Raw genomic sequence first — 56,067 nt, forward strand, 5'->3', positions numbered from 1 at the left:
CGCCTTGGGGGCGTAGTGTTTATACTTCATGCCGGGGCTGCGGGCCACCTCGCCCTCTGCCAGGCGTTCCAGAATGGCGCCGGAGACTTCCACCTCCTCCCCCAGGGCCCGCTCCAGGTCCTCCAGGGTGATATGGCCGGGGCGGAAGAGGGTGGGCTTTTCGCCCACCACCGAAACGACGGTGGACTCCACCCCCACCTGGCACTCGCCGCCGTCCAGAATCAGGGGCAGACGGCCCTGCATATCGTTCCAGACGTCCTGGGCGTTGGTGGGGCTGGGTTTGCCCGAGAGGTTGGCCGAGGGGGCCGCAAAGGCGATGCCGCTGGCGGCGATCAGCCGCTGGACCACCGGGTGGCTGGGCATCCGGATGCCCACCGTATCCAGCCCGGCGCAGCACTCGGCCGCCACCTCCGGCCCCCGGGGCATGATGATGGTCAAAGGCCCGGGCCAGAAGGCCGCGGCCAGAAGCCGGGCCCGCTCGGGGAACTCACTCACCAGACCGGGCAGCATCTCCACACTGGCAATATGAACGATCAAAGGGTTATCCTGGGGGCGGCCCTTGGCCTCGAAGATCTTGGCCACCGCCGCGCCGTTCCGGGCGTCGGCGGCGATGCCGTAGACCGTCTCGGTGGGCAGAGCCACAATCTCCCCCTGCTGCAAAAGGGCGGCAGCCCGGGCAATGCCCGCCTCGTCCGCTGCGCAGCAAATGGTCTCTATGCTCATGATATCTGATCCACTTTCTGGCCCGTCAGGCCGGGCCGTTTAGTTGTTTGAGTTTTTCCGCCTGCTCCCGGCAGGCCAGTTCGTCCAGAAGATCGTCCAACCCGCCGTCCATAATCCGGTCCAGATTGTGGAGCGTCAGCCCGATGCGGTGGTCGGTGCAGCGGTCCTGGGGGAAATTGTAGGTGCGGATTTTCTCGCTCCGGTCCCCTGTGCCCACCTGGCCCTGACGGCTGGCGTTGATGGCGTCCTGCTGGGCCTGCTGCTTTTGGGCCAGCAGACGGCTGCGCAGCACCTCTAGGGCTTTGTCTTTGTTCTGGAACTGGCTGCGCTCGTTCTGACATTCTACCACCATACCGGTGGGGAGATGTGTCACTCGGATGGCGCTGGACGTTTTATTGATATGCTGGCCGCCCGCGCCGGATGAGCGAAAGGTGTCAATCCGCAGGTCTTTCATATCCAGCTGGACCTCCACCTCTTCGGCCTGGGGCATCACCGCCACCGTGGCGGTAGAGGTGTGGATCCGCCCTTGCGTCTCGGTCTCGGGCACCCGCTGGACCCGGTGCACCCCGCTCTCGTATTTGAGCCGGCTGTACACCCCCGCCCCGCTGACCGAGAACACCACCTCTTTGGCGCCCCCCAGCTCGGTCTCGCTGAGGTTCAGAATCTCCATCTGCCAGCCTTTATTCTGGATATACATGCTGTACATCCGGAACAGGCTGTGGGCAAAGAGGGCGGCCTCGTCGCCGCCGGCGCCGCTGCGGATCTCCATAATCACATCGCGGCCGTCGTTTTTATCCTTGGGCAGCAGCGCAATCTTGAGAATATTTTCCAGCTCTGCCATGTTTTGCTGTTTTTCGCAAATTTCTTGGTGTACAATATCTCTAAACTCCGCATCCAGGGTATCGTCCTGGAGCAGCGCCCGGGCCTGCTCCAGGTGATCCCGGGCGGTCTGCCAGCTGCGGTATGCCTCGATGGCCGGCTGGGCGTCGTGGTATTCCTGCATCAGCCGGCGAAACAGCGCCGGATCGGCGGCAGTTTCGGGCTGGTTGAGCCGCTCGGCCAGTTCTTCAAACCGGCGGCAGGCGGCTTCCATCTGTTCAAACAAAGGACATGCTCCTTTCCTGGTGAATGTGCCGGCGGGTCAGGCCCTGGGGGCCCGGCGGACCGTGTACAAAACAGGAGCGGAGCTAGCCGTTTTCGGCCGGCTTGATCACTTTTTTAATATTTTTCTCAATCTTGGCCCGGGGGAGCATGATCTCCCGCCCGCAGCCGGTGCAGCGGATGCGGAAGTCCATCCCCACCCGCAGCACCTCGAAACTACAGGCGCCGCAGGGGTGCTTCTTCCGGGTCTGGATGGTATCTCCAACCGCAATATCCATAGGCAGGACTCCTTTCTGCCCGCACTCCGGCGGGCAAACTGCGGACGGTTCGGGGGCGCGCCCCGCAGGCGGCCGCAGCTTTATTTAGTATAATCCAAATTCGTTCAAAATGCAAATATCCGCCCAGCCCGGCGCATATCGTTTAGGGAACCGCATTTCTCCCCTTTGGGACAGGCAGCCCGGCTGCCCGCGGAACAAATCGACAGAACAGACAGAAAGAGGAATGAAACATGATGCAAACCTTCCGAACCGAAGAAAATTACCGCAGCGCGGACCGTCTGACTGAGTCCGAGCTCCGGGCCGCCATCGCAAACCGGGAAATCTTGCAGAGCACGGCCCTGGCCTTTGACACCCACCGGCAGCTGCGGTTTGAGATCGGGGGAACCCGGGCGGTGATGCCCTTCTCCCAGTGCGCCGACGGCGCCGAGGATGGCGCGGTGCGGGACATCGCCGTACTGACCCGGGTGGGCCGCCCCACCTGTTTTGTGATTGAATCCATGGATCCCGGCCCCGACGGCCGGCCCGTTTACCAGCTGTCCCGGGCCGAGGCCCAGCGGATGTGCAAGGCGGAATATCTGGACCAGCTCCAGCCCGGGGACATCCTGCCCTGCACCGTCACCCACATCGAACCCTTCGGGGCCTTCTGCGACGTGGGCTGCGGCATCAGCGCCCTATTGCCCATCGACTGCATGTCGGTGAGCCGGATCTCCTCCCCCGCCGACCGGGTCAGCGTGGGGCAGCAGATCCTCTGTGTCATCAAGAGCCGGGACCCCCAGGGCCGGTTCGTGCTGACCATCCGGGAGCTGCTGGGCACCTGGGCCGAAAACGCCGCCGCCTTTACCACCGGGGAAACGGTGGTGGGGATCGTCCGCAGCGTGGAGGACTACGGCACCTTCATCGAGATCGCCCCCAATCTGGCCGGGCTGGCCGAGAGCTGCCCCGACCTCCACCCCGGGCAGGCCGTCAGCGTGTACATCAAAAACATCCTGCCCGAAAAGATGAAGATCAAGCTGGTGATCGTCAACCACAACCTGGGCCAGAACCTGCGGTTCGACCTGCGGTACTTTATCACCGAGGGGCATCTGGACCACTGGCTCTACTCCACCCCGGAGAGCCGGAAACGGATCGAAACGGAATTTAATTGTCCGGCTTGCAATCCGGCCTAAAAACTTTTATACTATAAAGCAGATACGGGAACGCCCGTCCGCTTGTCCTGTGCAGGCGGGCGGCTTCTCTCTGCCTGTGAAAGGAGCCGAGGCTCCTCTAAAATAAGCCGCCGAAAAAGGATGTGAAGGATATGGCCGCACACGATGCTTTTACCGCCGGGGTCAAACCCGGCGGGCTGACCAGCAGCACCGAGATCCGGCTGCTGCTGTGCTATCTGATCCAGAACGCCGGGCCCCTCACCCGACAGGAAATCGAGACTGCACTGATGGAGGAGCAGCTGGTCAATTACTTTGAGATCGGCTCCTGTCTCGACGACATCACCCGCCAGGAGCTGGTCCGCCTGGAGGGCGAGCGCTACGCCATCACCGAAAAAGGCCGCCGGGTCTCCCAGGAGCTGGGGTACGATCTGCCCCGGAGCGTCCGGGAGCGGGCCGTCACCGCCGTATTGCAGGCCCAGGTCTGGGCCCGCAAAACCGCCGAGTACAGCGCCCGGATCACCGAGAAAGAGGACGGCCACTGCGTCATCCGCTGCACCGTCAACGGGCTGAACGAGGAGCTGTTCTGTTTGCAACTGACCATGCCCGACAAGATGACCGCCGAACTGGTCAAGAAACGGTTCATCCTCCGGGGCAACGAGATTTACCAGCTGCTGATCAACAAGCTGACCGAAGAAGAATCCTAACCCCCCAAAACACCGACAAAAGCGCCGCCCGCGTTTTACAAAACGCAGGCGGCGCTCTTTTTTCAGGGGCCTTTCACAACAGGATACAGATCAGGCCGGTGCAGCCGTCGTTGATCACCCGCTCCAGAGTATCCTGGAGCCGGGCCCGGGCCTCCTGGGGCATATGGAGCAGTTTGCCCTGCAAGCCCTCGTTGACCAGCTCGTGGAGGCTTTTGCCGAAGATATTGGACTCCCAGATCTTCACCGGGTCCTCCTCGAAATCCCCCAGCAGGCTCTTGACCAGGTCCTCGCTCTGTTTCTCCGTCCCCACAATGGGGTTGATCTCGGTGCGGATCTCCGCCCGCATCATGTGGATGGAGGGGGCGCTGGCCTGGAGCCGGACCCCGTACCGGCCCCCCTGGCGGACGATCTCGGGTTGTTCCAGGTGCAGCTCGTTGATGGTGGGCATGACGATGCCGTAGCCGGTGGCCTCCACCTGTTCCAGGGCGCTGCGGATCTTGTCGTACTCCCGCCGGGCCCGGGCCAGCTCGATGATGCAGGGCATCAGCCCCGCCTCGTCCCCGATCTCCAGGCCGGTCTGCTCGCTGAGCACCTGGTAGAACACCTCCGGTTTCAGCTCCACCGTCACCCGGACGCTGCCCTCGGCCAGGTCCATGGACCCCACCACCGAGCGCTGGACCGCGTCACATTCCAGGGCCTCGGCCCCTTCGGTGCCCTGCAAGTCCTTCATCCGGGTGATCTTCTCAGCAAATTTCAGGGCGGCATCGTAGACCGCGCTCTGGAGCCAGTGGCCGCTGTCCAGCATGGTGACCCACCGGGGCAGGGCGAAATCCAGCTCCTTCACCGGGAACTCATAGAGCACCGTCTCCAAGATCTTGCCCAGCTGGGCGGCGTCCAGATCCACACAGCTCACCGGCAGAACCGACCGGCCGTAGTCCCGCTCCATCCCGGCGGCCAGCTGAAGGGTCTCGGGTGCATCGGGGCGGGTGCTGTTGAGCAGAATAATAAAGGGTTTGCCCAGGGATTCCAGCTCACCGATGACCCGCTGCTCGGTTTTGGCGTAGCTCTCCCGGGGGATATCGCTGACGGTGCCGTCGGTGGTAACCACGATCCCGATGGTGGAGTGCTCATAAATCACCTTCTGGGTGCCGGTCTCCGCCGCCTGGTCAAAGGGGATCTCCTCCTCAAACCAGGGGCTCTTGACCATCCGGGGTTTCTCGTTTTCCTCGTGGCCCATGGCGCCCTCCACCATATAGCCCACGCAGTCGATCAGCCGAACCCGGCACTCGCCCCCGCCCTCCAGCTGGAGGGGAACCGCCGACTCCGGGATGAACTTGGGCTCGGTGGTCATGATGGTCCGCCCCGCGGCGGACTGGGGCAACTCGTCCCGGGCCCGGGCCCGGGCGGCGGCGTTCCCGATGCCGGGGAGAACCAGCTCTTCCATAAACCGCTTGATGAAGGTGCTCTTGCCGCTGCGCACCGGCCCCACAACCCCGATGTAGATATCGCCGCCGGTGCGCGCGCCAATCTCCCGATACAGCGCCGTATTTTCCAATGTTTTATCCTCCCTTTCGCTCAGGCCCCCGGCACCAGCAGGCGGCAGGGCGATGTCAGCGACTTGGTCCCCGCCTCCAGGTTGTTGGCCGTCATCATCTGGCTCGGGGAGACGTGGAATCTCCGGGCTATTGCGAACAGCTCCTCGCCGGCTTGGGCGTAATAGATGCGCAGAGAAATTTCCGGGTCGGCCTGCGCCAGCTCCTCCCCCAGTTCGATCGCCCCGATACAAGGCCATTTGTGACGACATAGTACCGCTCCCTCCGCATGAACCGTAAGTGAAACTTCAAGTGTGCCCCCGACGCAGCTGGCCTGGATGCCCTCGGCACTGAGCCAGCACTCGGGGTACAATTCGCCCCCGGCCGGCGCTGCCGCCGGCATCGGCAGAACAAATTCCAGCGCCTTGTCGTAGCTTTCGATCTCGCCCAGGCTGTTCTCGCCAAAAGCCGTTACCAGCACCCGGGCCGTCAGCGCCGGGGTGTTGCCCCGCTGGACGATCTGGGTGGGGCCAAAGGACGCAAAACAGGCCAGCAGCCGGGTATTCTCATCCGGCAGCGGGCCGGAGCCGGTCACAGCGGCGCTCTCGTCCAGGGTACAGGCCAGTTTCTCAATTTCCAGCTCCTGGGTCTCGGCGCGGGTCTCGTACCGGGTGGAAAAGGCGTCCGTCACGCAGTTCAGCTCATAGGGGCGCCAGGCCCGCAGGTGGAGCAGCGCCGTGGCGGTCAGCCGCCCGGGGGCGTTCCCCTCCCCTTCCAGCACGGCAAAGCCCACCGGCTCCACCGTGCACAGGCACTGACAGTCCTCGGTCAGCCCCTCCACGTCCAGAATCTGGTTGAAGGGCACCGTCACCGTCTGGCTCTGGAGGGTTTTATCCCCCTGGGCCCGCCAGGCACAGCTGGCCCGGATCTCCCCTTTGGCCACCCCTTTGCCGTTCAGGAGTTTGAGCTCCCGCAGAACCGCCGACCCGGTGATATCCAGGATGGCGGCGGGGGGCTGGGGGAACCGCAGATCTCCGTCCGCGGTGATAAGCTTATCCAAAACGGCGGCGCACCGCACCCCCTGCAAAAGGGTCTGCTGCTGCTCCGCCCCGCCGTCCGACAGGGCGGTGATCACCTCGGTGCGGCACTGGGTGTGCACCGAGGCCACCAGCCCAAAGGCCCCCCGCACCTCGATCCGGCGGGAGTTCACCGCCCGGCAGTTGAGATACTCGGTCTCCCCCTCCACCACGGCGCTCCAGGAGGAAAACGCAAAGCTGGGCAGCTCCACGCTCTTGTTAAAGGGCAGTTTCTGTTCGGTCTGGCACAGACCCGCCCCGTCCTCGCCCTGGTAATAGACAATACAGCGGATGTACCCTTCCAGCGTGAGCCTGCCCGGCTGAAGCTGCTTTTGCAGCACCACCGGGCGGGCAAAACACTTGACGATCTTGAACACCTGAGGCAGATAGTCTGAGATCAGAATTTCGGTCTCGATGGGAATCTCCGCCTTGACGGTGCAGCTCCCGCCGGCGGCGGAAAGCGTATCGCGGAAAACCTTCAATTCCATATTCGGCGCTCCTTTCCTGTCCTTGCGCATGGTGTATTATATTCACCCCGCAAATCCCTTATGACGGAGGCCAAACCCGGGGATCCGGTCAATTTTTTTCGGTTTGCTCCCGGTTTGTTTGCAGTTTTTTCAATTTTTTGTGGTAAAGTATGGACATGCAAAGACATACTTTCCTGTCAAAGCCTGGATCCGGTGGTTTTACCTTTTCTTTTTCCATGGCAGAGAGTATAATATAGACAGGCTTTATCAAACTATGGAGGCTACTATGTATAATTTTTCCGGCTGTCCCTGCTCGGTCTGCGGCAAGCCGCTCTCCCAAAAGGACGATATCGTTGTATGCCCTGACTGCGGCGCCCCTTACCACCGCGCCTGCTACGAAAAGGCGGGCGCCTGTGTCCACGCCGGCCAGCACGGGTCCGGCTTTGAGTGGACGCCCCCGGCAGAGGTTCTGGAGCAGCCGGTCTGCCCGGTCTGCGGCGAGCGCAACCCTGTGGGGGCCCAGCAATGCACCCACTGCCACGCCTCGCTCCAGAAAAAAGAACCGCCCGCCGAGCCGGGCGGCAGAGCGCCGCAGCCCGAAAGGCCCGGGGCGGGTTTTGATTACGCCAGCTTTTACCAGAACATGCAGAACCCGGGCGCGGGCGCAGCCGCCAGCCCCTTTGACGCCAGCCGGACGGTGGACGGCATCTCCTGCGCCGACTGGGAAAACTATCTGGGGCCCTTCGGCATCACCTATCTGAGCGATTTTCTCCGCATGCAGCGGGAGGACCGCAAAACGTCCATCAGCCTGGGGGCGACCCTTTTCGGACCCTTCTACTTCTTCTACCGCAAGGCCTGGAAACCCGCTTTCGGCTTTCTGGCGCTGGAGCTGGTGCTCAACCTGCCCACCCTGTTCCAGCTGATGCAGATTTCCGGCAGCCCTTATGCCCCGGGGTTCAGCTCCTCTACCCTGGTTGTTCTGACCCGGATCGCCTCCGTCGCCAGCTTCGTCATGATGATTGTGCGGGGCATCTACGGCAAGTATCTGTACCGCAAGAGCGCCGCAGAGCGGATCCGCCGCATCCAGGCCAATTTCCCGGACAGCGACCAGCGCGCCTTTGTCCTCCGGGCCCAGGGCGGCGTCAGCTGGGCGGCCGTGGTGGGCGCCTTTATGCTGCTGATGGTGTTCGGCGCGATCTTCAGCCTTTTCCTGGGGCCCAATCTGGAAGCCGTTCTCAACATGCTCTATCTGTGAGGCAAAGCCCTTTCTGTGGGGGCTAGAAAATAATGTAAGACAGTCAAAAAACAAAAAGGAGTTGGAGTCATGAAACCAGTCACCAAAGCAGTCATCCCCGCCGCCGGTCTGGGCACACGGGTTCTGCCCGCCACCAAGGCAATGCCGAAAGGTATGCTGCCCATTGTGGACAAACCTGCCATCCAGTATCTCGTGGAGGAGGCGGTCCGCTCTGGCGTCACCGATATCCTGATCATTCTGGGGCGGAACCAGAGCATCATCGAGGATCACTTTGACCGCTGCCCGGAGCTGGAAGAAAAGCTGGCCGCCCCCGGCAAGGAAAAGCTGCTGGAGGAATGTCTGGGGATCGCCAATCTGGCCAACCTCTACTTTGTCCGCCAGAAGCAGACCCTGGGCCTGGGCCACGCGGTCAGCACCGCAAAGGCCTTTACCGGGGACGATCCCTTCCTGGTGATTTACGGCGACGACGTCATCATCGGCGAGGACCCCGTCTGCGCCCAGCTGATCCGCGCTTATGAGGAATTCGGCCGCCCGGCCGCCGGCGTCTGCGCCGTCCCCTGGGAGGACGTGAGCCGCTATTGCAGCCTGAAAACCACCCCCATCCACGACAATTACTTCTTTGTGGACGACATGATCGAGAAGCCCAAGAAGGGCCAGGAGTTCAGCAACTATTCCATCCTGGGCCGGGTGCTGCTGACGCCGGAGATCTACGATCTGCTGGCCCGCACCAAGCCCGGCGCCGGCGGCGAGATCCAGCTGACCGACGCCATGGCAGAGTACGCCCGGACCAAGGGCGGCATGACCGCCGTGGCTTTCACCGGCAAGCACTACGACATGGGCAACAAGCTCTGCGTCGCCCAGGCGCAGGTGGAGCTGGCCCTCGCCCACCCCGAGATTGGCCCGGCGTTCCGGGAATATCTCAAAGAGTTCTGCAAGACCCTCTGAGAAGGCCCGCTGAAGGTTTGACCAGCAAATTTTCAGAATAAGACAAACAAAAATGCCCCGCAGCTCTCGATGAGCTGCGGGGCATTTGCTGATTGCTGATTATTTTGAACGGGTTGTTACATTCGATTAGTCGCTGATATAGGGCATCAGAGCAACGTGACGAGCGCGCTTGATGGCGATGGTCAGCTCGCGCTGATGGTATGCGCAGGTGCCGGTCACACGGCGGGGAATGATCTTCGCACGCTCAGAGACGTACTTGCGCAGACGGGGAACATCCTTGTAATCGATGGTGTCGATACGATCGACACAGAAGCTGCAGACCTTCTTGCGGCCGCGGCGCATGGGGCGCGCGGGGCGAGAGCCTTCGGTTCTTTCAAAAGCCATTGCTGGTTACCTCCTGTTGAATTTTTTGATCGATACGGTTGCGAGAGTTTAGAACGGCAGATCGTCGTTGTCGTCGATCACGGCAAAATCATCCGCGCTGCCGGCGGAATAGCTGGGAGCAGCCTCCACAGCGGCCGGGCGCGCGTGCTGCGCGTTCTGGTAGGACGGACCGCCCTGATAGGGGGCGCCGGAACCTGTGTTGCCGGAATTCTTGGGGCCTGCAAAGCTGATGTTGTTGGCCACAATCTCGATCGCGTTCCGGTTGTTGCCGTTCTTATCCTGATACTGGCGGCTCTGGAGATTGCCTTCGATGGCAATCAGGCTGCCTTTCTGGAAATACTTGCAGACAAACTCGGCTTGCTGGCGCCAGGCGACCACATCAAAGAAGTCGGTCTGACGCTGTTCGCCCTGGCGGGCAAAATTGCGGTCGCATGCGATACGGAAGCTGGCAACGCTGATCCCGTTGGGGGTGGTGCGAAGCTCCGGGTCCGCCACAAGACGGCCCATGATGGCAACAACATTCAACATAGGGCAAGCTCCTTAGATTCTCTTGGAATTAGTCTTCCTTAGCAACGATCAGGCTGCGCATGACGCCTTCAGTGATCTTGTACACACGGTCCAGCTCAGCGGGGAACTCGGGGGCACTGGTGAAGTTGATCACAGTGTAGACGCCCTCGGTCTCGTCGTTGATGGGGTAGGCCAGACGGCGCTTGCCCCACTCGTCGATCGCATCAATCGTGCCATTGGCCTCGATCAGGGACTTGAACTTACCAACCAGAGCGGCGGTAGCCTCCTCGTCGAGGGTGGCGCTGGTAATCAGCATGGTTTCGTACTTTGCCATTTTGTAGCACCTCCTTTTGGACTTTAGGGCCTCGGTTGAGGCCAAGGATCCGCAGACCAAAGAGCTCTGCGGGGCTGTCTTTCCAGACAGCAATTTATTATACCAAGTGTTTTGTCAAATGTCAACGGGGAATTTCCGCTTTTTTGCAGAAAAAACAATTTTTACTCCGGCATTTTTCTCACAGCACAAAACAAGCCCCCTGCTCCCGCAGGGTCATCTCGTGGCAGCTGCCCGGGCCGAACACCGCCTCGATCCGGCTGCGGTATTCTCCCAGCAGATCCCGGGGCACAAAGGCCTGGATGGTACCCGCAAAGCCGCCGCCCTGCATCCGCCAGACCCCTCCCCGGCCCCCCAGCACCTGCTGGCTGACAGCCAGCGCCACCGACAGGCTCTGGTGAGCGGGAGAGCCGGAACAGTAGACGTTCTGGCAGAGAGTAAAGGAATCGTGGCCGCTGGCCAGAATCAGCCCCATAAAGTCGTCAAACCGGCCCTCCCGCAGGGCCCGCACCTGCTCGGGCACCCGGGCATTCTCTCTAAAGTAGTGCATGGCCCGCAGCGCCGCCCGGTCTCCGCAGGCCCGGCGCACCCGGGGCAGCTCTGCCCAGAAGTCCTCCGGAGCCACCTGGCCCAGCACCCCGCAGCCGAACTGGGCCGCCACCGCCTCCATCTCCTGGCGGATGGCCGCAAACTCCCCGGTCAGCTCGCTGTGGCTGCCCCGGGTATCCACCACGCAGAGGGCAATCTCCGGGGGCAAAAGCCCGGGAATATGGATTTTTTCCACCTGGGGCTGGTCGGGCTGGACAAAATCTGCAAAGACCACGCCTCCCACGGCGCTGGTCAGCTGGTCCAGCAGGCCGCTGGGTTTTCCGAAATAGATGTTCTCCGCATACTGGCCAATCCGCGCCACCTGGGGCGGGGTCAGCCCGGCCTGGTATTCGTGGTTCAGGATCGCCCCCATCGCCATCTCAAAGGCCGCCGAGCTGGACAGCCCCGATCCCCGCAGCACATCGCTGGTGGTGTAGGCATCGAACCCGCCCACCGGCCGCCCCGCCGCACGGAACCCCTCCGCCAGGCCCCGGATCAGGCTGGCCGAGTGGGTGGACTCCCGGTGCTGGGGGTGGGGTTCGGCCAGGTCGATGACGTCCAGTTTATTGAACCCCCGGGACTTGACCCGGATATAACCGTCGGTGTTTTTCGCGGCCACCGCCACCAGGTCCAGCTGGACCGCCGCCGCCAGCCCATAGCCGTGCTGGTGGTCGGTGTGGTTGCCCCCCAGTTCGGTCCGCCCCGGAGAGGAAAAAAGCTGCACTTCCCTGCCCGGGCCATAATACCGCTCAAACTCCGTCAGCGCCGCGCACCAGCGCGCCCGCTGCCGCGCCAGTACCTCTTCCCGCTCTCCATACAGGCCGCACAGCAGATCATCCCACCTGCCCTGCTCAATCTCCTGCCGTCTCTGCGCACTGGTCGCCATAATGCCGCCCCCTTCGCCGCATTTATCCGATTCGATTCTCCCCGCCCGGGCCGGCCGCCGCTCTGTGCCCCGCCCGCGCCCAAAGCATTTTATTTTTAGATAGGAACATTGTAATGCACCGCGGTCCATTTTTCAATTTACAGATGGATTGATTCCGCATTTTTGGCGTCAAGGCCAAAGAAGAAAATGTACTTTTGTTGAATTTGCAGTACAAGTTATGCTATACTTGCTAAAGCACAAGTCGTTACAGGAGGAGACGAACATGCCCGACGTATACAAGCAATCCTTCAAACAGAATTACAGCAACAATATAGAGCTGTCCATCTTCAACTGCGGGCTGGAGCGCTGCGCCCCCGGCCATACCTGGGGCCCCGGCATCCGGGATCATTACCTGATCCATCTGGTGCTCTCGGGCAAAGGAACCTTTCACCTGAACGGCCGAACCTGGGAGCTGAGCCCCGGCGACCTCTTTCTGGTCCAGCCCAACCAGCTGAACACCTATGCCGCCGACACCCAGCAGCCCTGGGAATACTGCTGGATCGGCTTCAACGGCGTCTGCGCCCACAAGCTGGTGGGGCTGCTCCCCTTCAGCGACACCGAACCGGTCCACCACACCGAAAATCCGGAGGCCATCCGCAAAGCCATGGAGGACGTCTATCTCTCCCGGGGGATGCAGCCCGAGAACGAGACGGCCATGGTGGGGTACTTATACCTGTTTATCTCCGCTTTGATGCGGGAGCGGAACGAGCGCAAACCCCACGCCTCCAACTCGTCCAACCAGTACGTTTTGAACGCCATCAAGTTCATCCAGTTCAACTACTCCCACGACATCTCCATCGACGACGTGGCCAAGAGCGTCGGTGTTTCCCGCAGCCACCTTTACCGGGTCTTTATGACCAACGTGGGCAAAAGTCCCATCGACTACCTGACCGAATATCGGATCAACGAAGCCTGCAAACTGCTGCGGGCCGGCAATCTTTCCATCGCTGAGGTGGCTATTTCGGTAGGCTTTTTCGATCAGTTCTATTTTTCGCGGGTATTCAAACGGGCAAAAGGGGTTCCGCCCAGCAAGTACGCCGCCCAGCAGGAACAGCAGAACGCCGCCCAGGAGGAGCCTGAGCTGTCGGTTGCTCAGTCCTGACAGGAGGAAGTTATGCCTTTAAAAAAGAATCAGATCATCCCCCTCACCATCGAGGGAATTTCCAGCGACGGCAGCGGTGTCGGCCGCTGGGAGGGCGAGGCGATTTTTATCCCGGGGACTGCGCCCGGGGACCTGCTGGACGCCCGAATCGTCAAGGATTGCGGACGGTACGCCTTCGGCATCATTGAAAAGCTAGTTACCCCCTCGGCAGACCGAATCCCCCTGGACTGCCCGGCCGCCGGCCCCTGCGGGGGGTGCGCTCTGCGGCACCTGGACTACGCCGCCGAGCTGCGGGCCAAAGAAGAAATTGTGGCGGATGCGTTCCGCCGGATCGGCGGGCTGGAGCTGCCGGTACATCCCATCCTGCCCTCGCCGGAGGTGGACCGCTACCGCAACAAGGTCCAGTTCCCGGTGGGCCGGGACAAAAACGGCGCCCCCTGCATTGGGTTTTACGCCGGACGCTCCCACCGGATCATCCCCTGCCCCGACTGCAAATTGCAGCCCACCATCCTGAATGAGATAGCCAATGCCCTCTGTGGGCTGTTCGGCCAATACGGTCTGGCCCCCTATGACGAAGAAACCGGGAAGGGGCTTTTGCGGCACATCTTCCTGCGGCAGGGCAAGCACAGCGGCCAGATCATGGTCTGCCTGGTCTGCACCCGCGGCCGGCTCCCCCACAGCGAGGAGATCACCCGTGCGCTGCTGGAAAAGTTCCCGGAGATCACCACCATCCTGCTGAACGTGAATCCCCAGAAAACCAACGTCATCCTGGGCCAGGAGACCAAAACCCTGTACGGCCCCGGGTATATCCAGGACACCCTCTGCGGGGTTCCGGTCCAGCTGGGCCCCCTGTCCTTCTACCAGGTCAACACCCTAGGGGCCGAGCAGCTCTACCAGGTGGCCGCCGAATACGCCGCCCCCAGCCCGGAGGATCTGCTGCTGGACCTCTACTGCGGCATGGGCACCATCGGGCTCTCGATGGCGCATCAATGCAAGGAGCTGATCGGCGTGGAGATCATCCCCGAAGCCATCGAGAGCGCCAAATCCAACGCCGCCCGGATGGGGGCGGAAATCGCCGCCAAGAGCCGGTTCTTCTGCGCCGATGCGGGACAGGCCGCCACCCAGCTGGCCGCCGAAGGGCTTACGCCGGACATCATTGTCCTGGACCCGCCCCGCAAAGGCTGCGACGAAGCCACCCTGTCGGCGGTGGTTCGGATGGCACCCCGGCGGCTGGTCTACGTCAGCTGCAACCCTGCCACCGCCGCCCGGGATGCCGCCTGGCTGGCCAAAGAGGGGTATCGAGTGGAGCGGATTCAGCCGGTGGATATGTTCCCACGGACGAAGCACGTGGAGACCGTAATGCTATTGTCTAACTCTCTTATAACCGCTCCGCTCAAAAAATAGGTTTTCCTCCCTGGTGTCAACCAAACCACCGGAGAAATACCCCCTTTCGTCTTCTTCGAGAAACACAGCTGAAAACGCCGCCCGGCAGATCTTCTCTGCCGGGCGGTGTTTTCTGTATTCCGTATTCTCTGTTTCTTTATTTCAAAGAGCAGGGCGCACCCCTGGCGGCTTTACCGGTCTTTGAAAATCTCCCTGTAAAGCCCCTCTGCAAAGGATTTGTGTCCCTGCTCGGTGAAGTGAACACCGTCATAGGCTAAGGCAACGCCCCAGAGCCCGGCATCGGCAAACCGAACCCCCAGCCGCGCCGCCAGCTCTCGGTAAAGCCCGGCGAGGCAGGCCGAGTCTGCCGCCAGACGTTCCTCCTGAACCCACTCCCCAAAGGTCATGGGCGGCGGAGATACCAGCAGAATTTTCTCCCGCTCGAAGTCAAGCCCCGTGAGGAAGTGTTCCATCCGTTCCGCCGTTCCCTGGGGCGTGCAGCCTTGGAGCAGGTCGTTGGTGCCCAGCATCACAACCAGCAAGTCGGTGTCTATCGGGATCGAAACCGGCCGCCGGGGAATCTCCCGGCCGTTCTGACCCTGGTTTTGGACCTCCCAGCCGGTTTTCAGCGCCAGCAGATCCACCCACCGGCTGCCGGCATCGTACCGCCCGCCCAGCCAGGAGCGCGGATCGTAACCGTAGGTATTGGAATCCCCAAAACAAAGCACTTTCATATAGATACGCCTCTCCGTGCAAACGACCATCTTGATATAAGATCATTATAGCAACATAGACGTCCCTTCACAATGAGGGGCCGGGTTTTGTTTTTCGCCCCGTTCTCTGCGGGCGCCAAAACCGTCTTGACACGCCCGGCAGAATATGGTAGACTCAACGCGTTCATCGGAGGGTGAGCAACGCTTTATGAAGTTGCGAGCTGGATAAGATGGCAGGTGGAACTCCTGCTTTCTTATCCAGCTTTTCTTTTTGCAGCGGACAATTCAAAGGAGGAAGCAGTATGAACGTGATCACCATCAGCAGAGAATTCGGCAGCGGCGGCCGGGAAGTCGGAAAGCGTCTGGCCGACGCCCTGGGGTATGCCTACTATGACCGGGAGATCCTCACCGCCCTGGCGGAATCCACCGAGATGGAGGAGACCTATCTGGAGCATATTCTGGAGCGGGGCGCAGCCGCTCCCCCCTATCCCCTGGCCTTTGGGCGGACTTTTTCCCAGCTGCCCTACTTCTCCCATCTTTCCGCCTCTTTGATGGCAAAACAGACGGCCCTGATCAAGAAACTCGCTGACCAGGGCAGCTGCGTCATCGTGGGCCGGAACGCCAACGTGATCCTGGAGGACAAAAAGCCCCTGCGGATTTTCGTCTATGCCGAGCTGGATTCCCGCATTGCCCGGTGCAAACAGCGCGAAACCGAGAACCCGGGCCGCACCGACAAAGACTACGAGCGCCAAATCAAGGAAGTGGATCGGCTCAGAGCCCGGAACCACGACATGCTCTGTTCCTACCGCTGGGGCGATATGCGGGGGTATGATCTCTGCCTGAACACCAGCTACCTGGAGATCAAAAAGGTGATTCCTTCGGTGGCAGAATACACCAAGCAATGGTTTGCAAAATAAGGAGGATACCATGCATCCCGCAAAAGGACAGAGTTTGATTCAGGGCCGCATTTTAAAGTCCCTGATTTCCTTCGCATTTCCGGTCCTGCTGGCCCTGTTTTTACAGGCCATGTACGGCGCCGCCGACCTGATTATTGTAGGGCAGTTTGCCAACACCTACGAGCAATCCAGCGTCGCCTCCGGCAGCCAGCTTTTAAATATGATCACCATGATCATCACCAGTCTGACCATGGGCGTCACCGTCTTTGTGGGGGACTGCATCGGCTCCGGGAACCGGGAAAAGGCCGGGCAGGGCGTCGGAACCGGCATCGCCATCTTTGCGGTTTTGGCGGTGGTTGTGACGGCCCTGGTAGTGCCCTTCAGCGACGGGCTGGCCGCCTTTATGCACGCCCCCGCCGAAGCCTTCGCCCAGACCAGCGGATATGTGCGAATCTGCGGCATGGGCACCGTGTTCATCACGGCCTACAACGTGCTGGGCGCGATCTTCCGGGGGATCGGCGACTCCAAAACGCCCCTGATTACCGTCGCCATCGCTTGTGTCATCAACATTTTTGGGGATTTGCTCCTGGTCGCCGGTTTCGGGATGGGCGCCGCCGGGGCGGCCATCGCCACGGTATCGGCCCAGGCCATCAGCGTGGTGTTTTCGCTCTACTTCATCCGGAAGAAAAAGCTGCCCTTTGATTTTTCCAGAGAGTACATCCGCTTCGACGGCCCCAGCCTGAAAAAGATCCTGCTGGTGGGGGTGCCCATCGCCTTGCAGGAGATGCTGGTGCAGTTCTCCTTCCTCTTCATCCAGGTGGTGGTCAACAGCATGGGGGTGGCGGAATCCGCCGCCGTGGGCGTGGCGGAAAAGGTCTGTGTCTTCCTGATGCTGGTGGCCTCGGCCTATATGCAGTCCATCTCCGCCTTTGTGGCCCAGAACAACGGGGCGGGCCGGTTTGACCGCTCCCGCAAAGCCCTCTTCTACGGCATCGAAACGGCTCTTTTGGCCGGGCTGATCATGGGGACCTTCGCCTTCTTCGGCGGGTCGATGCTGGCCTCCATCTTTACCAGCGAAGGGCCGGTGATCGCCTACGCCCACAGCTACTTAAAGGCCTACGCCATCGACTGCCTGCTCACGGCCATCCTCTTCTGCTTTGTGGGGTATTTCAACGGCTGCGGGAAAACGGTCTTTGTGATGGTGCAGGGAGTTGTGGGCGCCTTTTGCGTGCGAATCCCGGCGGTTTTCCTCATGAGCCGGATGGAAGGGGCAACCCTCTTCCACATCGGGCTGGGCACCCCGATTTCCTCGGTGGCGCAGATCCTTCTCTGCGTGCTGGCCTACCGCTATTATCAGGCGAAACTGCCGAAGCAACAAGCCTACAAACAGGCCGCCCGATAAACCGCCTCCCTTCTTCCCTTTTCTTACTCCATTGCGGTATAATAAAAGCACAAAAACGATCCGCAAAAAGGGAGGATCTCATGGACTTTATGAACCGGCCCCTCACCCCGCTGGAAAGTGCCCTGGCGTTCGCAGGCTGTATTCTCGGCATCCTTTTGCTGCTGTTGCAGGCGCGGCGGCGCTCCCGCCGGATTGCAGAAAGCTTTCTGGAGCAATATCCCCAGGCGGCGACCCTCTATCTCTATGTGGAGGGGCTGCCCCGCACCGACGGAAAAATCCGGTGCCAAAAGGGAGTTGTATCGAAGGTATTCGACGCCCGGGACGCCCCGGAGTTCGGGATTTCCCAGGGGGCGGCCTGCCGGGTTGCCCCCGGCGCGGTGGAGCTGGAGGTGACGGTCTCCTGGAACAAAGACCCGGGCGCCCTGATCCAGCGCGGCAATCTGAAGGGCCGCGTCTCCTTCCAGGCCGAGCCCGGCTGCGGGTATGCCGCCGTCTTTGACAAGGAAAACCACACTTCCCGGATTGTAAAATTGCAGAAAAAGGCAAGGGTGTTCTAAATCGCAGAAACCCGCCCTATAAAAAATCGCCGCGAGCAGAAGCTGCTCGCGGCGATCTTTTTATTCAGCGAACTATGCCAGGGCAATGGGTTAGGCCAGGTCCTCACCGTTGGACTTAATCACCTTCTGATACCAGAAGAAGCTGTCCTTCCGGCTGCGGCTGTCATCGCCGCTGCCGTCGTCCTGCTTGTTGACATAGATAAAGCCGTAACGCTTGCGCATCTCACCGGTGCCGGCAGAGACCAGGTCAATGCAGCCCCAGGGGGTGTAGGCCCGGACATCCACGCCGTCGGCCACAGCCTCAGCCAGGGCAGCAATGTGCTGACGGAAGTAGTCAATGCGGTAGCTGTCGTGGATGGAGCCGTCGGGTTCCACGGTGTCGTAGGCGCCCAGGCCGTTCTCCACCACCATCAGGGGGATCTGGTAGCGGTTGTACAGACGGTTCAGGGTAAAGCGCAGGCCGTCCGGGTCGATCTGCCAGCCCCAGTCGGAGGCTTTCAGATAGGGGTTCTTGCCGCCCATGGACAGGTTGCCGGCGGTCTTCTCGGCGTCGGCGTGGGTGGTGACGCAGCTGGTCATGTAGTAGCTGAAGGTGTAGAAATCCACCTTGCCCTCGGCCAGAGTCTCGAGGTCGCCCTCCTCCATCTGAATCTTGACGTTGTGGGCGTCCCACAGACGCTTGGCGTAGGCGGGATATGCGCCCCGGACCTGGACGTCGCCGCAGTAATCCACCGCGAACTGCTCATGCTCCATGTTCTTAATGACATCCTTGGGGTCGCAGGTCAGGGGGTAGCTGGTCAGGTAGCAGATCATGTTGCCCACCTTGTACTCGGGGCTGATCTCATGGGCCAGCTTGACCGCCTTGGCGCTGGCCACAAACTGGTGGTGCAGCTTCTGGTAGGCCTCCTGGTAGGCGGCGTCGGGCACCTTGTCCCCGCCGAAGGTCAGGAAGGCCACCAGGCAGTTGATCTCGTTGAAGGTCAGCCAGTACTTGACCAGGCCCTTGTACTCGTTGAAGATGGTCTTGCAGTAGTTCAGGTAGTAGTCGATGGTCTTGCGGTTGTTCCAGCCGCCCAGCTCCTCCACCAGGTAGAGGGGATCGTCGTAGTGGCTGATGGTGACCAGGGGCTCGATGTTATACTTTTTCAGCTCCAGGAAAACATTGCGGTAGAACTCCAGGCCCTCGCGGTTGGGCTCGGTCTCGTTGCCCTTGGGGAAAATACGGCTCCAGGAAATGGACATCCGGAACATATTGAAGCCCATCTCGGCAAACATCGCGATATCTTCCTTGTAGTGGTGGTAGAAATCGATGCCGTCGTGGTTGGGGTAGAGGGTATCGGGCAGAACAGCGTACTTGGCGCCCTCGGGCAGCTTGGCGGTAATGCCCATGCTGGCCACTTTGCCGGGGTTGCCGTCCTTGTCGATGTAGGTGGTGTAGCGGGGGGTGTTGACCGTGCCGCCGGTGGTGACATCGGTCAGGGCCGGGCCACGGCCGCCCACATTCCAGGCGCCTTCGCACTGGTTGGCAGCGGTCGCGCCGCCCCAGTAGAACCCTTTGGGAAACTTGCTCATAAACTCTTTCCTCCTAGATCTTAATCTTATGTTTGAGCTATGCCCGGAATCTCTCTCGGCTCCCGGCCACAGCGGAAACAATCCCTTTCTCTTTTGCTGCGCGGCGCCGGCCGCACAGCCCTCACACTTCTTTTTCACTCCACTTTATATTGTACCGCAGAGCGGCACCAACGTCAACTCGGCACTTTGGGAAAGTGATCCGAACCCCCTTCTTCTCCCCCGTTTCCTTGCCGAAGCAAAACGCCGCTTTTTGGGCAAACCGCACAATTTTTAAAGCACATCCAAAAAACTATTGAAAACCCGGACGGGCTGTGTTATTGTAAAAACACAATCGAAGTATGTGTATGCTTGGTATGTGCGAGAGTTTGAGAAGCGCAGGGCAGCCCGTTTTTCAAGGGGTGTCGTGCGCTCTTTTTTATGCCGATCAGGCAAGGAGTTGAGGTTTTGCTTATGCAGGATGTAATCATCATTGGGTGCGGAATCGTGGGCGCGGCCGCGGCGTTTGAGCTGGCCAAATATCAGGTGCGGGTCACGGTTTTGGAAAAAGAAAACGACGTGGCCAACGGCACCACCAAGGCGAACTCCGCCATCCTCCACGCCGGGTACGACCCCCTGCCGGGGAGTCTGATGGCCCGGCTGAACGTCCGGGGCGTGGCCCTGGCCAAAAAGCTCTGCCAAAAACTGGATGTCCCCTACCGGGCCTGCGGGTCCCTGGTGCTGGCCTTTTCGCCGGAGGAGTGCGCCACCCTGGAAACTTTAAAAGCCCGGGGCGAGGCCAACGGGGTGCCGGGGCTGGAGATCCTCTCAGGGGAGGAAGTCCGCCGCCGGGAGCCCAACCTCTCGGAGAAGGTGCTGGCCGCCCTCTACGCCCCCACCGCCGCCATCTGCTCCCCCTGGGAGTACTGCCTGGCCCTGGCGGAAACCGCCGTCCGGAACGGGGCCGAACTGCACCTGGAAACCGAGGTCACCGGCATCGAAAAGGCCGGCGGCCTCTGGCTCGTCCACACCAACCGGGGGGACTTTTCGGCCCGGTATCTCATCAACGCAGCGGGGGTCTGCGCCGACGCGGTCCACGACATGGCCGCGCCCCATGAATTTTCCATCCGGCCCAGCCGGGGCGAATATTACCTGCTGGACAAGGCCGAGGGCCGCCGGGTGGGCTGCACCGTCTTTCAGTGCCCCAACCAGGACGGCAAGGGCGTTTTGGTCAGCCCCACCGTCCACGGCAACCTGATCGTGGGCCCCAACGCCTGCCCTGTTGTGGGAGAAGACACCTCCACCACCGCCGAGGGGCTGGCCTTCGTCCGGGAGAAAGCTCTCAAATCGGTGCCCTCGGTGGCCTTTGGGCAGTCCATCCGCAACTTTGCGGGGGTTCGGGCCCATGCGGCTGAGACCAGCGACTTCATTCTCCAGGAAAAAGACGGCTTTGTGGATGCAGCGGGGATCTGCTCGCCGGGCCTCTCGGCGGCCCCCGCCATCGCGGAATATCTGGTGGAACTGCTGAAAAACGCCGGGCTCACCTTGGAAGAAAAGCCGGACTTTTTCTGCCAGCGGCGGCGGGTCCGGTTCAAGGAGCTCTCCCCCGCCCAGCGGGCCGAACTGGTCCAGGAAAACCCCGCCTATGGACGGGTGATCTGCCGGTGCGAGACCGTCACCGAAGGGGAAATTCTGGACGCCCTCCACGGGCCCATCCCGCCCCGGTCGGTGGACGCCGTCAAGCGGCGGGTGAACGCCGGAATGGGACGCTGTCAGGGCGGTTTCTGCGGGCCCCGGGTGGTGGAAATTCTGGCCCGGGAGCTGGGGCTGTGGCCCGAGCAGATCCAGCAGGACAAAAACGGCACCTGGCTGCTGTGCGGCGAGACGAAGGGAGGCAGCGCATATGTTTGATCTGATTGTCATCGGCGGCGGCCCCGCGGGGCTGGCGGCCGCCTGTTCCGCCTGGGACAAGGGCCTGCGGAAGATCCTGATCGTGGAACGGGACCAGGAACTGGGCGGCATCCTGAATCAGTGCATCCACAGCGGCTTTGGGCTGCAATATTTCAAAGAGGAACTCAGCGGGCCGGAATACGCCGCCCGGTTTGTGGAGCTGGTCTCCCACACCGGGGTGGAAGTCCGGCTGGACACCATGGTGCTGGACATCACCCCCGAGCGGGAGGTCCACATGGTGGGCAAAACCACCGGCTACCGGGTGGAACAGGCCCGGGCCATCGTCCTGGCCATGGGCTGCCGGGAGCGCACCCGGGGAGCCATTGCCATCCCGGGCACCCGGCCGGCGGGCGTCTTTACCGCCGGGGCCACCCAGCGGTACGTCAACGTGGAGGGCTATCTGCCCGGCAAGCGGGTGGTGATCCTGGGCAGCGGCGACATCGGGCTGATCATGGCCCGGCGGATGACCCTGGAGGGGGCCAAGGTGCTGGCCTGTGTGGAGGTCATGCCCTATTCCAGCGGCTTAAACCGGAACATCGTCCAGTGCTTGCAGGATTTCGATATCCCCCTCTATCTCTCCCACACCGTCACCGACATCCGGGGCAAGGACCGGGTGGAACAGGTGGTGGTGAGCCAGGTGGGCCCCGACCGCCAGCCCATCCCCGGCACCGAGATGGTCTTTGACTGCGACACCCTGCTGCTCTCGGTGGGCCTTCTGCCCGAAAACGAGCTGACCCAGCAGGCGGGCATCGCCATCGACCCCCGCACCCGGGGCGCCATCGTCTACGAGAACATGGAGACCTCCATGCCCGGGGTATTCGCCTGCGGCAACGTCTGCCATGTTCACGACCTAGTGGACTACGTCACCGCCGAGAGCCAGCGGGCGGGCGCGGCCGCCGCCGAGTATGTGCTGTCCGGTGAGGAGACCCCCGGCCGGGTGATCGAGGTCAAGAACGGCCCCGGCGTCACCTACACGGTGCCCCAGCACATCCGGCCCCAGCGGCTGGACAAGGGCTGCGGGATCTTTTTCCGGGTGAACCGGATCTGCGGCGACTCGGAGATCGTGGTGACCAGCGGGGAAACCCAGATCGCCAAATTCAAGCGGGAGCACCTGGCCCCCGGCGAAATGGAACAGATTCACCTGCCCCGGGTGCTGCTGGACAAGGCCGGCGACGCCCTGACGGTTTCGATCCGGGAGGTATAACGAGATGAAAGAACTGATCTGCATCACCTGCCCCAAGGGCTGCCACCTGAAGGTGGACGAGGAACACGGCTACACCGTCACCGGCAACAGCTGCCCCCGGGGCGAAGAATACGGCCGGGCCGAGCTGATCCACCCCACCCGGGTGGTCACCTCCACCGTGCGGTGCACCGGCGGCAGCCGCCCCCACTGCCCGGTCAAGACCAGCCGCCCCATCCCCAAAGACCAGATGTTTGAGGTGATGGCGGCCCTGGACGGCGTTACGCTGACAGCGCCGGTGGCCATCGGCCAGGTGGTCATCCCGAACGTCTGCGGCACCGGCGCGGACATTGTGGCCACCAAAGCCATCTGACAAGGGACAAATTATAGAACAAACAAACCGCGCTTCTCCCGGGATCACACCGAGGGAAGCGCGGTTTTTTGTCGGGTAATATTCGCGGTTACAGCGCCCAGACCTGGGGGTTGGTGGCCGAAACCGCCACCGCCCCCGCCGAAAGGGCGGTGATCACATCCTCTTTGTCCTGGATCAGGCCGCCCGCGATCACCGGTTTGCCGGTGGAGTCGGCCACCTGGCGGATGATCTTGGGCATCAGGCCGGGCAGCACCTCCACCAGATCCGCCGCCCCACGGCTGAACTGGGCGACGCTCTGCATGGCCATGGAATCCAGGAGGAAAAACCGCTGGATGGACACCAGCCCCAGTTCCCGCCCCCGGCGGGTCAGGGCGGCTTTGGTGGAGATGATTCCATCCGCCCGGGTGGTCTGGGCGATAAAGTCCACCGCCACCTCCTTCGGGGCCAGGCCCTCCACCATATCCAGGTGGACAAAGGCCAGTTTGCCCGCCTGGCGAATCCGCTCGATCAGCGGCCCCACGGTGAGGATGGTGCTGTACAGCAGGAAAACAACCTTCACATCGCTTTTCAGGGCCAGCTCCAGCTCGGCGTCGTTTTTCACCGACGCGGCAATGGGCTGGGCGTCCAGCGCCGTCAAAAGGGTTTCCAGTTTTTCATTTGTCTCTTTCAAATGCTCTCCCCCCTATTACAAAATCACCAGCAAAGAACTCACAATCAGGGCGATGCTGATGACGATGGAGAAGGAGTTCACGGTGCAGGAAAGGCCGTAGTCGCTCTTGAGCTGGGCGGTAAAGGCGGGGGCCGCGCTGGCCACCGGGCTCAGGAAGAGAATCACCAGGGCCTGACGGTATTCCGCCGGGAAGGGCAGAAGCTGATAGGCCAGCACCGCAAAGGCGATGCCCAGCCCATAGCGGACCAAAAGGATCTTCGCCACCGACGCCAGCTGCTCCCGGCTGCAATCCATTCGGAAGCCCACCCCGATCATCAGCATCGCCAGAAAGGCGTTGGCGTTGGCAACGATGGAGGCATATTCCAGCACCAGCCCCGGCAAAGCGAGATGCAGCGCGGAGAGAACCGTCATCACCACATAGGTCATCAGGGGCACCGAGCGGCTCATGGCTTTCAGGATGGGCCGCACCGGGAACTGGCCCTCCCGCTCTTTTACGAAGGAGGCCACGCCATAGGCGCCGCCCAGGCAGATCACGCTGTTGCCCGCGTCAAACAGGCTCACCGCCATGGTGCCGATGGGCCCCAGAAAGGTCTGGGCAAAAGGCAGAACAAAGTTGCCGATGTTGCACCCGGCGGTGTTCACGATGGCAAAGGCCTGGGTTTCCCGGCCCGCCCGGCGGTTGAGCAGCCAGGCCGCCGCGATCAAAAGCACCCCAAAGGAAAAACCCATCAGGGTTAAAACCAGCATGGAGCCGTCCAGAGTGTTCCCCGCAAAGCTCACCACAATCGCCGCCGTCAGGGTGATCTTGATGACGATTTTGCTCAGCAGAGCGAAATCCTCCTGCTTGAAAAAACCGACCCGCCGCAAAAGACACCCCATCACAATCAGGCCCACAAAACAGCCGGCCCGTGTCAAGATCGCTTCCATTTTGATTCCTCCTGCGTTTTCCTCAGCTCTGCCCCGGTTCGGGCACAGATCATCCTCATTATAGCAGAAACAAGGGCGGCTGTCCCCCTGATTTTTCAGGGGGACAGCCTGTAATTTTATATTCTCTTTTGGCTCTCCCCCGCCCCGGCCGCCGCGGCGCAAAAAAGCGGAGACCGCCGCTTTCCGCTGCGATCTCCGCTGTGTTCCCAGAATTTCAGGCAGCCCCTGCTCAGCCCATCAGTTTGATAGCGGCTTCCAGGACTTCCTTGCCCTTCATCATGCCGTAGAGGGCCATATCAATCACCATCACCGGCTTATCGGGGTAGGTCTTGCGGACTTTGTCCAGGTTATAGCGAACCTGGGGTCCCAGCAGGATGCAGTCGGCGTCCTTGCCCTTGTCGTTGAGCTCCGACAGGCCGTGGGCGGCGATGGTGCACTCATAGCCCATATTGGCCGCGGCGGCCTGCATCTTCTGGACCAGCAGGCTGGTGGACATTCCGGCAGCGCAGAACAGAACAATGTTTTTCATGGTGATTTCTCCTTTTTCTCTTATGGATGCACACGGCCCCGATCAGCCGCGCGAACGATACAGTTCAATGATCTCGGCCGCCAGGTCCTTGACCACCATGGCGTCCATCAGGTGATCCTGTGCGTGGACCATCAGCAGCATCACCGGGATATGGTCGCCCCGGATCTCCGCCTGGATCATATCGGTCTGGGTGTTGTGGGCCGCCAAAAGCGCCTCGTCACACTCTTTCATCAGCTCGTCGGCCCGGTCGAAGTTGCCCTTTTTGGCTTCCTGCATGGCCTCCATGGCCAGGCTGCGGGCGTTGCCGCCCTCCACCACCAGGTTCATCACCAGCTCGTCGTACTGCTCCTGTGAAAATGCCATTTCTGCTACCTCCTCAGCGTTTGTCCATCTGGCTGGGAACAAAGTCCCCGGTCTCCATATAAAACCGCAGCATCCGGTTCTTCATCTCCGCCAGCGGCTGGGCGTAGGCCGGATCGTCGATGCAGTTGTGCAGCTCCATGGGGTCTTTTTCCAGATCGTAGAGCTGGTCGGCCTCGTACAGCCGCAGGATGTATTTCAGTTGGCCCATCCGGATCATGCAGCCCTTGGTGTGGGCGGCGTCGCTCTCGTGCTGGGTGGAGATCCGGGGCCAGTAGGGCGACTCGGGCCCGTGGAGGGGTTCCATGGCCTGGGTCTCCCCCTTGATCCGTCCGCCCTCGCAGAAGACGGCGTCCCGGTGGGCCCCGCCGGTGGCGATGGTCTGGCAGAGGGACTGGCCGAACTGGATGTAATCCGGGGTGACCCCCGCCATCTCGTAGACGGTGGCGGGCAGGTCCAAAAGCTGGACCAGGGCCGGATTCCGCCCCCGGCAGACGGGGGTCCCGGCCGCCGGTTTCACCACCAGGGGCACATTGGTCAGCGGGTCCTCAAAGCTGTTCTGGCATTTTTCTTCGATGCCATAGTCCCCCGTCAGGTCGCCGTGGTCGCTGAAGACGAAGATGCTGGTATCGTCGTAGACGCCGGTCTCTTTCAGCTTCTCCCGGACAAGGCCCAGCTGGTGGTCGAACCGGGCCACCATGCCCAGGTAGACTGCCCGCACTTCATTATACTGTTTTTCTTCCCAGTTCTGCAAGTCCTGTTTGGCCCGGATGTCCCGCAGAATCTCCGCTTTGCCTTCCAGGGTCTCCACATCGGGGCGGCGGGGCGGCAGCTTGTCCCGGTCAATCAGGGAGTACCAGGGTTCCTCGCAGCCATAGGGCGGGTGCGGGAAGCTGAGGGTGCAATAGAGGAAGAAGGGTTTTGCATCCGGCTGGCGGCTGCGCTCTTCCAGGTAGGCCAGGGCGGCGTTGACGCAGTTCCAGTCAAAGGATTCATCCAGGGAATGTTCGGGGAACCGGCCCAGGTAGAAGGAGTAGCGGTTATCCACCCCCTGCATCACCGGGACGCACTCGGGGCGGGCGGACTCCATCCCGGCCCCAAAGTGAACCTTGCCCCCCTCGACGGCGCTCTTTTCCACCAGATCGCTGCCGTCAAAGAATTTGTCGCAGTAATCGGTCTTGGCCCAGCTGGAGGGGATCACATCGTTCCGGCCGATCCAAACCACCTCGTACCCGTTCTGCTTCATGGTTTTCAGCAGATTGGGCTCGTCCCGGCGCATCAGGTAGTGCATGGTGCGGTGGCCGGTGGTGTGGGGGTACAACCCGGTGAGAAAGCTGCACCGGCTGGGCACGCAGACCGGGTTCTGGCAGTAAGCATTGTCGAAGCTAACGCCCTCCTGTGCCAGTGCATCCAGGTTCGGCGTGCTGGCGGCGGGGTTGCCGGCGTGGGCCATGGAATCCCACCGCATCTGATCCGCCACAAACCAGAGAATGTTTGGCTTTTTGACCATAGAACAATCACCTCATTATTTGTTTGAAAATCCGTACCCGCCCCAGCTGCCCGCAGGGAAAACGGGCCGGCGCTCAGGCTTTGGCAGACTGCTCTTCGGCCAGGGCCTGTTTATCCACAATGCGGAAGAAGGGGAAGTAGATGGCGAACTGGAGCGCCACCAGAACCACCTGCCAGAGAGCGGCCTGCCAGCCGCCGGCCAGGAAGCCCGCCATAATCACCGGGGTGCCGGTGGACAGCTGGATTCCGTTCAGGTAGGGCAGGATCCCCACCACCGTCAGCAGATAGGAGGACAGGAAGCAGGCCAGAGGGCTGAGCAGCATGGGAACGAACATCAGGGGGTTGAGCACCAGGGGCAGGCCGAAGACGATGGGCTCGGAGATGGAGCAGAGGGCGGGCAGGATGGCGATCTTGCCCAGGGTCTTATACCGCTCGCTCTTGGCCAGCAAGAACATGCAGACCGCCAGGCCGATGATGCCGCCCGAGCCGCCCAGCTGGGCAAAGGTGAACCACCAGGTGTTGGTCAGCAGGTTGGGCAGAGCCTCGCCGGCGGCGTAAGCCTCCAGGTTTTCCAGAGCGGGGGTCATGTAGAGCATGGAGAGGAAGGCCATGGTGACCATGCCGCCGTGGATGCCGAAGAACCACAAAAGGTTGCAGAACACCAGCAGGATCACAAAGGTGATGGGGCTGGCGCTGAGGGCGCCCAGAGGAGCACGGAGCAGGCCGTAGATCAGGTCGTTGAGGGTGCCGAAAGAGGTCAGGGTGCACAGCTGGCGGATCGCCATGACAACCACGGTAATGGAAGCAGCGGGGATGATGGCCGAGAAACCGTTGGCGATCTGGGGAGGCACGCCGTCCGGCATTTTGATGACGATGTTGTGCTTGACAAAGATATTATAGATATAGGGGATGATTACGCCCAGGATCATGGCGGTGAAGAGGCCCGGGGCGCCAAAATAGGTAGTGGAAATGGCCGAAGCAACCGCCGTCTCCCCTTCCCCAACGCCCAGAGGAATCACCATCAAAAAGGCAGCCAGGGTGGTAATGCCCACCAGCACCGACTGGCCCTTGCACTCCAGCTGGTCGGCCATGGCTTTGCCGATGCTGAACACAGCGTACAGCGCCATCATGTTGGTGGTATAGTTGGTAACAGCAGCGATCAGGGGCTTCAGGCCGACGGCCGCAATCAGGTTCTGGTAGGGCTCGAAGCTGAAACCAGACAGCAACGACGCAATGGCGCCCACCATAACCACCGGCAGAAGAGACGAAAAACCGCCGCTGATCGCGCGCAGGATTTTGCTGCTGGACAATTTGCCGGAAAGCGGGATCAGTGTTTTTTCCATGATCGCCTGGAATTTTTCCATCATAATGCAATTCCTCTCTTTACTCAAAGATACAAACTTTTGGGTAATTTTGGGCGGGCCCGCGCGCCCGGCGCCGCCTTTCGACGGGCTCAGTATAGCGCGGATTGGAAATATTTTCAACGGTTTTCTGGAACATTTTTCAAGTTTGGAAATTCTTCCAAATCGAAGTTCAAAAAGTTGTGAAATCCGATAAATCGTCTTTCTATCAATGGTTTTATTTCCAAATCAGCCATTCCGGGCGGGGTTTCGATTGCCTTTTTCTTGAAAATGCGGTATGATAAGGGCAGTAAATTGAAAATCTTTCCAAAAAGATTTTAGGACGATATATTTTTACGGATAAAGAAAGTGAGGCGGGCAGTATGATGGACCCGATTTCTCAGCTGCGGCAGAACTATTCCAACCTGACCAAGTCCGAGCAAAAGCTGGCGGATTATATTCTGGAGGACCCCCGGCGGCTCCTCTCCGGCAACATCAGCCAGGTGGCCGGCCACGCCGATTCCTCCAACGCGGCCCTGGTGCGCCTGAGCCAGAAACTGGGGTACAACGGGTTTTCGGAGTTCCGGTTTTCCATGAACCGGTATCTGCTCTCCCACGGGGCCGACGCCTCCCCCAGCTCGGACCTGGCCAAAGACCCCATGCAGCGGATGATCGACACCTATGTGCAGTACATGAACCAGATCCCCAACTTTGTCCGGCAGGACCAGCTGGAGCAGATCGCCCGGTCCATCTGCTCGGCCCGGCGGATCATCATTTGGGGGTGCAACCGCACCTATCAGTCGGCACAGCAGCTCTCCCACCGGCTCTGCCGGCTGGGCATCTTCAACAAATGCACCGACGACTGGGTGGTGATGAGCGATGACGCAGAAATCATGAAAGAGCAGGATTTGTGCATCCTGCTCTCTGTTGCGGGGCGTGGTTTTGCCGGCCGGGAATCGCTGGTGACTTCGCTGCGCAAGAGCGGCTGCCAAACGCTGCTGATCACCATGAACCCCAAACAGTCCCTGGCCAAAGAGGTCAATCAGATGTTGGTGCTGCCCTGGATCAGCAACGACACCTCCACCAATTTCTTTGAGGACCAGATCATTATGTACATGGGCCTTGAGCTGCTGTTGGCGGAGGTGGCCAAGATTTACGAGACCTGAGATTCAGGCCAGACACCGTATCAAAAAGGAGAAAGCTCCCATGCAATATGTGAATTTTCTGGTGAAACCCGCTTCCAGCCTGTGCAATATGCGCTGCCGGTACTGTTTTTATGAGGACGAGGCCGCCAACCGCGCCCAGGCCAGTATGGGGGTCATGTCCGCCCAGACCGCCGAGCTCTTGATCCGGCAGGCCCTGGAAACGGTGGATTTCAACGGCCAGATCAGCTTTGCGTTCCAGGGCGGCGAGCCCACCGTGGCGGGGCTCGGGTTCTTTGAGAACTTTGTGGAGACGGTCCGCCGCCTGAACACCCGGCGCATCCCGGTGTCCTATTCCATCCAGACCAATGGTCTTGCGCTGGACGGGGACTGGGCCGAATTCCTCGCCAAGAACCGGTTTCTGGTGGGGCTCTCGCTGGACGGCGACAAAGCGATCCACGACGAGTTCCGGGTGGACGCCGCCGGCAAAGGCACCTGGGCCCGGGTGCAGAAAAACCTGGCCCTCCTCCAGAAAGCCGGGGTGGAGTGCAACCTGCTCTGTGTGGTCACCCGCCGCTGTGCCAAAAGCGCGGTGCGGGTCTACCATGCCCTGCAAAAAACCGGGATTCGGTATCTCCAGTTTATCCCCTGCCTGGACCCTCTGGGCGAGCCCCGGGGCCAGCGGCCCTGGTCCCTGACGCCGGCGGATTACGGCGCGTTCCTCTGCGCCCTCTTTGACGAGTGGTACCGGGACTGGGAGGCCGGGCGATACACCAGCGTCCGGCTGTTTGACGACTACGTCCACCTGGCCATGGGTCTGCCCGCCGGGACCTGCGCCACCAGCGGCAGCTGCGGGGCCTACTTTGTGGTGGAGGCCGACGGCGGGGTTTACCCCTGCGACTTCTACGTCCTGGACCAGTGGAAGCTGGGCGACCTGCACGAAACCCCTCTGGCCGCCATGGGCAAGAGCGAGCGGGCAAAGCGATTTTTGGCCGACGGGCTGGAACACCCGGCCCCCTGCGCCGCCTGCCGCTGGCAGTCCCTCTGTTTCGGCGGCTGCAAACGGGACTGGACCACCGACCCCGAGGGCAAAACCCAGAATTACTACTGCCCCTCTTTCCAGCGCTTTTTCGCCCACGCGGAGCCCCGCCTGCGGCGGATCGCCGATGCGGAGCGCCGGGCCGCCGCCTACGCCGCCCGGTAAAATCGCCCTATATCGCTTAAACCGCCTGAAAAAACAAGCAGCCCGGGAACCAGTTTGACCTGGTTCCCGGGCTTATCTTATTTATGGGCTGCGGGGCTGGTGCGGGGCGGCAGGGCCCAGAAAACCACGTTCATCAAAAGAACCAGCAGCAAAACCAACCCGGTGGCCACCCAAAAGCCGAGGTTCAGCCCCAGCCAGCTGGTGGTGCCAAAGAGATGCAGCCAGAGATTCGTCCAGTTCATTGCAAACCCTCCTTTTTACAGTTTAAAGCAGTTCCCCGTAATGGCGCTCATAGGCTTTTTTCAGGCTGGTAGCCAGGACCATATAGAGCAGGATGCAGGGGATCAGATAGGCGAAGTAGCTCACCGGCAGGGCGGCAAAGCCCAGAAGGCCCCCCAGCGGAGTGAAGGGAATGGCCGTCAGCACCGCGATACCGGTGCAGGTCAGCAGGGTCAGGGGCGCCGAGGCCCGGTTCTGGATAAAGGGGATCTTGGGGGTGCGGATCATGTGGATGACCAGGGTCTGGCTCCACATGGACTCCACAAACCAGCCCGCCTGGAACAGGGCGATATAGGCCGCCTGGACCTGGGCCAGCTGGGCCCCGCTGAAGTGGTTCACCAGGTCATTGTAGAGCACGCCGCCCGAGACAAACCGGGGGCAGAATACGAAGTACATGAAAATATAGGTCAGGAAATCGAAGATGGAGTTGGTGGGGCCCAGCCAGATCATAAAGCTGCCCACCGAGGAGGCGTCCCACCGGCGGGGGGCTTTCAGGAATTCCTCGTCCACATTGTCCCAGGGAATGGCCGTGCAGGACAGGTCATAGATCAGGTTGAGGAAGATCAGCTGCAGGCTCATCATGGGCAGGAAGGGCAGCAGCGCCGACGCCGCCAGCACCGAGAACATATTGCCGAAGTTGGAGGAGGCGGTCATCTTGATGTATTTGATCATGTTGGCGTAGGTTTTGCGCCCTTCCAGGATGCCCTTCTCCAGGACCATCACATCCATGTGATACTCCAGCACCACCTGGTCCTGGGTCAGGGTGCCGGTTTTATCGGTGCAGAGGATATCAATGGCGCCGAAGTTCTGGATGGAATTGAGGTTTTTGACGATGGTTTTCTCCCGGCTCATGGAGACAGCGCCCTTGGCCAGGCAGGTGGTGACGATCATGGGCAGCAGCTCCGGCGTCAGGCCCACCGCAATGGAGATGGCGAAGAGAAACGCCGCCAGCCAGTCCCCTTTGGTCAGGCCGTTCAAAAAGAACACCAGGGGCACCATCACCATCATAAACCGGATGAGCACCCAGGCGATGGAGTTGGCCCCCCGGTCAAAGCCGTTTTTCCGATCCGGGCCGCCGGCGGAAAAGCCGCCGTAAACGGTGTCCGGCCCCACGGCCAGGACGATCCCCTCCCCCGAGCCGCCCACCACGGCAGACCCCATAAAGGCGATGTTGTGGTATTGGGCCAAGGGGCAGTTCTCGGATTTGGGCAGGGGCCGGGCGGTTTTTTCCAGGATGGCGCTCTCCCCCGTGAGGACCGACTGGGTGACGAAGAGCTCCGCGGCCGCCGTCAGCCGCAGATCCGCCGGGACCCGGTCCCCCGCCGAGAGCCGGACCCGATCCCCCACCACCAGCTCGGCCGAGGGCAGCTCCTGCCACCGGCCTTCCCGCCAGGCCGGAACGGTGGTGGCCATCAGGCCGGTGAGCCGGTCGGCCACCCGCTTGGACCGCAGCTCCTGCACAAAGCGGACGCTGCCGCCGACCAGCAGCATGGAGAGGATGATGGCCGCCGTGGTGACGTCCCGGCTGTAATTGGAGGCCAGCAGCACATCCGTCACAAAGGAGATCCCCGCCAGCACAAACAAGACCACCGAAAACGGGTTGACAAAGGCCCGGCGGAGGCGGTGGGCCACCGTATCCTCCGGCCTGCCCTCCAGGGCGTTGGCGCCGTAGGCGGCGCGGCGTGCTTCCGCCTCTTCTTCGGTGTATCCCCTGGCGGGCAGGCCCAGCGCCCCGGCCAGATCCCCCGCCTCTTTTTCTGCGTATTCGGCCACTCTGGGATGAATGGCGCCTCTGGTTTTCATCTTCTGCCGCCTCCCTTCGGTTTTCTCTTATCATATCACAGAACGGGAGCTTTGTCCCCCCGGCAGATCTTGCTTTTTTATTGCTTTTGGGGAACAAACAAAGGCGCCGCCTTCGGGCCCGGTGGGGCGCAAAAGCGGCGTCTTTGCTGTTTAGAATGAAGGGTGAATGACTTTTTGGGTGCGCCCCCGGCGCAAAGGGAAATGCTGCGGCCGATTATTTGCCGCCGGTCATGGCGATGCCCTGGATGAACTGCTTCTGGAAGATCAGGTAGATGATCACCATGGGGATCATAGCCAGCAGGCTGCCCGCCATCAGGACCGGGAAGTTGGTGGTGTACTGACCGTTCAGGGTGGACAGGCCAGCGGACAGGGTCATCATGTTCAGGTCGGTGTTGCAGATCAGGGGCCACATCAGGTCGGCGTAAGCGAACACCGCGGTGAAGATGGCCAGGGCGGCGATGCTGGGGCCGGTCAGGGGCAGCATCACCTTCACGAAGGTCTGCCACTTGTTGCAGCCGTCCAGATAGGCGGCCTCGGCGATGTCGTTGGGGATGGCAAGATATGCCTGGCGCAGGAAGAAGGTGCCGAAGGCCGAGACAATGCCCGGGAACACCAGGGCGAAGATGGTGTTGGTCATGCCCATCTTGGCCAGCATCAGGTACTGGGGGGTGATGAAGATCTGGCTGGGCAGCATCATCTGGACCAGGACAATGGCGAAGAGGGTCTTTTTAAAGAGGAACTCCAGCTTGGCGAAGGCGTAGCCCGCCATGGAGCTGAAGATGACCGCGAAGAGCACCCGGAACAGGATGAGCAGGGCGGTGTTGATGTAGAGGTTGGTGAAGGGCAGGCTCTGCAAGACGGTGACGAAGTTGTCCAGGTTCCACTGGGAGGGCAGAATCTGGGGCGGAATGGCCATGGACTCCGACTGGGTCTTGAAGCAGGTCAGCACCATCCACACAAAGGGGAAGATCATGAGGATACTGCCGAAGATCAGGGCCGCATAGGTCAGGGCGGTGGTGATCCGGCGGGTATTTTTCAGGCTGGTAGTATTCATGCTTTACACCTCGTAATTGACCCACTTTTTCTGGCCCACAAACTGCAGCACGGTGACCACACCGATCAGCAGGACGGTCCAGACCACGATGGCGGAGGCATAGCCCTTGTCGCCGGCGATGAAGCTCTCGCGGTAGAACAGGGACATCAGGCTCTGGGCATCGTTCAGGGCGGGGTTTGCGTCGTCCACCATCATGTAGATCAGGTCGAAGACCTTCAGAGAGGACATCAGGCGCATGATGAGGACCACGAACAGGGTGGGCGAAACCATGGGCAGGGTGATATCAAAGAACTGCCGGGTCTTGGAGGCGCCGTCCAGGTCGGCGGCCTCGTAGAGGGTGGGCGAGATATTCTGCAAACCGGCCAGCAGCAGCACGGCGTCGTAGCCGATGTTGCTCCAGATCTGGACCACCGCGCAGGTGATCAGGACGATGTTGGAGTCGGTGAGCCAGCCGATGTTGAGGCCCAGCAGGGTGTTAATGATGCCGTACTGGGAGTTGAAGATCCACTTCCAGACCATGGCCACAGCGGCGGGGGCCACCACCATGGGCAGGAAGAAGATGGCCCGGAAAGTGGTCCGGCCGCGGATCTTGCTGTTGAGCAGGGTGGCCACCAGCAGGGCCAGGAAGATGCCCACCGGCACGGTCAGCACGCAGAAGAAGATGGTGTTCCAGTTGGCTTTCCAGAACTCGGTGTTCTGGAACATCTCGATGTAGTTGTCCAGGCCCTCGAACTCAAACATGCCGAAGGGCTTCGACTTGGAAAAGCTCATGTAGATGGCCTGGATGAAGGGCCAGATGTTGAGCACCAGCAGGCCGAGGATGGTGGGGGCCACCATAATCAGGCCCCAGACGGCCCCGTCGCGGGCGAGCTTGGATGTTTTCTGCATTAGGCTGCCTCCTCCTCATAATATTCGGCGCTGGCTTCGTCGACGGCGGTCTGCATCTGGGCCAGGCCCTCGTCCAGGGTCAGATCGCCGGTATAGATCTTCAGCAGGATCTCGGTGACCTCGGTCTTCCACTCGGGGCGGGCGGCGTTGTTGACGCTCTGGACGCAGTAGTCGAACATATCGATGAAGCACTCCACGTTGATGGGGTACTCCTCAAAGACACCCACCCAGGTGTCCTCCAGGCCCTCATAGGCGGGGATGGCGGCGCCGCTCTCGCCCTGGATCCGCTGGCCTTCCTCGCTGCCGAAGAATTTCAGCACGTCCTTGACGATGTCCAGGTGCTTGTTGGTGGCGCTGGTGGCGTAGCTCAGGCCGTTGGAAATGGTGGCCCGGCCGTCACCGCTGACGGGGTCCGGGCAGGCGGGCAGGACGGCCACGTCCCATTTGCCCACCATCTCGGGGTAGTTTTGCAGCTCGGACAGGATGTTCCAGTTGCCCTCCAGGAACATAGCGCCCTTCTCAGAGAAGAAGGCGGTGCCGGGGGCCGTCTCGGCGAAATAGGTCTGGGTGGGGCACCAGGCGTTGTCCTGGAGGCCGATGTAGAACTCCATACCCTTCCGGGTGGCGGGGTCGGTGAAGTTGGCGCGGGTCTTATCCTCGGTCAGGATGCTGCCGCCCGCCTGGTAGACAAAGTTCCAGTAACCCAGCTGGTCGTCGCCGTAGGCCATGTAGCCGTAAAGGCCGGTGGCGTCGTAGATCTTCTGGGAGGCCTCCACCAGATCGTCCCAGGTCCAGGTCTCGTCGGGGTAGCTGACCCCGGCGGCGTCGAACATCTCCTTGTTATAAACCAGGCCGACGGTGTCCTTATCCTTGGGCACGCCGTAGAGTTTGCCGTCCGAGCCGCTGGCGTTGGAGAGCGAAATCTCCGAGAAGTGCTCGGTATCCACGATATCCGAGCAGTCGGCCAGTTTGCCGTTGTCGGCGTATTTCAAGATCTCGTTGGTGTGCATCCAGAAGATATCCGGCATCTTGTTGGCCATGGCGGCGGCCTCGAGCTTGGTCCAGTATTCGTCCCAACTGGTCACCTGCACCTCAATGTGGACATCGGGATGCTGCTCGGTATAGGCGTCGCACATGGCCTGCATGCCGTCACGCTGGGCGACGTCCCAGATCTGAAAGGTCAGATTCACGGTGCCGTCGTCCGCGCTGCCGCAGCCTGCCAGCCCCAACAGCATCAATGCCGCAAGGACGACAACGGCAATGTGTTTCAACTTCTTCATAATCCATCTCCTTTTTTGGGTACGATATGCAGCGGAAACTCCGCCCGGCCGGGGAGATTGGGCGAGGGAAACGCTGCCGTTTCGTCAAAAAGACGAAAACCAGCGGCCAAAGCTGTATATTGTGCACATTGTACAGTTTTATCGCCCAACTTGCAGAAGTATTATACATTGCATACACTGATTCTTGAATGCCGCAATGCCACTTTTTATATTCCAATTTCAAGGAATTTAGCCGCAATCATTGAAGTCATAACGCATTTTGGTATATAATGGTTTTCAAGGAGGTGTTAAGTGTGAACACGAACGCAGGCGATCCCACCAAGCTGAAATTCCATGTATTCCGGGACGAACGCTTCATCGACCTGAACCTCTATCAGTTCGGCTGGGAGCGCACCGCCCCGGCCCACTCCTACGGGCCCCACGCCCGCAACCACTATCTGTTCCACTACATCATCGCCGGGCGGGGGGTGCTGCTGGCCAACGACACCGAGTACCCCGTCACCGCCGGGCAGGGCTTTTTGGTGGTGCCGGGCCAGATCACCACCTACCGCTCCGACGAGCAGGACCCCTGGGAATATACCTGGCTGGAGTTCGACGGGCTGCGGGCCCACGAGGGGGTCAATCTGGCCGGGCTGAGCGCCAGCCAGCCGGTCTACACCGCCCAGAACAGCGAGGCGGGCCGGCTGTTGCAGGAGGAGATGCTCTACATCGTCAACCACAGTAGCGCCAGCCCGGTGCACCTGATCGCCCACGGCTTTCTGTTTTTGGACCAGCTGGCCCAATCCTCCGCCCACCGCCGCCCCGACAGCGAGCACCGGCTCCGGGATTTTTACATCCGGGAGGCGCTGACCTTCATCGACCAGAACTACCAGCGGGACATCTCCATCGAGGAGATCGCCGAGGTCTGCGGGCTTAACCGCAGCTATTTCGGCAAGGTGTTCCGGGACGCCGTGGGCGAAAGCCCCCAGACCTATCTTCTGCACTACCGGATGGTGCGGGCCGCCCAGCTGCTCAAAGAGACCCGCCTGTCCATCGGGGAGATCGCGGGGATGGTCAGCTACACAAACCAGCTGCATTTCTCCCGGGCTTTCAAAAACGTCCACGGGGTGTCCCCCCGGGAATACCGGTCCACCCATCTGCTGGACTCCCACAAAAAATAACCCCCCTCTCCCCTGCTTCTGCCGGGGCCGGGAGAATCCAAAAAAGGAGAATGTTTGTATGATTTTTCAGCAGCCCACCAAAGCCGATTTCAACCGCTGGAAAGCCCAGGCCCGCCGGTACAAACCGCTGCTCCTCCCCCACCGGAAAAGCGGCGGGGAAGTTTTGGACTATCTGAAAAGCCGCTATCCCCTGACCGAGCTGACCGACCCCGACGTGCTGAGCGTCATCTCGGACAACGTCACCGAAACCCCCTATTGGGCGGAGAAACTGCCCGCCGGGGCCCAGCCCGACCCCAGAGCCTTTTATCTGGAAAACGAGGGCGAAGGCGCGGCGTTTTACCGGCCCGAAAACCAGGACAGCGCCCAGGTATGGGGCGGCGAGATCCTGCGGATCTTTGTGGGGGTCGATCTTTCCAGCGGCTTTTACATGGTGGAGGGCAGCTCCCTGCTCTGGGACGAGCTGTGCGCCTTTCAGGGATTGGACGAAAAAGACCTGAACCACTACGTCGTCACCGCCCAGTACATAAACGCCCTGGAGCGGACGGGCCGGCTGGACCAGGTGATCCTGGACCGGTGCGCCGCCTGGCACGAGGCGGAGGAGTACCAGAAGATCATCGACGGGCTGGAGGCGCTCCGCCCGGAAGAGCGCAGCCCCGAACTGGACAGCGAACTGGCCCGGGCCTACAACAACCGCGCCGCCCCTTCCGACCGGGCCGCCTATGAGAAGGCGCTCTCCCTTCTGGCCCCCCACGAGGCGCATTTCCAGGGGGATTATTTCTGGAATTTCCGGATGGGGTATTCCTATTATTATCTGGACCAGGAGGCGGAGGCTCTGCGGTATTTTGAGCAGGCCCTGAAAGCCCGGCCCGAAGACCCCGACACCCAGGAGATGATGAACCGCTGCCGCCAGTGCCTGGCCCTGCCCCGGTACCAGAAGAATTTCCGCCAGCGGGTGGAAGAGGCCTGGGAGGCTTTTGAGGCCATCGAGGGCGAGGTGCGGGGCATCATGGACGCCGACCAAGACCACACCCAGGAAAGCCGGCTGGTGCGGAAATGCGCCGCGGCATTTCAGCCCGCCTTTGATTCCCTGAGCTTTGAGCTGAGCTTCGACGGGGAGCGGTATCAGCTGATTCTGAGCGCCGATGGCAGCCTGGCCAAATTATTCCCGCTGGTCTATTTCCAGCGCCGCGCCCCGGCCTCGGTGCTGGAATCCTGGGACATCCTGGTGGGCTGCCCCCCGATGGAAGATTACACCATGGACTGCGACGGGGCCGAGATCTCCGCCGGGGATGTGCTGGTCTGGGCCGAAAAGCAGGGGGACCACCAGATCAACCTGACCCTCTACTGCGAGAAACTGCTCCCCCTGATGGAGCAAAACCCAAACCAGGCGCTCTGGATGCTCTCGGCCCTGACGGGCCGGGTGCTGGGCGAAGTGTCCTTTATCGCCCTGGTCAACGAATTTTCCGCGGCGGAAGAACCGGAGGCCGAACCCGCCTTTTCCCTGGCGGATCTGCCCCAAGCGGTGGAGGAGATGGGCCTGACCCTCTATGAGGACGCCGCCCGGCTGCTGGAAGAGCGGGCGCTGACCTATCAGCCGGACCCGGTCCGGGACAGGGACGCCGACTGGCGTCTGGACACCTATGCCGGTTCGACCCGGCTGCCCGCCCTGCTCGGCGAGTATCTGAGCGGCGAGAGCGAGACAATCGAAGAGCTCCACAATATGGGCGCCGCGGCCGGGTTTTTGTTCTTCCCCACCGAAAATTTCCCGGAGGAGGACCGGGCCGGGCGGGCGCTGAAACTCCGGGGCGAACTGGAAAAAGCCCTCCTCCGGCAGGCCGGCGGGGATGCCGTGACCTTTTTGGGGGGCGCGCTGGGGCTCTACTGCGGGTATCTGGACTTCATCGCCTGGGACCTGGACGCGGTATTGAACGCCGCCCGGGATTTCTTTGAGACCACCGAACTGCCCTGGGCCGGGTTCCACAGCTTTTTCCGGGATGTGGGGTCGGTGCGGCTGCTCAACCGGGAACCCGAGCCCGACACCCCGCCGGAGGTTCACCCCGAGACCGGCTCCCTCCTCTCCCCCGAGGATATCCAGACCCTGGAAGGGTTCTGCGAAGAGAGCACCGGGTATTTTTACGCCATGCTGGACCATCTGCAAACCTTGATTCAGAACGGGGTGGCGGAGGGCCGGTTCACCGAAAAACAGGCCCGGCAGGATTTGCAGATCGCTCTCTGGTACGGGTACGCCTGCCTCAACCTCGACGAGTACCCCTATTATTACCGGGCGGTGGAGCAGATGAAGGACGCCGAGGGCAACGCCCGGGGCTGCGGCGTCTGGTACTACCGCTACTCGGTGGCCCTGACCTATTGCAGCCGGCTGGACGAGGCCCTGGACTACGCCGAGCGGGGCGCCCGGGAAGAGCCAACCTACCCCTGGATCTGGCTCCAGCTGGGCAAGCTGCGCAGCCACTTCGGGGACAAAGCGGGGGCGCTGGACGCCGTGGCCCGCGGGCTGGAGCTGGAACCCGAGGACTATGAGTTTCTCACCCTGGGGGAGGAAATCCGGGCCGGGGCCACCCTGGAACAGATGGAATACCACTGGATCAACCCCGACTTCGACCAGGATTTGCAGCAGGGGCTGGGAGAGGATGTGGAGGCCAAAAAGCTGGCCATCGCCTGCATCCGCCCCGACCCGGCGGGGCTGGCGCGGTTCTTCGCGATTTTCCGGCCCGACCCGGCAGCGTACCAAAAGGATTCGCCTTACTGCGTCTTCCCCTACCCGGTCCAGGGCCGGCCGGTGGACCTGGTGTTCCGGATGAACGAGGCGGGCCTCTCCAAGTTAAACGAGGCTTGGCTGCGCACCCAGAAAGCCCGGCTGGACAGCGGCCTCTGGCTGACCCAGACCGCCGAAAACGGCGAGCCGGGCCAGCTGGACACGGTGCTGCTGGACCAAAACGGGGCCGTCACCCTGCTGTACCGGCTCCCGGGCAAGGAGGAGCGGTATTTCCACCTTCTGGTGGACGAGAACGGCGCCCCTGTGCCCCCGGAAAAAGCCCCCGATGCGCCGGAAGAACGCTGAAAAAACTATTTTTTATTTCTCACGCAAAAACCCGCGCCCCCTGGCCGAAAAGGCTTTTGGGAACGCGGGTTTTTCGTTTTATTATGTCCGGTTTATTTCCCGGGGAATGGTCCGCCCTTTTCGGGCCGTTTTAGAGGGGCAAAGGGCGGCCTTTTCAGGGCTTGAGGGGGCCATAGAAATAAGAGGCCGTGGCGCCGCCATCCACGAGGAAGTCTGCGCCGGTGATGAACGCGCCCTTGTCGCTCATCAGCAGTTCCGCCACGTTGGCCACCTCGTCGGCCGTGCCGGGACGGCCTGCCGGGCAGTTGGCGAACATATTCTTATAGAAGTCCCCGCGGGGGCCGTTGAACTCGTCGATGGCAAGGGGGGTTACAATAATGCCCGGCGAGATGGAGTTGATCCGGGCACCGCGCGCTCCCCACTTCACCGATTCCGCCATCACCCGCTTTTCGTTGCACCGCTTGGCCAGCTGGTAGGCGTGAAGGGTGTCACGGATCTTCCCGGGCTGGAGCAGGGGCAGCTCCAGCAAGCGTTCGGCGGGGGTGCAGGCCAGCTGCTCGTCCTCCTCGGGGGTGAGCTGCTTCATCCGGTGGCCCGACTGGCTGGAAATGGTCACCCCCACGCCGCCGGGGGCGATCACCCGGCCCACCTCTTCCAGCAGAACGGCGGTGCCGTAAAGGTCCACCTTCAAAATGGCTTCGATGGGGGCCTGGCTGGGGGAAACCCCCGCCGCGTTGACCATCATGGTAATTTCCCCCATCTGCCGGGCCTGTGCAATCATCTTCTGGATCGACGCCCGGCTGGAAAGATCCATTTCCGTCGGGGTCACATCATACCCGGCGTCCTTCATGATTTTGGCCGCGGCCTGAGCGTTTTCCAGCTTTTTATCCCCCACCAGGATCTTTTTGCCGTATCCCATCCGGCGGGCAATGGCCATGCCGATCTGGCCGGCCCCGGCCCACAGCACTTGTTTGGCTTCCCTTTTGGCACAATAAAACACCCCATTTGTTTTCAGTATACCATACTGTCTAACAAATGGGGTGCAGTTCAAACTTCGGGGTAGTCTTTTTGGGTCATTCAGCGGCTTTGTATTGCTGTTTCAGAATTTCGGCGAAGGTCTCCACATAGTAGCCGGAATTGTCCTTTTTCCAGAAGGCGCAGTAGTTGCGGGTGATCTGCTCTCCCCCGCGCACCAGGGGGATTCGGACCAGCCCGCCGTCCCGGTCGTCCGCCCCGCCGCTGCCCTCCACCGGGAGAAACCCCCGGCCGCTGACCGCCAGCAGGCGGGCGGCTTCCAGCGTTTCGGCACAGAGAAACTCCCCCGGAAACCCCACGATGTCCCGGTAGTATTCCCGCTCGGTCTCCTGCTGCTCTTTGGACGCCACCAGGATACAGGGCAGGTTCTTCAGCTCCCGGGGCTCGATCTCTTTCAGCTCCGCCAGGGGGCTGTGGGCGGACAATTCCACGGCACTGGCCGCGGTGGCCAGGATCAGGTTCACAAAAGCGTCCGAAAAAGCCCGGCGCTGGTCGTTCAGGGCCAGATCCAGCCGCTCTTCCTGGAGCATCCGGTAGAGTTCCTCGTGGTTGCCCTGCTGGATCTCAAGGCTCACATCCGGGTATTCCCTGGCGAACTGCTCCACGGCGCGGTAGAACTCCCGGCCGCTGTAACTGCGCAGGCACCCGACCCGGAGACTGGCGTTTTTGCCATGGGCGATCCGGGCCGACTCCCGGCAGATCCGCTCGTAGTCGGCCACCAGGATCAGGCTCTTCTGGTAGAAATATTCCCCCGCCGGGGTAAGGGTGAATCTGCGGTTTTTCCGTTCCAGCAAACGGAACCCCAGCTCCCGTTCCAGGGCCTGGACCTGCTGGGAGATGGCGGACTGGGAGATATGACACTCCTCTGCCGCCTCCGAGAAACTGTTGTTCCGCACCACAGCCTGAAAATACTGTATCTGCCGCAGCATGGGCTCGCCTCCTGTACCAAAGAACTTTTTCTTATTATAGCACAGGGAAGGAAACTTTCCAAAAAAATCCAAAGGCCGCAAACCTTTCCGCGCGCGGGTGGGCAGGATGGTTCCGGCGCGCAGGGATGCCCCGCCCCGCCGGGAGAAAGCCGAAAAACCGCCTTTCATTTCTTACCCAAAAACCCGCGCCCCTGGCCGAGAAGGCGTTTGGGGACGCGGGTTTTGGGTTTTATTATCTCCGGTTTATTTCCCGGGGAATGGTCCGCCGTTTTCGTACCGTTTGCCCACCCAATACAGGGGCAGAAACAGCCCGGCCAATCCCAGAAACATAAGGGTGTAAAAGCCAATTTCCGCCCAGAGCGCCGGCAAAAACCAGCTCATCCCCAGATTCAAAAGGGGCAGCAGCGCCATCACCCCACAGGACCAGGCCCGCCCCATCTGCACAATGTGGGGCCAGTTATGGTTATTGAAGGCCAGGCCCATCACCATCATCCGAAACGGCCCGTCGCTGACAAAATGAATCCGGTTTTCGTCGTAGAAGGCGGGCAGATTCTGCCGGACCAGAAAGCAGAAATAGCCGCCGAAGATGGCCGCCAGCAAAACCAGGGTGTCGAGGGTGTTCAGGGGGTCCAGCCTCCCTCCCCCGGCGCCCAGCCAGTGGTTCAGGTACAGGCCCCCGGCCCCCGCCAGAAGGGCCCCGAAGTACAGCCACTTCCAGCGGCTCTTTTGCTGCCAGGCGCGGCGGACCGGTTTTTCCTCGGCGTAGTGGATGGCGGCTTTCACCACCGCTTCGACGGTGCCGGCGTCCATGGGCTGGGCGGCGGGCTGCCGCTGGCAGAGCAAAAGCTCGGTCACCGTCACCCCCAGCAGCTCGGCCAGGGGAACCAGCAGGGCGGTGTCCGGGATGCTGGCGCCGGTCTCCCACTTGCTGACGGCCTTGTTGGAGATGTAGAGCCGCTCGGCCAGTTCCTTTTGGGTATAGCCCTTTTCTTTTCGGAGCTGGGCCACAAAGGCACCGAATTTTTCTTTGTCCAGTTCGTACATCGCATTCACCTCTGGCTGCATTGTACCGCAGCCCGGGCCCCGGGGCAATCGAACCGTAGGAGAATCGGGTGTTTTGGCGCCCAAAACAGGAAAAAAAGCCGCCCCCGCCTTTAAAGGGCAGGAGCGGCGAAGGATGGGGCCGCCGCAGTTTGTCTGCGTCTGGCAAGAGTAACCTTTCAGCCCCGCAGTTTTTCTTTGAGGGCCAGGACCTTTTTCTCAATCTGGGCGATGGTCTCGGCAAAGGCGGCGTCCTCCTTGCCGGAGGGGTCTTCCAGGCCCCAGTTCTCCGCGTACTGGGAGGGCAGATTGGGGCAGCTGACGTTGCAGCCCATAAAGATCACCACATCCGGCTGGGGGATCTCCGAAATCAGCTTGTTGTACTGGGTCTTTTCCATATCGATGCCGTGGAGCTGTTTCATCATCCGGACGGCGTCGGGGTTGATGTGGTCTTTCAGGGCTGTGCCGGCCGAATAGCTCTCGAACACATCCCCGGCCAGCTTTTTGCCCAGGGCCTCGGCGATCTGGCTGCGGCAGGAATTGTGCACGCAGACAAAGGCCACCTTGGGTTTGCCCTGGCAGTGGAGCTCCGGTTTATAGGTGTCGTAGTCATAGACAAGATCCAGGGTGCCGTCGTCCCCGAAATAGTGGATCGCCCCCGCCGGGCACTGACGCTCGCAGCCGTGGCAGCCCTCCACGCAGCCATACTCGTAGACCACTTTGGGTTTGCCCGCCGGTCCTTCGGGTTTATAGACCCCGTGGCGGCACAGATCGTTGCAGGTCGTGCAGCCGACACACCGCTCATAGTCGATCACCGGGTACCAAGTTTTACTCATTTGTTTCTCCCCCGTTCTCTGGAACGCCCCCTCAGCCCTGGGATTTTTCCAAAAGGGCCGCAATCTCCTCCGGCTTGAGCACCCGGCCGCAGGAGACTACCTTGCCGTCCACCACGAGGCCCGGGGTGCTCATGACGCCGTATTTTGCGATCTCGGCAAAATCCGTCACATGGCCCACCGTGAAGTGGGTGTCCCCCATCTGCTCCAGGGCGGCGCGGGCGTTGGCCTCCAGGGTCTGGCAGTTTTTGCAGCCGGAACCCAGGATCAGGACGCTTCTGGCCGAATCGTCCGAACCACAGCCGCAGGAGCAGCCGGCGGGGGCCTCTTTCACTTCAGTCTGTTTTTCTGCTGCGCTGCCGCAGGAACAGCAGCAGCCTTTTGCAGATTCGTCTTTCTTCTTTCCAAAACCAAACAATGCCATGGGAAATACCTCCTGAAAATTCCGATAAAATTATGTTGCAGCGCGGACGGGTGATTACACCAGCCAGGGCTGGATCGCGTTGAAGAAATAGCCCACCAGGATAATGCCCAGCGTACAGATGGCGATAAAGGCCGCCAGGAGCTGGGATTTGACCGCTTTTTTCAGCATAATCATGGAGGGCAGGCTCAGGGTAGTGACCGCCATCATAAAGGAGAGGATGGTGCCAAGGCCCGCCCCCTTATAGAGCAGACTCTCGGCCACCGGGATGGTGCCGAAGATATCCGCGTACATGGGCACCCCCACCAGAGTGGCCAGCACCACCGCAAAGGGGTTTTCCCCGCCCAGAATCTGTTCCACCCACTCCTGGGGGACCACGTTGTGGATCAGGGCGCCGATGCCCACGCCGAGGAAAATATAGGGGGCGACCTTTTTGATGGTGCCCAGCAGCTGCTCCTTTGCATAGACGAGCCGGTCCCGCCGGGTCAGGGCCGGGCCGCTGGTTTCGATGTGGGGGGCATTTTTGATAAAGTCCTCCACATACCGCTCCATCCCCAGTTTTTCCAACAGGGTGCCGCCCACCACGGCGATCACCAGCCCCAGAAGGACATAGATCACCGCGACTTTCGCGCCGAAAACGCTCATCAGCAGCACCAGAGAACCAAGGTCCACCATGGGGGAGGAAATCAAAAAGGAAAAGGTCACCCCCACCGGCAGCCCCGCACTGGTGAACCCCATAAAGAGCGGGATGGAGGAGCAGGAACAAAAGGGGGTCACCGTCCCGAGCAGGGCCGCCGCGGCGTTGGCCCCGATGCCGCGGAACCGACCCAGAATCTTCTTGGTGCGCTCGGGCGGGAAATAGCTCTGGATATACGAGATGCCAAAGATCAGCACCGAGAGCAGGACAAAAATTTTGATGGTGTCGTAGAGGAAAAATTGCAGCGCACCGCCCAGCACACTGCCGGGCGCCAGCCCCAGGGCCGCCAGGGCCTCCCCGATCAGGGCATTGAGCCATTTCATCCCCAGGATCTGATCCTGGAAAAACAGCCAGACCGTCCGTATGGTCTCCATAAAGAGCTCTCCTTTCGCCGGGCATACAGTTCTAATTTTTTCGATTTAATCCCCCGAAAGAAGAGCCATCGCCCTTTCGATGGCTCTTACTTTTGGCAGCAGCAGCCGCCTTTTTCGCAGGTGTTGGTTTGGGTCAGGGTATCCAGCAGCGCTTTGGCGTACCGGCTGCCCTCCTCGCTGATGCCGTAGTGGGTCCATTTGCCCTCGGCACGGCCCACCACCACCCCCGAATCACAGAGGATCTTCATGTGGTAAGACAGGGTGGACTGACTGATCTGCAATTTTTCCAGCAGGACGCAGGAACATTTCTCGCCGCTGCGGAGCTGCTCCAGGATTTGCAGCCGGTTCACATCGCAGAAGGCTTTGAACACCTTTGCATCCGCTTCGTAATCGTGCACACCGTCACCCCCACCCTTTTTTGTCCGGTCGAGAGGTAGTATACTCCTCAAATCGAAAAAAGTCAATCTGTAAATTCATCCACCGGCGAAATGGCCCGGCCCGATCAGCCGTTTGCTTCCAGATAGGCCAGAATCTCGTCGGCGTTGGTGTCCGGCTTGACCTTGGGCATCACCTTTTCGATGACCCCGTCGGCGTCGATGAGATAGGTGGTGCGGACCACGCCCATGCTGACCTTGCCGCACATCTTTTTCTCCTGCCAGACGTCATAGGCCTGGATGGCCTGGAGCTCCGGGTCGGAGAGCAGCACAAAGGGCAGCTCATATTTCTGGGCAAATTTCAGGTGGGAGGCCACCGAGTCCTTGCTGATGCCGATCACGGCCACGTCTTTGCGCTTAAAGCCCTCATAGTTCCGGGCAAAGGCGCAGGCCTGACGGGTGCAGCCGGGGGTATTGTCCCGGGGATAAAAATAGAGGACCACCTTTTTGCCCGCAAAATCGGACAGACGGACGGTCTGGCCGTCCTTATCCAGCAAGGTGAAATCCGGCGCTTTGGTACCAGCCTGTAACATAGGGTTGCTCCTTTCGTTGTAAAAGAGATCTTCTGCCGCCCGGCGGGGCCGCAGGGTTTTCTAAATCAGAGTGTATTCAGTATACCAGACGCGGGGGGTTCTGCACAAGCCCCGTCCCCCTCCCCCGCCAGGCGGAGAATCTCCGCCGCAACTTGCGGGGGCGTCAGGGACGAGACGTCCAGTTTCCGGGTCCGGAGGGAATCGTAGAGGGGCAGCCGCGCCGCGCTCCGCTCGATCACATCTGGCTGACGCAGCCCGGCCTCCACGTCCCGCTGGAGACGGCGGCGGAGGGCCGCCTCCCCGCAGACAAGGGAAACCACCTCCACCCGGCACCCGGCGGTATTGAGCCGGGCCAAAAGGGTGTCGAGAATCTCCTGTTGGTGGAGCACCCAGCAGAAAATCACATGTTCGTAGGCGGAACAGGCCAGGAAATTATTTAACAGGTGGCAGATGTTGTCCAGCACCATGGCCTTGGTTTCCTCGGTGACTGCAAAGGGGTGGGCGTCCCAGCACCAATCCCCGTCCAGAAAGACCGCCCGGTCCAGCTGGTGTTTCAGCAGCTGACAGACAGTGGTCTTGCCCACCCCCATGGTTCCGCCGATGATGTAGAGGGTTTTCATTTTGTCTCGCCTCCCCTGTTTCAGCTGGATTGCCCCACGGTCTGCCGGGCCCCGGTGACAATTTTGTTGGTGAGCTCGATGGTGGTGTCGCACCGGCGGGCGACGCTGGGATCGTGGTCGATGTAGAGAATCCCCGCCCCGATGGCCTGGGCGTGGCGTTCCAGGTTGGTGAGGACCAGGTCGGCGGTGCGGCCGTCCAGGTTGGCGGTGCTTTCGTCCAGGATGTACAGCTTGGGCCGGCGCAAAAAGGCCCGGGCCAGGGCCAGCCGCTGCCGCTGGCCGCCCGAGAGGTTGGCCGCCCCCTCGCTCACCGGGCGGGTCAGGGCCTGGGCCGGGTCGGAGCAGAGGACCCCCTCATACTCCCCGATCAGGCAGGCTTTGCTTAGGGCGTCCAGCAGAATTTGGTCCGCCGGGGGTTCCTCGAGACCATAGACCAGGTTATCCTTCACGTTCCCCGCGAAGAAAAAGGTACTCTGGGGCAGGTAATAGACAAGGGCGGTCAATTCCTCCTGGCTGTAGGAATCCAGGTCCCGCCCAAAGAGGGTGACCCGCCCTTGCGTGTAGGAGTAATACCGGTTGAGGCAGCGGACCAGGGTGGTTTTGCCGCAGCCGGAGACTCCTTGGAGCGCCACCTTTTGCCCGCCGGGGAGGGTCAGATCCTCGTAGAGGGCCAGGGGCTTGTCCTTTTCGGGGTTGGTGACCAGCACCTGTTCCAGATGGATCTCCGGCGCGGTCAGGGGCTCGCCGCTGGAAGGCCGGCCAAACACCTCATCGGGCTGGCTGGCGGTGACCTCCAGCAGGGCTTTCGCCTTGACCAGGGAGGAGGCGGTCTCATCCATGAACCGGTAGACCTCGTCGATGGGTTTGATCAGCTGCTGGAACAAAAGGCAGACCGTGATGGCCGCCCCCGCCCCCTGGGCCAGGGTGGAAATCCGGCCATCCGAAATGACGGTGTACACCTCGCCCAGACGGACCGGCCAGAGGGAGGCCAAAAAACGACCCCGCCAGCGCCAGGGCCAACACCCCGAGACACTTGAATTTTGTGCTGCGGCTCATCACCGAGAGATAGTTCTGCACCATGGTCCCCTCCTGCCGGGGGCGGCGCCCCCTGGTTTTCTCTCCCCTATTGTATCACCAGCCCGGGGGTTTTGCGAGACATTTACAAAAACAATTCGCCCCGCCCCGGCAGATGGATTTTCCGGGACAGGGCGAGGACGGGCGGGGTCAATTCAGCAGCCAGACCCCCAAATTCAGATAGGCCGCAAAGGTGACCCAGGCCAGGTAGGGCAGCTGGAGAAAGGCGGCGGTTTTTTCGATCTCCCGGAAGGAGCCGATCATCCAGAGGATGACCCCCCAGAGGGCCCCCAGCCAGAGCAGCGCCAGCCCGAACTGCTGGAAATTGAAAAAGAGGATGCTCCAGAAAAAGTTCATGGCCAGCTGAAGCCCAAAGATCCAGAGGCTGCGGGACCGGTCCCGGGCGCCGGGGGCCAGGGCGATCCGAGCCGCGCTGATCCCCATCAGGGCATAGAGCAGCCCCCAGACCACCGGGAACACCCAGGCAGGCGGCGAAAGGGGCGGCTGCACAATGCGCTCGGTGTAGATGCCGACGCTGTCCCGGGTGAGCCAGCCGGCCGCGCCGCCCACCCCCTCGGCCAGGAGAATCCAAAATAGATAGGTCGCGATTCGGTGTTTCTTCATAATCCATCCCTCCACAACAGGGTATGCAGAAACGCCGGGCCTATCCACAGGAAATTTTTCCAGCCGGTGGGGGGTGCAAAAAACCGGGAGCGCCGCCCCCCTCTTTAAGAGGAGACAGCGCCCCCGGCAGTAAAATTTCGGATCAAAAGTTACCAGCGGTCGGCCCAGCCCTCGGCCCCGAAGGGTTCCGGCTGAAAGTCGGCGGCGTACATCTCCGCCCGGATGCTCTCGCTCAGGTCGGAGACGGTGTTCTCGTCGTAGGACTCGAACTCGGCCCCGGTGAGGATCAGCGCGCCCATCCGCTCCATGTCCTCCAGGTTGACCCGCTGGATCTCCTCGGTCTGGGAGGAGCAGCAGTCCGACAGGACCACCACATTGTATTCCAGGGCGTTGGCGTCGTAGGCCGTGGTCCGCACACAGTTGGGGGTGGTGGTGCCGGTGAGGATCACCGTCCGCACCCCCAGCCGCCGGAGAATCAGGTCCAGCTCGGTGTGGAAAAAGGCGCTCCACCGGGGTTTGATGATGCTGTAATCCCCCGGCAGCGGGCGCAGGCCCTCGGGGGCCTGGGCGCTGTTAAAGCCGTCCGACGAGGGGCCCATGGCCCGGCCGCCGGCCTTCCAGCCGCCGTAGCGGGTCAGCTCCACGTCGCTGCCGTCGGTGCGGTAGATCCGCTTGACGAAAAACACGGGAATTCCCTTCTCCCGGGCCGTTTCCACCGCCCGGCAGCAGGCCGGGACGGTGGCCGCAGCGCCCCGGATGCAATGGGCACTGCGGGGGTCAATGAAGCCGTTCTCCATATCAATCACCAGCAGCGCCGAACGCGTCTTGTTTTCTTTCATTCTCTCGATTCCTCTCTCTCAAACTCGAATCCGCTTTAAAGCCGCTCAAAGCCCAGGTACCGGGTGCCCTGGAAGGTCAGCCGGCCCCGGTCCCCCTCGGCCAGCATCCCATACTCCGACCCCGGGACATACAGCTCCATCCGGTCGCCGCTCTCCACCTGAAAAGTCACATAGTGGCTGGTGGAGGTGTGCATCGCCGTGTTGTCGGCGCTGTGATGGTGGTGGACCTCCTGCCGTTTGCCGGTGATGATGGCCTCCACCGTCAGCCGGGGGGAGTGATTGTTCTTGTTCCAGGTGGAAATCCCCTGGACGATCCGAAACACGATCAGCCCGAACACCAGGCAGAACACCAGGGTGAACATCAGATCAAAGCCGCCAAAGTAAAAACCCATACTGCTTTATCCTTTCTGAACCGGGCGCCCCTTTAGACCGTGGGGTCCTGGGGGTCCTGCTGGCCGCCCTCGCTGTAATAGAGGGTCATCAGGTGGGCGGCGCTGGCCTCCAGTTTCTCCTTGGCCTGGCGGAGGGCGGTTTCTTCCATGTCGTTCATCCGCTCCGGCTTATCCTTCCGCAGGCAGCGGCGCAGGTTGGCCAGATCGGTCTTGACCGCGTTTTTCTCGTCCTTTTCCAGTTCCTTTTTGGTTTTGTTCAGGGCTTCTTCCACCTTAAAGGCCAGAATCTCGGCGTGGTTGTGGAGCTCCAGCCGCTGTTTGCGGCGGGCGTCCTCGGCCTCGTAGGCCGCCGCATCCGCCATGGCCTGCTGAATTTCCCGCTCCGACAGGTTGGTGCTGCCGGTGATGGTGATGTTCTGCTCCCGGCCGGTGCCCAGGTCCTTGGCGGAGACTTTGACCACACCGTTTACGTCGATGTCAAAGGTCACCTCGATCTGGGGGCGGGAGGAAAAGCCGCTGCGGATGCCGTTGAGCTTGAATTTGCCCAGGGACTTATTGTCCCGGGCGAAATGCCGCTCGCCCTGGAGGACGTTGATCTCCACCGAGGTCTGCATGGGCCGGGCGGTGGTGAAAATCTGGCTCTTCCGGGTGGGGATCATGCTGTTCCGGGTGATCAGGGGGGTGGCCACCCCGCCCAAAGTCTCAATGGAGAGGGTCAGGGGGGTGACGTCCATCAGGACCAGGCCCTGGGCCGCCGCGCCGGTGGCGCCGGCCAGCTTGCCGCCGCCCTGCAACAGCCCGCCCTGGATGGCCGCGCCCATGGCGACGCACTCGTCGGGGTTGAGGGCGTGGCTGGGCTCTTTGCCCAGAATCTCCCGCACCTGGCGGGCCACGGCGGGCATCCGGGTGCTGCCGCCCACCAGCAGCACCTTGCCCAGCTCGCCGGCCGAGATCCCCGCGTCCCGCAGGGCGTTGTTCACCGGGTCGATGGTGCGGGCCAAAAGGTCCCCGGTCATCATCTCGAACTGGGCCCGGGTCAGGGTTACATCCATGTGATGGGGGCCGTCCTTGCCCACCGCGATAAAGGGCAGGTTGATCTGGGCCGTGGGCGAGGAGGAAAGCTCTTTCTTGGCTTTTTCAGCCTCCTCTTTCAGCCGGCCCATGGCGGCGGGGTCCCGGGTGAGGTCAATCCGGTCGGTCTTTTTGAATTCATGGACCAGGTGGTCCACAATCCGCTGGTCGAAATCGTCGCCGCCCAGCCGGGTGTCGCCGCCGGTGGCCAGCACCGTAAAGGTGCCGTCCTCGATCTCGATGATGGAGACGTCAAAGGTGCCGCCCCCCAGGTCGTAGACCAGGATCTTCTGGGGCGCCTCGTTGTCCAGGCCGTAGGCCACCGCCGCGGCGGTGGGCTCGTTGATGATCCGCAGCACGTCCAGCCCCGCGATCCGGCCCGCATCCTGGGTGGCCTTGCGCTGGCTGTCGTCGAAGTAGGCGGGCACCGTGATGACGGCCTCGGTGACCTTCTCCCCCAGGTAGCTCTCGGCATCCCGGCGGAGTTTGGTGAGGATCATGGCGCTGATCTCCTGGGCGGTCAGCTCTTTGCCGTCGATCCGCACCCGGTAGTCGGTGCCCATCTCCCGCTTGATGCTGGTCACCGTCCGCCCCGCGTTGGTGGCCAGCTGGCGCTTGGCCGCGCCGCCCACCAGCCGCTCGCCGTCCTTGGTAAAGGCCACCACGCTGGGGGTGGTGCGCTCCCCTTCGGCGTTGGCGATGACCACCGGCTTGCCGCCCTCAACCACGGCCACACAGGAGTTGGTGGTGCCGAGATCGATTCCGATCACTTTGCTCATGTTCTTTCCCTCTCCATTTCTGAACGCCGCCCGGGGCGGCAGATTTTGCTCGCTAATATACTACCGTTTGGATATGGCAAAACCTTAGCCCATTTGTGAAGGTTCTGTGTTATACGCGGCTTTGGGCTGGGGGCGGGCCAAAAGCTCGGCCGCCAAAGCGTCCGCCTGGGCCAGCAGCGGCCCCGCCGCCGGGTCCCCGTTCCGCTGGCGCACCCCAAAGCCCCGCTTGGCCTCGGCGGCCAGCAGCAGCGCCTCCCGCGCCGAGGTGTAGCGGGTCTCGTACTGGGCCAGCCGCAGGCAGAGCAGGGGCTGATAGTCGATGTCCGGCTGATCCGCCGCCAGCTCCTGGGCCCGGCGGTAGTAAAGCAGCGCCCGGCCGGGGTCGCCGGGGCAGCTCTCGGCCGAGCGGTCCCCCAGGGCCACGACGGCCAGGATGTCCCCCACATCGGCGGCCTTCTGCCACAGGCGCATGGCCTCGGGCAGGCTCTTTTTCACCCCCTGGCCGTTGTAAGTACACTCCGCCAGAAGCCGGGCGCCCGCAGGGCAACCCAGCTCCGAGGACGCCTGGTAACACGCGGCGGCCGCCGCCCAGTCCCCTTTTTGGGCGGCTTCCAGCCCCTTCTGGGCCTCGGCCTCCCCGGGTTCCGGTTCGGTGGGCTCGGCCCGCAGAAGCCCCCGCAGCAATGCTTTATCTAAGGTAGCCGAGCGGCCCCAGGGGTTGATCACCACCCCGTCCAGCCGGTCGCTGCCCAGCACCATCTCCATGGCGTCCAGCATCCGGCGCTGAATCACCGGGCGGCCCGCGGTGCTCTGGCTCTCGGTCAGCGCGCCGCTATATGTAAACAAGGGCAAAAAGTTTTTGCCCTTTTCGGTGCGGAGCACCCAGTGCCGCAGGGTCCCCGCCCGCTGGGCCGGGATGGGGTGCTCGCCCCAGGGGGCGGCCGAATCGTGCACCCCGGGGGCCAGTTCCAGCGGGATCAGCACGTCGGTCTCGATTTGCAGCGCATAGTTCAGCGCGCTCATCAGGCTCCAAAACCGCTCCATGCTCTCCTCCGGCCCCGCTGCGTAGAGCCGCTCCACCGCCTGCTCCACCACCGGGCAACCCGTGGTGGTCGGCCCATACACCGGCGCGGCCGCCTCGTTCTGCCGCGCGCCCACCGGCCGGAACCGTATACGCCCTGCCCTTCTCACCATATCTGCCTCCTGAAAGTTCCAGTTTTCTCCTGTTAGGGGTAGTATAGCAGGAAACCCCGTTTTTCACAATCTTTTTCCTTGGGGCAAAGGCGCCCCCGCCCCAAAAGGCCGGTTTTGCGCCCCGCCGGAAGGCTGGCATTTCGGCGTATTTTGCGTTATACTAAAGAGCGAGTCTGAGAAGAAAGGAGTCCTGTTGTTTTGAAAAAAATGCTCTCTTATTTGAGCGGATACAGGAAAGAAAGCGTCATTGCCCCACTGTTCAAGATGTTGGAGGCCACCTTCGACCTCTTTGTGCCTCTGGTGATGGCGGACATCGTCAACGTCGGCATTGCGGCCGGGGATATCCGCTATATCCTGGTCCGGTGCGGCCTGCTGCTGGTGCTGGCGGCCATCGGCCTGACCTGCAGCCTGACCGCCCAGTATTTTTCCGCCAAGGCGGCGGTGGGCTATTCCACCGCCCTGCGCCACGCCCTCTATGAGCACATCCAGAAGCTGGGCTTCTCGGAGATGGACACTCTGGGCACCAGCACCCTCATCACCCGGATGACCAGTGACCTGAACCAGGTGCAGAGCGGTTTGAACCTCTTCCTCCGTCTGTTCCTGCGCAGCCCCTTTGTGATCCTGGGCGCCATGGTTCTGGCTTTCACCGTGAACTCCAAGGCCGCCTGGATCTTTGTGGTGGCCATCCCCCTGCTCTCGGTGGTGGTGTTCGGCGTCATGGTCATCACCCGGCCCCTCTACCGGACGGTGCAGGCCCGGCTGGACCGGGTGCTGGGCCTGACCCGGGAAAACCTGACCGGCGTGCGGGTGGTCCGGGCCTTCGGCAAGGAGGAGAGCGAAGTCCAGCGGTTTGAGGAGGCCAACGGCCTGCTCACCAGCTTGCAGCTCCACGTGGGCCACCGCTCCGCCCTCATGAACCCCATGACCTATGTCATCGTCAACCTGGCCATCATTGCCCTGCTCTATGTGGGCGCCATCCAGATCAACGTGGGCGGAATGGAGTCCGGCGACGTGATCGCCCTGGTGAACTACATGACCCAGATCCTGGTGGAGCTGGTGAAGCTAGCCGACCTGATCGTCCAGGTGAGCAAGGCCCTGGCCTGCGCCAGCCGGGTGCAGGCGGTGCTGGACACCCAGCCCAGCATGACCTTCCCCGAGAAGCGGACCCGCCAGACCCCCGACGACAAGGCCCAGGACGCCGTCCGGTTCGACCGGGTGGCCCTGACCTATGCGGGGGCCGGCGCACCCAGCCTGTACAACATCAGCTTTACCGCCAAGCGGGGCCAGACCATCGGCGTCATCGGCGGCACCGGCAGCGGCAAATCCAGCCTGGTGAACCTGATCCCCCGCTTTTACGACGCCACCGAGGGCTGTGTGGAGATCTTCGGCCTGCCGGTGGATTCTTACCCCCGAGCCGAGCTGCGGGGGGCCGTCAGCGTGGTGATGCAGCGGGCCCAGCTGTTCAGCGGCACCATCCGCTCGAACCTCCTCTGGGCCCGCCGGGACGCCACCGACGCCGAGCTCTGGGAGGCCCTGGAGACCGCCCAGGCCGCTGAGTTTGTCCGCTCCAAACCCCTGGGGCTGGACGAGCCGGTGGAGCAGGGCGGCCGCAACCTCTCGGGCGGCCAGAAACAGCGTCTGACCATCGCCCGGGCCCTGGTGGGCAAACCCAAGATCCTGATCCTGGACGACAGCGCCAGCGCCCTGGATTTCGCCACCGACGCGGCCCTGCGGAAAGCTCTGGCCGCCCTGCCCGGGGACATGACCGTCTTTATCGTCAGCCAGCGGGCCGCCAGCCTCCAGCACGCCGACCAGATTCTGGTGCTGGACGACGGCCATCTGGTGGGGGTGGGCACCCACAGCTACCTGCTGGAGCAGTGCCCCGTCTACCGCGAAATCTATGAGAGCCAGTTCAAGAAAGGAGGCGCACAGTAATGGCCGCAAGCGCAAAAAAGAAAAGCAGCCTGACCCCTGCGCAAAGCAAGGCCACTCTGCGCCGTGTGCTCCGCCACATCCGGCCCTATGCCCCCTTTGTGGCGTGCAGCCTTCTGGTGGCGGCCGGCAGCGTGGCCGCCCAGCTGTATATCCCCATCCTCTGCGGCGACGCCATCGACTTGATGCTCGGCCCCGGGGCGGTGGATCTGCCCGGGGTGCTGGGCATCGTCCGCAGCATTGTGATCGTGGCTGCGCTGGCCGCGTTCGCCCAGTGGTGTCTGAGCGTCTGCAACAACCGGATCACCTTCTCGGTCTCCCGGGATCTGCGGAACGCCTCCATCCACAAATTGCAGCGCCTGCCCCTGTCCTATCTGGACAGCCACCCCTCCGGCGACATCGTCAGCCGGATGATCGCCGACGTGGACACCTTCGCCGACGGCCTTTTGATGGGCTTCACCCAGCTGTTCACCGGCGTATTGACCATCTTCGGCACCCTGCTCTTCATGCTGCGGGAGAATGTGCCCATCACTTTGGTGGTGGTCTGCATCACCCCCCTGAGCTTTGTGGTGGCCAGCTTTATCGCCAAGCGGAGCTACGGCTACTTCCAGCGGCAGAGCAGCGTCCGGGGCGAGCAGACCGCCCTGGTCAACGAGATGATCGAGGGCCAGAAGGTGGTCCAGGCTTTCGGCTACGAGGACGAGAGCCTGAACGCCTTTGACGAGGTGAACGGCCGGCTCCAAAATGTGAGCCTGAAGGCCATCTTCTTCTCCAGCCTGACCAACCCCGCCACCCGCTTCGTCAACAACCTGGTCTACGCTGGGGTGGGCCTGGTGGGCGCCCTCTACGCCGTGGCGGGCGGGCTGACCATCGGCCAGCTGAGCATCTTTTTGAGCTACGCCAACCAGTACACCAAGCCCTTCAACGAGATTTCGGGCGTTGTGACCGAGCTGCAG

55 protein-coding genes (2 of these 55 running past the window's edge) are annotated in these 56,067 nt (G+C 61.7%); 18 read left to right on the forward strand and 37 right to left on the reverse strand.

The annotated features are described in order from the left end of the window. From JCM17207_RS02100 to JCM17207_RS02110, 3 genes are all read right to left on the reverse strand, one after another. Positions 1-723, reverse strand: partial view of an L-threonylcarbamoyladenylate synthase gene (locus JCM17207_RS02100; RefSeq protein WP_238315950.1) — the 5' portion only. The gene continues 303 nt to the left of window position 1, outside the view; 723 of the gene's 1,026 nt are visible here — the first part of the coding sequence; it begins with the start codon at positions 721-723; the stop codon falls past the left edge of the window. Positions 724-748: 25 nt separating this feature from the next. Then, positions 749-1,816: a peptide chain release factor 1 gene (gene prfA, locus JCM17207_RS02105; protein ID WP_373871907.1), complete on the reverse strand. Its 1,068-nt coding sequence runs from the start codon at positions 1,814-1,816 to the stop codon at positions 749-751. A gap of 94 nt (positions 1,817-1,910) precedes the next feature. Then, positions 1,911-2,102 carry a DUF951 domain-containing protein gene (locus tag JCM17207_RS02110; protein ID WP_238315952.1) on the reverse strand — a complete coding sequence of 64 codons (192 nt, stop codon included), beginning with the start codon at positions 2,100-2,102 and terminating at the stop codon, positions 1,911-1,913. 230 nt (positions 2,103-2,332) lie between these two features. Between JCM17207_RS02110 and JCM17207_RS02115 the strand changes: the two genes are divergently transcribed. After that, a complete protein-coding gene (locus JCM17207_RS02115; RefSeq protein WP_238315953.1) occupies positions 2,333-3,268 on the forward strand; it encodes a S1 RNA-binding domain-containing protein in 936 nt (311 codons plus the stop codon). A 131-nt stretch (positions 3,269-3,399) separates the two neighbouring features. Then, entirely contained in the window at positions 3,400-3,951 is a 552-nt protein-coding gene (locus JCM17207_RS02120) for a DUF4364 family protein (RefSeq protein ID WP_238315954.1), read from the forward strand. A gap of 73 nt (positions 3,952-4,024) precedes the next feature. Here the strand turns inward: JCM17207_RS02120 and spoIVA are convergent, their stop codons facing one another. Together spoIVA and JCM17207_RS02130 are read right to left on the reverse strand one after the other, a co-directional pair. Then, entirely contained in the window at positions 4,025-5,506 is a 1,482-nt protein-coding gene (gene spoIVA, locus JCM17207_RS02125) for a stage IV sporulation protein A (protein ID WP_238315955.1), read from the reverse strand. A gap of 20 nt (positions 5,507-5,526) precedes the next feature. Next, a complete protein-coding gene (locus JCM17207_RS02130) occupies positions 5,527-7,047 on the reverse strand; it encodes a DUF3794 and LysM peptidoglycan-binding domain-containing protein (RefSeq protein WP_238315956.1) in 1,521 nt (506 codons plus the stop codon). Positions 7,048-7,300: 253 nt separating this feature from the next. Here JCM17207_RS02130 and JCM17207_RS02135 point away from each other — a divergent pair, with 253 nt between their 5' ends. Together JCM17207_RS02135 and JCM17207_RS02140 are read left to right on the forward strand one after the other, a co-directional pair. Then, on the forward strand, positions 7,301-8,281 hold the full coding sequence (locus JCM17207_RS02135) for an RING finger protein (protein ID WP_238315957.1): 981 nt from the start codon (positions 7,301-7,303) through the stop codon (positions 8,279-8,281). 69 nt (positions 8,282-8,350) lie between these two features. Next, complete coding sequence (locus tag JCM17207_RS02140; protein ID WP_238315958.1) at positions 8,351-9,226, forward strand: UTP--glucose-1-phosphate uridylyltransferase; 876 nt, start codon at positions 8,351-8,353, stop codon at positions 9,224-9,226. A gap of 126 nt (positions 9,227-9,352) precedes the next feature. Here JCM17207_RS02140 and rpsR read toward each other — a convergent pair whose 3' ends face one another. From rpsR to JCM17207_RS02160, 4 genes are all read right to left on the reverse strand, one after another. Beyond that, complete coding sequence (gene rpsR / locus JCM17207_RS02145; protein WP_238315959.1) at positions 9,353-9,610, reverse strand: 30S ribosomal protein S18; 258 nt, start codon at positions 9,608-9,610, stop codon at positions 9,353-9,355. A gap of 48 nt (positions 9,611-9,658) precedes the next feature. Further along, positions 9,659-10,138, reverse strand: coding sequence for a single-stranded DNA-binding protein (locus JCM17207_RS02150; RefSeq protein ID WP_238315960.1), 480 nt, complete (start codon positions 10,136-10,138; stop codon positions 9,659-9,661). 28 nt (positions 10,139-10,166) lie between these two features. After that, entirely contained in the window at positions 10,167-10,451 is a 285-nt protein-coding gene (rpsF, locus tag JCM17207_RS02155) for a 30S ribosomal protein S6 (RefSeq protein WP_238315961.1), read from the reverse strand. Positions 10,452-10,629: 178 nt separating this feature from the next. Beyond that, positions 10,630-11,922 (reverse strand): galactokinase, encoded by a 1,293-nt coding sequence (locus tag JCM17207_RS02160; protein WP_238315962.1) that lies wholly within the window; start codon positions 11,920-11,922, stop codon positions 10,630-10,632. Between the two features lie 262 nt (positions 11,923-12,184). Between JCM17207_RS02160 and JCM17207_RS02165 the strand changes: the two genes are divergently transcribed. Continuing rightward, the gene (locus JCM17207_RS02165; protein ID WP_238315963.1) at positions 12,185-13,063 is read left to right on the forward strand and encodes an AraC family transcriptional regulator; all 879 of its coding nucleotides are present in this window, start codon (positions 12,185-12,187) and stop codon (positions 13,061-13,063) included. 12 nt (positions 13,064-13,075) lie between these two features. Continuing rightward, entirely contained in the window at positions 13,076-14,467 is a 1,392-nt protein-coding gene (rlmD, locus tag JCM17207_RS02170; protein WP_238315964.1) for a 23S rRNA (uracil(1939)-C(5))-methyltransferase RlmD, read from the forward strand. A gap of 170 nt (positions 14,468-14,637) precedes the next feature. Here rlmD and JCM17207_RS02175 read toward each other — a convergent pair whose 3' ends face one another. After that, positions 14,638-15,180, reverse strand: coding sequence for a GDSL-type esterase/lipase family protein (locus tag JCM17207_RS02175; protein ID WP_238315965.1), 543 nt, complete (start codon positions 15,178-15,180; stop codon positions 14,638-14,640). Between the two features lie 281 nt (positions 15,181-15,461). On the opposite strand from JCM17207_RS02175, the gene JCM17207_RS02180 reads away from it, so the two are divergent. The 3 genes from JCM17207_RS02180 (at position 15,462) to JCM17207_RS02190 (ending at position 18,014) form a co-directional block, all read left to right on the forward strand. Beyond that, complete coding sequence (locus tag JCM17207_RS02180) at positions 15,462-16,076, forward strand: cytidylate kinase-like family protein (protein ID WP_238315966.1); 615 nt, start codon at positions 15,462-15,464, stop codon at positions 16,074-16,076. Positions 16,077-16,086: 10 nt separating this feature from the next. Next, entirely contained in the window at positions 16,087-17,457 is a 1,371-nt protein-coding gene (locus JCM17207_RS02185; protein ID WP_238315967.1) for an MATE family efflux transporter, read from the forward strand. Between the two features lie 80 nt (positions 17,458-17,537). Beyond that, a complete protein-coding gene (locus JCM17207_RS02190) occupies positions 17,538-18,014 on the forward strand; it encodes a hypothetical protein (RefSeq protein ID WP_238315968.1) in 477 nt (158 codons plus the stop codon). 90 nt (positions 18,015-18,104) lie between these two features. Here the strand turns inward: JCM17207_RS02190 and JCM17207_RS02195 are convergent, their stop codons facing one another. Continuing rightward, positions 18,105-19,586: a glycoside hydrolase family 1 protein gene (locus tag JCM17207_RS02195; RefSeq protein WP_238315969.1), complete on the reverse strand. Its 1,482-nt coding sequence runs from the start codon at positions 19,584-19,586 to the stop codon at positions 18,105-18,107. Positions 19,587-20,036: 450 nt separating this feature from the next. Between JCM17207_RS02195 and JCM17207_RS02200 the strand changes: the two genes are divergently transcribed. The 3 genes from JCM17207_RS02200 to JCM17207_RS02210 are packed head-to-tail and all read left to right on the forward strand — an operon-like array spanning position 20,037 to position 23,065. Then, a complete protein-coding gene (locus JCM17207_RS02200; protein ID WP_238315970.1) occupies positions 20,037-21,473 on the forward strand; it encodes an NAD(P)/FAD-dependent oxidoreductase in 1,437 nt (478 codons plus the stop codon). Next, positions 21,466-22,716: an NAD(P)/FAD-dependent oxidoreductase gene (locus JCM17207_RS02205; RefSeq protein WP_238315971.1), complete on the forward strand. Its 1,251-nt coding sequence runs from the start codon at positions 21,466-21,468 to the stop codon at positions 22,714-22,716. The genes JCM17207_RS02200 and JCM17207_RS02205 overlap by 8 nt, the downstream gene beginning before the upstream one ends. A 4-nt stretch (positions 22,717-22,720) precedes the next feature. Further along, positions 22,721-23,065 carry a DUF1667 domain-containing protein gene (locus JCM17207_RS02210; protein WP_238315972.1) on the forward strand — a complete coding sequence of 115 codons (345 nt, stop codon included), beginning with the start codon at positions 22,721-22,723 and terminating at the stop codon, positions 23,063-23,065. Positions 23,066-23,153: 88 nt separating this feature from the next. Here the strand turns inward: JCM17207_RS02210 and JCM17207_RS02215 are convergent, their stop codons facing one another. The 6 genes from JCM17207_RS02215 to JCM17207_RS02240 all read right to left on the reverse strand — a co-directional run bounded on the left by JCM17207_RS02215 (position 23,154) and on the right by JCM17207_RS02240 (position 28,427). Continuing rightward, positions 23,154-23,735 carry a glycerol-3-phosphate responsive antiterminator gene (locus JCM17207_RS02215; RefSeq protein WP_238315973.1) on the reverse strand — a complete coding sequence of 194 codons (582 nt, stop codon included), beginning with the start codon at positions 23,733-23,735 and terminating at the stop codon, positions 23,154-23,156. Positions 23,736-23,750: 15 nt separating this feature from the next. Then, a complete protein-coding gene (locus JCM17207_RS02220) occupies positions 23,751-24,662 on the reverse strand; it encodes an AEC family transporter (RefSeq protein ID WP_238315974.1) in 912 nt (303 codons plus the stop codon). 229 nt (positions 24,663-24,891) lie between these two features. Then, positions 24,892-25,191 carry a PTS sugar transporter subunit IIB gene (locus JCM17207_RS02225; RefSeq protein ID WP_238315975.1) on the reverse strand — a complete coding sequence of 100 codons (300 nt, stop codon included), beginning with the start codon at positions 25,189-25,191 and terminating at the stop codon, positions 24,892-24,894. A 42-nt stretch (positions 25,192-25,233) separates the two neighbouring features. Next, a complete protein-coding gene (locus tag JCM17207_RS02230; RefSeq protein WP_238315976.1) occupies positions 25,234-25,554 on the reverse strand; it encodes a PTS sugar transporter subunit IIA in 321 nt (106 codons plus the stop codon). A gap of 13 nt (positions 25,555-25,567) precedes the next feature. Further along, the gene (locus JCM17207_RS02235) at positions 25,568-27,061 is read right to left on the reverse strand and encodes a sulfatase family protein (RefSeq protein WP_238315977.1); all 1,494 of its coding nucleotides are present in this window, start codon (positions 27,059-27,061) and stop codon (positions 25,568-25,570) included. Between the two features lie 73 nt (positions 27,062-27,134). Further along, positions 27,135-28,427 (reverse strand): PTS sugar transporter subunit IIC, encoded by a 1,293-nt coding sequence (locus JCM17207_RS02240; RefSeq protein ID WP_238315978.1) that lies wholly within the window; start codon positions 28,425-28,427, stop codon positions 27,135-27,137. Between the two features lie 356 nt (positions 28,428-28,783). On the opposite strand from JCM17207_RS02240, the gene JCM17207_RS02245 reads away from it, so the two are divergent. Together JCM17207_RS02245 and JCM17207_RS02250 are read left to right on the forward strand one after the other, a co-directional pair. Beyond that, entirely contained in the window at positions 28,784-29,566 is a 783-nt protein-coding gene (locus tag JCM17207_RS02245) for a MurR/RpiR family transcriptional regulator (protein WP_238315979.1), read from the forward strand. Between the two features lie 40 nt (positions 29,567-29,606). After that, positions 29,607-30,746 (forward strand): anaerobic sulfatase maturase, encoded by a 1,140-nt coding sequence (locus JCM17207_RS02250; protein ID WP_238315980.1) that lies wholly within the window; start codon positions 29,607-29,609, stop codon positions 30,744-30,746. Positions 30,747-30,823: 77 nt separating this feature from the next. On the opposite strand, the gene JCM17207_RS02255 is transcribed toward JCM17207_RS02250, so the two are convergent. From JCM17207_RS02255 to JCM17207_RS02275, 5 genes are all read right to left on the reverse strand, one after another. After that, a complete protein-coding gene (locus tag JCM17207_RS02255) occupies positions 30,824-30,988 on the reverse strand; it encodes a hypothetical protein (RefSeq protein ID WP_238315981.1) in 165 nt (54 codons plus the stop codon). A 22-nt stretch (positions 30,989-31,010) separates the two neighbouring features. Continuing rightward, positions 31,011-32,828, reverse strand: a complete 1,818-nt coding sequence (locus JCM17207_RS02260) for an HAD-IC family P-type ATPase (protein WP_238315982.1) — start codon at positions 32,826-32,828, stop codon at positions 31,011-31,013. A gap of 214 nt (positions 32,829-33,042) precedes the next feature. Next, on the reverse strand, positions 33,043-33,882 hold the full coding sequence (locus JCM17207_RS02265; RefSeq protein ID WP_238315983.1) for a carbohydrate ABC transporter permease: 840 nt from the start codon (positions 33,880-33,882) through the stop codon (positions 33,043-33,045). A 3-nt stretch (positions 33,883-33,885) separates the two neighbouring features. After that, on the reverse strand, positions 33,886-34,770 hold the full coding sequence (locus tag JCM17207_RS02270; protein WP_238315985.1) for a carbohydrate ABC transporter permease: 885 nt from the start codon (positions 34,768-34,770) through the stop codon (positions 33,886-33,888). Next, positions 34,770-36,050 (reverse strand): ABC transporter substrate-binding protein, encoded by a 1,281-nt coding sequence (locus JCM17207_RS02275; protein ID WP_373871906.1) that lies wholly within the window; start codon positions 36,048-36,050, stop codon positions 34,770-34,772. Before JCM17207_RS02275 ends, JCM17207_RS02270 begins: the two co-directional genes overlap by 1 nt. 293 nt (positions 36,051-36,343) lie before the next feature. Between JCM17207_RS02275 and JCM17207_RS02280 the strand changes: the two genes are divergently transcribed. Both JCM17207_RS02280 and JCM17207_RS02285 read left to right on the forward strand, forming a co-directional pair. Continuing rightward, on the forward strand, positions 36,344-37,210 hold the full coding sequence (locus JCM17207_RS02280; protein WP_238315987.1) for an AraC family transcriptional regulator: 867 nt from the start codon (positions 36,344-36,346) through the stop codon (positions 37,208-37,210). A gap of 58 nt (positions 37,211-37,268) precedes the next feature. Continuing rightward, positions 37,269-40,289, forward strand: a complete 3,021-nt coding sequence (locus JCM17207_RS02285; protein ID WP_238315993.1) for a tetratricopeptide repeat protein — start codon at positions 37,269-37,271, stop codon at positions 40,287-40,289. Positions 40,290-40,443: 154 nt separating this feature from the next. Here the strand turns inward: JCM17207_RS02285 and JCM17207_RS02290 are convergent, their stop codons facing one another. The 15 genes from JCM17207_RS02290 to JCM17207_RS02360 all read right to left on the reverse strand — a co-directional run bounded on the left by JCM17207_RS02290 (position 40,444) and on the right by JCM17207_RS02360 (position 53,179). Next, positions 40,444-41,226: an SDR family oxidoreductase gene (locus tag JCM17207_RS02290; protein WP_238316058.1), complete on the reverse strand. Its 783-nt coding sequence runs from the start codon at positions 41,224-41,226 to the stop codon at positions 40,444-40,446. A 136-nt stretch (positions 41,227-41,362) separates the two neighbouring features. Continuing rightward, positions 41,363-42,253, reverse strand: coding sequence for a LysR family transcriptional regulator (locus tag JCM17207_RS02295; RefSeq protein ID WP_238315995.1), 891 nt, complete (start codon positions 42,251-42,253; stop codon positions 41,363-41,365). 243 nt (positions 42,254-42,496) lie between these two features. After that, positions 42,497-43,297: a helix-turn-helix domain-containing protein gene (locus JCM17207_RS02300; RefSeq protein ID WP_238315997.1), complete on the reverse strand. Its 801-nt coding sequence runs from the start codon at positions 43,295-43,297 to the stop codon at positions 42,497-42,499. Between the two features lie 176 nt (positions 43,298-43,473). Beyond that, positions 43,474-43,920 carry an arsenate reductase ArsC gene (locus JCM17207_RS02305; protein ID WP_238316060.1) on the reverse strand — a complete coding sequence of 149 codons (447 nt, stop codon included), beginning with the start codon at positions 43,918-43,920 and terminating at the stop codon, positions 43,474-43,476. Positions 43,921-44,161: 241 nt separating this feature from the next. After that, on the reverse strand, positions 44,162-44,551 hold the full coding sequence (locus JCM17207_RS02310) for a thioredoxin family protein (protein WP_238315999.1): 390 nt from the start codon (positions 44,549-44,551) through the stop codon (positions 44,162-44,164). A 54-nt stretch (positions 44,552-44,605) separates the two neighbouring features. Next, positions 44,606-45,619, reverse strand: a complete 1,014-nt coding sequence (locus tag JCM17207_RS02315) for a permease (protein WP_238316001.1) — start codon at positions 45,617-45,619, stop codon at positions 44,606-44,608. An 86-nt stretch (positions 45,620-45,705) separates the two neighbouring features. Beyond that, on the reverse strand, positions 45,706-46,017 hold the full coding sequence (locus JCM17207_RS02320; protein WP_238316008.1) for an ArsR/SmtB family transcription factor: 312 nt from the start codon (positions 46,015-46,017) through the stop codon (positions 45,706-45,708). A gap of 104 nt (positions 46,018-46,121) precedes the next feature. Continuing rightward, a complete protein-coding gene (gene bcp, locus JCM17207_RS02325; RefSeq protein WP_238316010.1) occupies positions 46,122-46,586 on the reverse strand; it encodes a thioredoxin-dependent thiol peroxidase in 465 nt (154 codons plus the stop codon). 65 nt (positions 46,587-46,651) lie between these two features. Further along, positions 46,652-47,206: an ATP-binding protein gene (locus tag JCM17207_RS02330; RefSeq protein WP_238316015.1), complete on the reverse strand. Its 555-nt coding sequence runs from the start codon at positions 47,204-47,206 to the stop codon at positions 46,652-46,654. Between the two features lie 20 nt (positions 47,207-47,226). Continuing rightward, the gene (locus tag JCM17207_RS02335; RefSeq protein WP_238316017.1) at positions 47,227-48,198 is read right to left on the reverse strand and encodes an ATP-binding cassette domain-containing protein; all 972 of its coding nucleotides are present in this window, start codon (positions 48,196-48,198) and stop codon (positions 47,227-47,229) included. A 232-nt stretch (positions 48,199-48,430) separates the two neighbouring features. After that, a complete protein-coding gene (locus tag JCM17207_RS02340) occupies positions 48,431-48,904 on the reverse strand; it encodes a TspO/MBR family protein (protein ID WP_238316019.1) in 474 nt (157 codons plus the stop codon). 149 nt (positions 48,905-49,053) lie between these two features. Next, the gene (locus JCM17207_RS02345; protein ID WP_238316020.1) at positions 49,054-49,743 is read right to left on the reverse strand and encodes a cysteine hydrolase family protein; all 690 of its coding nucleotides are present in this window, start codon (positions 49,741-49,743) and stop codon (positions 49,054-49,056) included. 35 nt (positions 49,744-49,778) lie between these two features. Continuing rightward, positions 49,779-50,135, reverse strand: a complete 357-nt coding sequence (locus JCM17207_RS02350) for a DUF2500 domain-containing protein (protein ID WP_238316022.1) — start codon at positions 50,133-50,135, stop codon at positions 49,779-49,781. A gap of 32 nt (positions 50,136-50,167) precedes the next feature. Next, positions 50,168-51,985 carry a molecular chaperone DnaK gene (gene dnaK / locus JCM17207_RS02355; protein WP_238316028.1) on the reverse strand — a complete coding sequence of 606 codons (1,818 nt, stop codon included), beginning with the start codon at positions 51,983-51,985 and terminating at the stop codon, positions 50,168-50,170. 84 nt (positions 51,986-52,069) lie between these two features. Beyond that, positions 52,070-53,179, reverse strand: coding sequence for an SseB family protein (locus tag JCM17207_RS02360; RefSeq protein ID WP_238316034.1), 1,110 nt, complete (start codon positions 53,177-53,179; stop codon positions 52,070-52,072). Between the two features lie 198 nt (positions 53,180-53,377). Here JCM17207_RS02360 and JCM17207_RS02365 point away from each other — a divergent pair, with 198 nt between their 5' ends. Next, on the forward strand, positions 53,378-55,114 hold the full coding sequence (locus JCM17207_RS02365; protein ID WP_282449832.1) for an ABC transporter ATP-binding protein: 1,737 nt from the start codon (positions 53,378-53,380) through the stop codon (positions 55,112-55,114). Continuing rightward, positions 55,114-56,067, forward strand: the 5' portion of a protein-coding gene (locus tag JCM17207_RS02370) for an ABC transporter ATP-binding protein (protein ID WP_238316038.1). It continues 843 nt past the right edge of the window; the window shows 954 of its 1,797 coding nt (coding positions 1-954); its start codon is at positions 55,114-55,116; its stop codon lies beyond the right edge, outside the window. Before JCM17207_RS02365 ends, JCM17207_RS02370 begins: the two co-directional genes overlap by 1 nt.

The sequence above is a fragment of the Faecalibacterium gallinarum genome (assembly GCF_022180365.1).
GTDB classification, from domain to species: domain Bacteria; phylum Bacillota; class Clostridia; order Oscillospirales; family Ruminococcaceae; genus Faecalibacterium; species Faecalibacterium gallinarum.

Excerpts from the sequence above, each read along its gene's own strand:
- prfA (WP_373871907.1), bottom strand. The coding sequence starts at position 1,816 with ATGGAAGCCGCCTGCCGCCGGTTTGAAGAACTGGCCGAGCGGCTCAAC.
- JCM17207_RS02110 (WP_238315952.1), bottom strand. The coding sequence starts at position 2,102 with ATGGATATTGCGGTTGGAGATACCATCCAGACCCGGAAGAAGCACCCC.
- JCM17207_RS02115 (WP_238315953.1), top strand. The coding sequence starts at position 2,333 with ATGATGCAAACCTTCCGAACCGAAGAAAATTACCGCAGCGCGGACCGT.
- JCM17207_RS02120 (WP_238315954.1), top strand. The coding sequence starts at position 3,400 with ATGGCCGCACACGATGCTTTTACCGCCGGGGTCAAACCCGGCGGGCTG.
- JCM17207_RS02130 (WP_238315956.1), bottom strand. The coding sequence starts at position 7,047 with ATGGAATTGAAGGTTTTCCGCGATACGCTTTCCGCCGCCGGCGGGAGC.
- JCM17207_RS02135 (WP_238315957.1), top strand. The coding sequence starts at position 7,301 with ATGGAGGCTACTATGTATAATTTTTCCGGCTGTCCCTGCTCGGTCTGC.
- JCM17207_RS02140 (WP_238315958.1), top strand. The coding sequence starts at position 8,351 with ATGAAACCAGTCACCAAAGCAGTCATCCCCGCCGCCGGTCTGGGCACA.
- rpsR (WP_238315959.1), bottom strand. The coding sequence starts at position 9,610 with ATGGCTTTTGAAAGAACCGAAGGCTCTCGCCCCGCGCGCCCCATGCGC.
- JCM17207_RS02150 (WP_238315960.1), bottom strand. The coding sequence starts at position 10,138 with ATGTTGAATGTTGTTGCCATCATGGGCCGTCTTGTGGCGGACCCGGAG.
- rpsF (WP_238315961.1), bottom strand. The coding sequence starts at position 10,451 with ATGGCAAAGTACGAAACCATGCTGATTACCAGCGCCACCCTCGACGAG.
- JCM17207_RS02160 (WP_238315962.1), bottom strand. The coding sequence starts at position 11,922 with ATGGCGACCAGTGCGCAGAGACGGCAGGAGATTGAGCAGGGCAGGTGG.
- JCM17207_RS02165 (WP_238315963.1), top strand. The coding sequence starts at position 12,185 with ATGCCCGACGTATACAAGCAATCCTTCAAACAGAATTACAGCAACAAT.
- rlmD (WP_238315964.1), top strand. The coding sequence starts at position 13,076 with ATGCCTTTAAAAAAGAATCAGATCATCCCCCTCACCATCGAGGGAATT.
- JCM17207_RS02175 (WP_238315965.1), bottom strand. The coding sequence starts at position 15,180 with ATGAAAGTGCTTTGTTTTGGGGATTCCAATACCTACGGTTACGATCCG.
- JCM17207_RS02180 (WP_238315966.1), top strand. The coding sequence starts at position 15,462 with ATGAACGTGATCACCATCAGCAGAGAATTCGGCAGCGGCGGCCGGGAA.
- JCM17207_RS02185 (WP_238315967.1), top strand. The coding sequence starts at position 16,087 with ATGCATCCCGCAAAAGGACAGAGTTTGATTCAGGGCCGCATTTTAAAG.
- JCM17207_RS02190 (WP_238315968.1), top strand. The coding sequence starts at position 17,538 with ATGGACTTTATGAACCGGCCCCTCACCCCGCTGGAAAGTGCCCTGGCG.
- JCM17207_RS02195 (WP_238315969.1), bottom strand. The coding sequence starts at position 19,586 with ATGAGCAAGTTTCCCAAAGGGTTCTACTGGGGCGGCGCGACCGCTGCC.
- JCM17207_RS02200 (WP_238315970.1), top strand. The coding sequence starts at position 20,037 with ATGCAGGATGTAATCATCATTGGGTGCGGAATCGTGGGCGCGGCCGCG.
- JCM17207_RS02205 (WP_238315971.1), top strand. The coding sequence starts at position 21,466 with ATGTTTGATCTGATTGTCATCGGCGGCGGCCCCGCGGGGCTGGCGGCC.
- JCM17207_RS02210 (WP_238315972.1), top strand. The coding sequence starts at position 22,721 with ATGAAAGAACTGATCTGCATCACCTGCCCCAAGGGCTGCCACCTGAAG.
- JCM17207_RS02220 (WP_238315974.1), bottom strand. The coding sequence starts at position 24,662 with ATGGAAGCGATCTTGACACGGGCCGGCTGTTTTGTGGGCCTGATTGTG.
- JCM17207_RS02225 (WP_238315975.1), bottom strand. The coding sequence starts at position 25,191 with ATGAAAAACATTGTTCTGTTCTGCGCTGCCGGAATGTCCACCAGCCTG.
- JCM17207_RS02230 (WP_238315976.1), bottom strand. The coding sequence starts at position 25,554 with ATGGCATTTTCACAGGAGCAGTACGACGAGCTGGTGATGAACCTGGTG.
- JCM17207_RS02235 (WP_238315977.1), bottom strand. The coding sequence starts at position 27,061 with ATGGTCAAAAAGCCAAACATTCTCTGGTTTGTGGCGGATCAGATGCGG.
- JCM17207_RS02240 (WP_238315978.1), bottom strand. The coding sequence starts at position 28,427 with ATGATGGAAAAATTCCAGGCGATCATGGAAAAAACACTGATCCCGCTT.
- JCM17207_RS02245 (WP_238315979.1), top strand. The coding sequence starts at position 28,784 with ATGATGGACCCGATTTCTCAGCTGCGGCAGAACTATTCCAACCTGACC.
- JCM17207_RS02250 (WP_238315980.1), top strand. The coding sequence starts at position 29,607 with ATGCAATATGTGAATTTTCTGGTGAAACCCGCTTCCAGCCTGTGCAAT.
- JCM17207_RS02255 (WP_238315981.1), bottom strand. The coding sequence starts at position 30,988 with ATGAACTGGACGAATCTCTGGCTGCATCTCTTTGGCACCACCAGCTGG.
- JCM17207_RS02260 (WP_238315982.1), bottom strand. The coding sequence starts at position 32,828 with ATGAAAACCAGAGGCGCCATTCATCCCAGAGTGGCCGAATACGCAGAA.
- JCM17207_RS02265 (WP_238315983.1), bottom strand. The coding sequence starts at position 33,882 with ATGAATACTACCAGCCTGAAAAATACCCGCCGGATCACCACCGCCCTG.
- JCM17207_RS02270 (WP_238315985.1), bottom strand. The coding sequence starts at position 34,770 with ATGCAGAAAACATCCAAGCTCGCCCGCGACGGGGCCGTCTGGGGCCTG.
- JCM17207_RS02275 (WP_373871906.1), bottom strand. The coding sequence starts at position 36,050 with ATGAAGAAGTTGAAACACATTGCCGTTGTCGTCCTTGCGGCATTGATG.
- JCM17207_RS02285 (WP_238315993.1), top strand. The coding sequence starts at position 37,269 with ATGATTTTTCAGCAGCCCACCAAAGCCGATTTCAACCGCTGGAAAGCC.
- JCM17207_RS02290 (WP_238316058.1), bottom strand. The coding sequence starts at position 41,226 with ATGGCCATTGCCCGCCGGATGGGATACGGCAAAAAGATCCTGGTGGGG.
- JCM17207_RS02295 (WP_238315995.1), bottom strand. The coding sequence starts at position 42,253 with ATGCTGCGGCAGATACAGTATTTTCAGGCTGTGGTGCGGAACAACAGT.
- JCM17207_RS02300 (WP_238315997.1), bottom strand. The coding sequence starts at position 43,297 with ATGTACGAACTGGACAAAGAAAAATTCGGTGCCTTTGTGGCCCAGCTC.
- JCM17207_RS02310 (WP_238315999.1), bottom strand. The coding sequence starts at position 44,551 with ATGGCATTGTTTGGTTTTGGAAAGAAGAAAGACGAATCTGCAAAAGGC.
- JCM17207_RS02315 (WP_238316001.1), bottom strand. The coding sequence starts at position 45,619 with ATGGAGACCATACGGACGGTCTGGCTGTTTTTCCAGGATCAGATCCTG.
- bcp (WP_238316010.1), bottom strand. The coding sequence starts at position 46,586 with ATGTTACAGGCTGGTACCAAAGCGCCGGATTTCACCTTGCTGGATAAG.
- JCM17207_RS02330 (WP_238316015.1), bottom strand. The coding sequence starts at position 47,206 with ATGAAAACCCTCTACATCATCGGCGGAACCATGGGGGTGGGCAAGACC.
- JCM17207_RS02340 (WP_238316019.1), bottom strand. The coding sequence starts at position 48,904 with ATGAAGAAACACCGAATCGCGACCTATCTATTTTGGATTCTCCTGGCC.
- JCM17207_RS02345 (WP_238316020.1), bottom strand. The coding sequence starts at position 49,743 with ATGAAAGAAAACAAGACGCGTTCGGCGCTGCTGGTGATTGATATGGAG.
- JCM17207_RS02350 (WP_238316022.1), bottom strand. The coding sequence starts at position 50,135 with ATGGGTTTTTACTTTGGCGGCTTTGATCTGATGTTCACCCTGGTGTTC.
- dnaK (WP_238316028.1), bottom strand. The coding sequence starts at position 51,985 with ATGAGCAAAGTGATCGGAATCGATCTCGGCACCACCAACTCCTGTGTG.
- JCM17207_RS02360 (WP_238316034.1), bottom strand. The coding sequence starts at position 53,179 with ATGGTGAGAAGGGCAGGGCGTATACGGTTCCGGCCGGTGGGCGCGCGG.